This is a genomic window from Adlercreutzia shanghongiae (assembly GCF_035830635.1).
GTDB lineage: Bacteria > Actinomycetota > Coriobacteriia > Coriobacteriales > Eggerthellaceae > Adlercreutzia > Adlercreutzia shanghongiae.
In genome coordinates this window covers 172597-229943 of record NZ_JAYMFI010000009.1, presented here as the reverse complement: position 1 = coordinate 229943, position 57347 = coordinate 172597, and the positions used below count along the sequence as shown (strand labels likewise).

The following is a 57347-nucleotide window of genomic DNA, read 5'->3' as shown; positions in this document are numbered from 1 at the left end:
GTTTGCGAATGCCATCGCAAGACCCATTCTTTCGAAGCAGGGCGGGGATGTCATCCGTATGGGGGTATGATTCGCCCAGGTTCCCAGTGGACTAAGACGCAAAGTATTAGAGGTGTTTACCAGGGGTTTCCTGGCATGAAAAGCCCGCGGCGCTTCTTTTCGCCGCGGGCCCAGAATGAGTTCTTCGTTGCGAATCGACGCCTAGCGCGCAGGAGCTCCCGGCTTTCCCGGGCCGGCAAAGCCGATGCGGGCGCTGCCGCATCCGGCGCACTCGGTCATCTTCTCCCCCGGCTGCACCTCGCGTCCGCAATCGAGGCAGCGCGGTCCGTCCGGCGCGATTGCCAGCTCCAGCTCGCCGCATTTGCCGCAATGATTGCACACGTAGCACTTCTCCACGATGCCCCGCCTTTCACTCGCCGTTGCTTCCCGTTGCCTTTGCCTTTTGCGGCGACCCCTGCCCTGGAGGCAGCGGGACCGACCAACCGCACTGCTCGCAGCGGCCAAGGGCCTCAGAGATTTCGATATCGCAGCGCGGGCACCGAATGCCCCCTAAGGGCTTGTCGGTCGTGCATTGTCCGCAGTTCCTGCAGGGGTAACACATCTTCGTCACTCCCCCTTGATGATGGCGGTGTCCGCAAGCCAATTCAAGGCGGCCATGCGCTTTGCGGAACTTTCCACCAGGGCCATGCGACCCGTGCGCTGCAGGGCCTCCTCGTCGTAGCTGCCCGGACCGAAGGCCTGTTCGCAGGCATACTTCAGCTCGGCTTCGGTCAGCTTCATACCCCGGCCGTTGAAGAGAGCCTCGAGGGCGAAGCCCTGGCGCAGGTTCTCGCCGGACTGGATGAGCATCTGCACGCTCAGCTCTTCCTCGTTCATGCGCTCGGCTTCCAGGTAGTCGTCTAGCGTCTGGCCCTTTTCCTTCAAGTCGCGCTCGAGCTTGTCCATAAGGCCTGCGCGCGAGGCCTGGTAAAATTCGTCGGGGATGGTACCGACAAGGCGCTTCTCCAACTCGATGTTGGCCAAACGGGCGCAGGCATCGCGGTTCACGAGCTCCACCTCGGCCTCGAGACCGCCCCTCACACCCTCCAAAAACTCGGCGACCGTAGCGGCGCGCTCGACATTGGCGTCTACCCATTCGTCGCTCAGCGCAGGCACGTGCTTGTTCAGTTGCTCGATCACCGTGACCGTGGCGGAATAGCGGTCCACATCGTCGTCGGTGATGGCCTGAGGGCGCTTCACCTGATAGTCGATGACCTTCGTCTCCCCCACGTTCATGCCCACCACCTCGTTGACGAAGCCGTCGGGCATCTCGCCGGGAACCAAATCGAGGTACATCTTGCTGCCCGTCAGGTGGGGCACAGCCTTGCCGTTGCCAAGCGTCATGATATCCACGGCAATGCTGTCGCCGAGACGCACGGGGCGAGGCTCGGCCGCCTCATAGGTCGCACGGGTCTCGAGCATCTGAGCCACGCGTTCGTCCACAAGCTCGTCGGTGACGCGTTCGGTGTAGTCCTCGATGACGACTGGCTCGTAAGAGCTCAGCGTCAACGACGGGCGCTCCACCACCGACAGCTCCACGGCAAACGGCTCGTCGGGCTGCGGATAGTCGACGACATGGATCTTCGGTGTCAGCGCCGGCTTGATGCCAAGCTCGCTCAGGCCCTCGCTGGCAAGACGGTTCACGACATAATCGCGTCGAAGCTCGCCGAAAGCCTCGGCCCCCATGTTCTGCTGGGCCGCTTCGTGAATCTCATCCCACGGCGCTAAAGGATCGAGTCCTTTCGACGCGGCAACGGTCTCGTAGAAGTCGGCGAGCGTCTCGCGCACCGTTGCAGCCGAAGCGGTCAGATGGGCGACGATGGCGCCCTTGTCATTGGGATCCTCGGCTGAAAGCTCGATAAACTCCATGGGCACTTCCTCCTCTTTCTCAAGAGCTGTTCCTGTCTTGCGTCCGCCCTCGGGCCTCGCCATGGCCCCAAGGCCCGAGGGCGGACGCACCTGGCGGCTCCATGAAAGAAGCGCCAGGCAGGCCGAACAGGTGCGGCCGACGAAGCGCCGGCCGCATGCTGCTCGCAAAGACCCTCAGGCCCTAGGCTGTCGGCGGCTTCGGGGCACCGGGAGCCGTGGGTGCGGCAGGAGCCGCCGGGGCGCCGGGGGCACCCGGGGCGCCGGGGCCGCCGGGCATGCCGGGCATCTTAGGGGCGCTCGGCAGCTTGGCGCCGCACTGGTCGCAGACCTCGTTGTTGAAGTCGTTCTGCGCACCGCACTCGGGGCAGGTCTTTTCCATGCTGATTTCTGCTGGTCTGAAGCACATGTTCGGAAACCTCTTTCCTGTTCTCGCGCGCTCAAGGCGCGCACGTTACTACCTGGCGCAAAGCGCCCTATCGAAACAGTGCGGCACGAAAAGCGCCGGACCGCTCAATACCACTAGCCGGGGAGGATGTCCCCCTTCTCGCGACGAGCCTCCAAGTCGGCCGCGATCTGGGCCATCTTCTTGGAATCGAGGCGATAGCCGAAGAAGAAGGCGACAAAGGCGATGACGAAGGTAACGGCCGGAATCAGGCAGATGATGTTTATCATGCCCTGGGCCAGCTCAGGCGTGGGATCCATGCCGGAGACAAAGCCGATGGCCGCAAGGCCGAAGCCCGTCAGCAGACCGGCAACGGCGTTGCCGATCTTCGGGCACCACTGGAAGGTGGACATAATGAAGGCCTTGGCGGTCTTGCCGTCGCGCCACTCGCCGTAGCTGATGGCGTTGGCCTGCATGCCCATCATGGTGCCGTTCATGAAGTTCATGCCGAAGAAGGCGGCGCAGATGCACACCGTGAAGGCCATAGGGCCCGATGCGCCCACGAAGTAGCAGGCGATCATGGAGACGGCAGAGATGCCGATGCCGATGAGATAGGTGGTGCGGATGCCGAGCTTCTTGGCAATGGGCTCGGAGACGAAGGTCGCCACCAGGCCCACGATGTTGGCGGCCGTCAGCATGACCGCGGCCATGGCCACATCGCCGAACGCATAGGTGAACACATAGAGCGCCATGGACTGGATGGTCATCTGGGCGATGAAGCGGAAAATCTCGGCGAACAAGCCCACGATGGCCGGCAGATTAGTCAGCCAGTACTTGAGCATCTCACCCAGATTCACCTTGTCGCCCTGCGGAATCGGCGGCACCTCTTTGCCGAGCTTCTTGGCCTCGGCGCGCTCCTCGCACAGCTTCTGCGTCGGATCCATACCGTCGATCTTCTTGTACATGACGATGAACATCACGATCATGATGATGCCGAAGGCCAGAGCGAGAATCGTGAAGCCGGCAGGACCGGCGTTCTGGGCGTTCTCACCGGCGGGCACGCGGTAGATCAGACTGTTGAGAGCGAGGATCACAGGCAGCGAAATGGCGGCGAAGAGCACCTTCACGATCATGTTGCCCTGGGCCTTGCGCTGCGAGAGCAGCGTGCGGTCGGCCTCGGTGTGGCTGATGACCGGCACGATGGACGTGGCGGCAATCATGAAGAAGCTGGCGAAGAAGCCGCCGAGGATCTGGAAGAAGATCATCCAAGCGGTCTTGGCGCCCATGTCCAAGAAGGCAGGGTCGACGAAGGTCATCATCAGACAGACGAACGTCGCCGGAGGCGCGACCAGAAGCCAGCTGCGGTACTGGCCGTGCTTGAGCCACACGCGCTCGATGATAATGGCGGCTATGATCACGAAGAACCACTCGCCGACGCCGGTGATGGCCTTCACCGTGCCCATGACCGACGACTCCAGGCCGCAGATCTCGGTCAGAAAGTATGCCCAGTAGACGCTGTTCATCTGGTTGAACGCCGTCCACGTGAGCATACCCAGGCCATAGATCAGGCCCAAAGCCTGGCTGACGTTGTTGTGAACGACGGCAACCGCCTTATCCCCTAGAGCAGAGAGCTTCTCACTCATATTTTCCCCTTAGAAATTGAATCGTATAGGGCCGGGCGCCCCCGTGAGGGCACCCGGCTAGACGTCGCCCTAAGCCTCGACGGTGAAGATGACCACGCGGGACTTGGTGGCCTTTTTGGCCAACTCCTCCACCGGGCCGTACTCCATCACCAGCGACTGGCAGTGATGCACGCAGGCGGGCACCTTGCCGGCCTCGGTGCGGTCGTGACACAGATCGCAGCGCTGGGTGGGCATGGGCACGAAGTCCCACTCCCACTTCTTGGACCCGTCGAGCTTCCACGGGCCGATCTCGGTGAGCTTGATGCCGAACTCACCCTCGGCGAGACCCTTCTCCACCTTGCAAGCCACCTCGCAGGCATGGCAGCCGGTGCAGAATTCGTAATCGATCAAAAGACCCTGTTGCGTCATGTCCTTGATCTCCTTTCAGTAAGAGGACGGTTCCTAGCGGGCGTTGTGGGCTTCGTAGAGCTTCTCGAACTCAGCGCCGTAGCCCTCGGGGGCCGGGTAAACCTTGGCCAACTGGGTCTTGTACGAAGAACCGTAGCCGCTGGGACCGAAGTCGCCCTGCACAGTGCAGCAGTTGATGTTGGACTCCCACAGACCAAAGAGCGAGGGCTCCTCGGCCGGACGCTCCGGGAACCACCAGCCGTGCTCGGCGCTGATGACGCCCTTGAGCATCGTGTCGGTGACGTGAGCGACCTCGATGGCCTTGCCGTGGGAATTCTCGATGACGGCCCAGTCGCCTTCCTTGATGCCAGCGGCCTCGGCGTCGTCCGGATGGATGGCGAACATCGGCCACTTGTGGAACTCGCGCATGGTGTGCAGCTGGCGATGCTCGGAGTGGAAGTACTCCCAGCAGCGGCGGCCGGTGGTCATGACGAGCGGGAACTCGGCGAACAGCTCCGGCGTGGAGACCGGGCTCTCCGGCGGCTCCTTGAAGTAGGGCAGCGGGTCCATGCCAACATTGTTGTACATGTTGCAGAAGAACTCGATGCGACCGGACAGCGTGTTGAAGCCGGGCTGGCCGTCGAAGCGGAGCTTGCCGGTCTTGTACTTGTAGTAGGTGAACTCGGGGTAGACGATGACCTTCTCGCGCAGCTCGCTGAAGGTGATCTGAATCGGCACGGTGGCCATGTTGTTCGTGCAGAACTCCAGCATCTCCGGCACGTCGTCCCAGTAGAACAGGTCGGGGTTCATCTTCTTGCCCAGCTCGAGCATCATCTGCTCGTCGCCGATGGCCTCGCCGGTCTGGGTGACCTTGGTGATGGCGCGCAGCGGGGTGTACCAGCCGCGGACGCCGTTGCGCTCGCAGCCCATGGCCATGGGGATGAACAGGTCGCCGATGGCCATGGCCGTCGGCGTCATGAACAGATCGCAGATGACGACATGGTCCATCTCCTTGAAGGCGTTGTAGATGCGGCGGGCCTGGCCGGCCATGTTCGTGAACGCCGTGGTGGAGCACATGAACAGCATCTTAACGGGATAGGGCTCGCCGGTCTCGCAGGCATCCAGAATAGCCTCGGGGATGGCGTGGCCGCCCTTGCCCTTGGCGTTCATGAGGCCCCAGTTGCCATCGTCGCCCAAACGTCCCTCGCGCACCTTCGGCAGGCCCTTGGCGACATTCTCGCGGATGTCGGACTGCACGTAGCCGAAGTTGATGCCGACAAAGCCGCCGGGGTTGTCGATATTGCCGGTCATAGCCTGGAGCAGCACGACGGAGTGAGCGGTGCCGTTGGCCTCCTTGTTCTGGTCGAAGGCAACGCCCCACTGAAGCGTGGTGACGCCGGCGGTGCCGATGAGGCGGGCGGCCGCGTAGATGTCCTCCGGGTCGCACCAGCAGATCTCGGCGGCGCGCTCGGGCGTCCAGTCGGCCACGCGCTCCTTGTACTCGTCGAAGCCGTAGCACCACAGGTCGATGAACTCCTTGTCGTAGAGCTCCTCCTCGATCATCACGTGGCCGATGGCCAAAGCCAGGGCGGCATCGGTGCCGGGGCGCACCTGGATGTACTGCTCGGCATGGGCCGCCAGCCACGTCACCTGCGGGTCGACCACGAACAGCTTCGATCCGCGGCGCATGCAGTCGATGATCCAGTGGCCGTAGAAACCGTCGGCGTTGGCGCGCAGCGGATTGTTGCCCCAGATGAGGATGAGGTCGGGACGACGGTACTCCGGATGATCGAAGCGGGCCTCGTTGAGCTGGCCGCAGTCGGCGATGAAGGTATCGCCGAGCACGGCGTTCATGCCCTGCATGCGAGGGGTGTAGCAGCAGTTGCCGGCGAGCATGCCGCAGTTGTCGTTGGGGGTGCCGAAAGCGCCCTGGCCGAGCACGTTGGACTGCCAGGTGGCGTTGCGGCCCGTGCCGGCACCGGTGCAGATGGACTTGGCGCCGTACTTCTCAGTGGTATCCTTGACCATTTCGGCGCACAGCTCGTAGGCCTCGTCCATAGTGATCTGCACCCACTTGTCCTTGCCGCGGTCGTCGCGGTCGCGCTTCATGGGGTGCAGGATGCGGTCGGGATGATACACGGCCTCGACCATGGCCAGACAGCGCATGCACAGACGGCCGTCGGTCACCGGCGAGTTCGGATCGCCCTCGACCTTGACGAGCTTACCGTCCTTGTCGGTGTAGAACAGAATGCTGCAGCCCTGGTGGCAGCCAGGGGCGGACCACTGGGTGCTGCGGGTGACCGTCAGATCGCCCTCCTGGTACTGCCAATCCTTTTTGTAGACCTCAGGATTAAAGCAATCTCTCATGCAAAACTCCTTCCAGAAACCTTATCTCTTCTTCTCGGCGCCGCGTGCTACTTGACGCGCTCGCCCTGCTTCTGAGCACGGGCCCAGACGCCGAGCATGATGAGGTTGTCGTCGGACACGACGTTGTCCTCCCCCACCTTGTGGTAGGTCATGCGCGTTTGAAGCTCTGCCGGATCGCGGAACTCATGACGGATGTACAGATCTCCGTCAAGCAGATACGCCTCCTTGGTCTCGAACATCTCGAGAGTCGGCTTGTATTTGTCGAGCAACTCTTGATTAGCCATCGAAGCCTCCTTTACAATGAACTTCACTTTCCAACCTCACGGCGTGTGGTCAGTCCCCCTCTCAGCCGTCTCGTCTATGTCCTTTCGCGTTTTCTCCGGTCGCGAAGGGTTCTTGACGAAGCGCAGTGTCCCACTATCATCTCCGGCGCACATCTGCCGTTGGGTATGATTGGGATGACGTCGCCTTAACACAGCTATGACCAGGATAAAGAAGGGTTCCTATGACTCAAAGTATTACTGGCTCCACCCCCGTGACCGAAGGCGCTTTCACCGAGAAGACCATGCGCGGCATGCTCGGCTACACGTTATTCATCACCTCGCAGCTCATCTGTCTTTACAGTCCGGTCCTTGTCACCGAGTCCACCTCCGGACCGGTCGTCTTCTGCCTTCTGCGCGCGCTCTCCCTCCTCTGCGCCGCTCTCACCTATTTCGCGCTCACGCGCCGCATGCGCGGGCTTGATCGTTTGGTGCGCGCACGGGGTCTCAAGGCCGGCTGCACCCTCGCCCAGCTTATCGTGCCGGCGCTCGTGGCCTTCGAGATGGCGACAGGGGCAGTTCCCCCTCTGGCCCTGTTCGCCATCGGCTGGGTCGTCTGGGGCTGCGCGCGGGCCCTGCTCACTTGCTCTTGGGTCGATGCGAAGAGCAACCTGGAGGAATCCTACGCCTCGAAGATCTCCTTTTGGTCCTACGCCGCGGCGGCCTGTCTTCTCTCGGGCATGATGCTGCTCAGCCATTGGCCGGCCCTAGCCGTACTCGTCATCACCATGGCCGCCTCCTGCCTTCTGCTTATGGCGGCGCCGACCCATACGAGCGCGCCCATGGACACCCAAGACGAGCAGTGGATGCGCAACCGCAGCAGCTTTTCTCCGCGCGGGTCCTTCAGCATGCTCGTGGACGGCATGCTCGTCGGCTTCTCCTCGGGCCTCATTCTCATCGGCGTGCTACGCGACAGCATGCCGCTCATCCTGGTGGGCGCCGGGTTCATCGGCTCGGCCGTGCTCTTCGCGCTTCTGCAGCGCTTCAAGGCCGAGGCGCTCTCGCTGTCTCGCGGGCAGCTGGTGTTTCTACCCGTCATCGTGGGCTGTCTTGTGGTCATGAGCTATTCGAAGTCGCCGGTGGTGAGCGTTGTGGCCATAGTGCTGTTCATCGTCGCCTATCTCTTCGACTTCGTGAACCACACCTCGCTGTCGCTGCGCGGCAACCTGCTCTCCGTCTCGCCGTCCTACTGCTACTCGAGGGGGCGCCTCTACATCGTCGCGGGACAGGCCCTGGGCTGGAGCCTGGCGGCCTTTCTGCTCTCATCGGTCGGACACGGGGCCGAGCCCTACGTGGCGACCCTGCTCGTAGTTCTCGTGTGCCTGCACATCGCCATCAGCGCCAAACCCGACGAGATGCTCGCCGACCGCCAAGCCGCCGAGCAGGAGGCCGCCGAGGCCGAGGCGCTCCACGCATTGGAAGAGGAGGCGGCCCTGCAGAGCGCGGCAACGGAGGTTTCGCCGGAAATCGCCGGCCATCGGTTCAAGAGCCGCTGTCTGCGTGCGGCGCAAGACTTCGACTTAACGCCCCGCGAGGCGGAGATCCTCTCCTATCTGGCCCGCGGGCGCAACGCGAAATACATCGCCGACCAGCTGTTCGTGGCCGAACGAACCATCAAGACCCACACCTATCACATTTACCAGAAGATGGAGATCCACTCACAGCAGGAACTCATCGATATCGTGGAGGATTCCGGCAACGCCGGAGAGGGCCGCTTCGACTGGTAGCTCCGCAAATGCTGTTACTCAGCGCGGCACAGAGAAGACTGGCCGCCCTCAATCAAGGTGAGAACGGCAAATCCCACACCGGCCACCAAAAGACCCGCCGATGGGCTCGCCGCGCCCAGAAGGGCGAACTCGATGCCGTTGAGAACCAAAGGCGAAAGCGATGACCCCAAAGCCACGCAGGCCAATACCACCGACACCGCCAGCGTCACCGAATGGCTGCTGACCGCGCGGGAGATGTAGTAGATGGTGCTGATCTGCTGAATGCCAACACCCACGCCAATGAGCACGCCGCCGAGCAGGATGACTACAAGGCTTTCGCCCAAGGAAGCCACCACCATGCCCAAAGCCAGAACGGCAAAACCGAAGGTAAGGGTGAAGCGCCCGAGCTTGCGCGACAGAGCACCGTAGAACACGCCTACGACCAGGGAGACGACGCTGATGGTGCAAGTCGCCACCGATACGTCCGCCGGGGTGCCAAGCGAGGCCCCCTGAACATGCAGGGCGATGTTGGTGTAGTAGCCGTACAGAAAAAGCGATGCCGTGAAGAACAGAGCGAACAGGTAGATCACCTTGGGTCGCGTAAGATCGTGCAAACCCTGGGAGCGGTGGGACCGATCGATGAACTTGCGGTCGAGCTCGCCGGCGGGCAGGTACTTGTGGGTCATCACGAGGATAGGGATGATGCCGAGATAAATAAGGAAGGCGTTGCTCCACCGGCCGAGGGCGAGAAAGCCGATGCAGAGGATGACAACCACCTCGCCGATGTAGTTGAAGGCCTGCTTGAAGCCGAGGACGCGGCTGCGCTCGTCGTTGTCGCTCCAGCGCTGGCAAATGATCGCATTGGCCAGAGGATGCAGAAAGCCCTGGCCCAGGCCGACCAGGCCGCTGCAAAGGAACATGGCCTCAAGGGGCGGCTGGGGAACCACCACGGGGATCATGCCGCCGATGAAGATGATGGCGAGGGCGAACTCCGCCAGATACTTCTTGCGGATATAAGCCGCGAGAACGCCCGCAAGCAACGTGCCGGGGACGCTGACCATGGGAGGCAGGGCGACAATCATCTGGATAACCGTCACGGGTACATCGGGATAGGAATCCCTGAGCACGGCAAGAATGGACGAGAAAGCCTGAAAGACGCTGTCGTAGACGGCGAAGCCGCATATCGGCACGAGCAGAATCGCGTAGCGGATATTGAAATAGGACCTCAGGCAATCGAGCAGATTCCTCACCGTTGCTACCCCCATAACGGCCATTGTCCATTACTTTACCGCACCTCGCGGGCTCCCTGCCCCGCGCGATGCACCTACCATGATGGCCGAACAATCCCCACACGTCTTGAGGCTCAAAGTATTCTTCTCGTCTGATACCGTCAGTATGAGCCCTTCCTTTCCCCTGATGAGGGGTCTGCTCATATTATTCTTTTGTTAGGATAGTATCGGAGGAATAATTTTCGAATTAATCTACTATTTGATATTGTCTACTAGTTGGCAGTGACGTATAATACGACTTGTCTGAAGCACAAAGGCCGGGAACGCGAGTTCCCGGCCTTCTCCTTTTCAAGGGGTTGCGTCTAAGTCCCTGCGCGGCTTAGAGCAGCTCCTGGGCGAGCCAGGGGCCGTACTCGCCGGACCACATGGATTCCAGCTGGCCGAACACCTGCGGCCAATCGAAACCGGCTTCGAAGAGTAAGTCGAGATACTGGCAGAATGCCGGGCCCTCGACCGTCGTGACGGCCGCATCCGCGCGGCGCGTGGCAGCGAAGGTGTAGGCGCAGGTGGGGCAGTTGGCCACCACGAGGTTAGCTCCAGCCTTACGCGGTTCCTCGTCGAGCACGCGGCGGGCGCGGCGATTGCAGATGGCGGCATCGACCAAGGACACCGCGCCGGCAGCGCCGCAGCAGATGGCGTCAGCGCCGTGGTGGGCGCACTCGACGCAGTCGCATCCCGAGAAGATGCGGCGCAGCGGATCGCCGAAGCGCCCGTCGCGGTCGTGGCAGGAATCGAACATCGTGAGCACCGGCGTCTCGCTCCCAGCCAAGGCCGCCAGCTTCTCGGGCCGCGGCTTCGTGCCGGATGCGGCCAAAAGCTCCGGCAGCGCGATGAGCTCCAGCGCTTCGGAGCCGGGAGCGCTCTCCCACTCGTCACGGCAGCCGGGGCACACGAAGACAACCCGCTTGATGCCGGCCCCAAGGGCCCTGTCGACCAGGGAGCGCTTGAAGGTATCGCAGCGGTCGGCGAATCCGCCCGAGCGCAGCGGGCTGCCGCAGCAGTCCACCGAAAGGGCCACGTCCATCCTCTGCCCCTTCAGCCACGCAAGCACCTCGCGAGTGAGCTCGGGAGCATAGCTTGCCAGGGTGCAACCGGGGAAGAACAGCGTGTCGGCGCCCCATTCGCGGGCGCTCCCCAACAAGGGCAGGTCGGTGTAGTAGATGCCGTAGACGGCGCGGTAGGCCGAGAAGATGTGCCACTCGCGATCGACCTGGGTCATGGTGAAGCCGTCCATGCCGGTAACGCCTGCCAGGGACAGAAGCTCGCGCAGGGCCGCGAACACCGGCCGTGCCTCGATGGCATCGGGGCACGCCAGCGTGCAGGATCCGTCCATGCAGCAGCGACGCACGGCGAAGACGAGATCGGGGCGCTCGGCAGCGAGCGCGGCCACGCCCTCGGAATCGCCCGCCTTTGCGAAAGCGGCGGCGAGGCCGCCCACGGTGAGGACCTCCCCTTCCGGCTGCAGCACCTCGCAGCGAGGCGTGCACACGCCGCAGCGGCGGCATCGGGCCGCCGCCGAGGAGACAGTTTCGTAGGCAGAATACCAGCTCACGGCAACCTCCTTCCCATGGGAAGCGGTTGGCACTCCCCATACATTTCGCAGCCGTCGCATTCCGAGGCAATCGGAGAGGCGATGTCGTCCCAGCCAAGCTCCTGAAAACCCAACGCGCGATAGAACGGAATTGATTCCCCTCGGGCCACCAGGCGCAGCTCGCCGAAGCGCTCGAGCGCCTCTTCCACCAAGGCCCGCCCCACGCCCCAGCCGCGCCAGGTGGCGCAGGTGACCACGGGGTTCACATGGGCCACGCCGTCATCGCCGCGGCGGATGCGCAGAAAGCCCACGGGCACGTCCTCGTCGTTGACGGCGACCCGCACAGCCTCCGCCGAGGGCAGCGAATCCATGCCCTCGGCAAAGGCGTAGGCGTTTAAGTAGGGCAAGTCGTCTTCGCGACCGTTGCGAATGGTGAAGGGGGCGCGTGTCACAGATTCCTCCTAGAACGGCGGCAGGTACACCTTGTCGCGGGACTGCGGAATGGCGCGGCGTCCCAGCTCGCGCAGGCCCTTGACCACGTCGTCCATGAGCGAGACGGGAATGCCCATCATCATGAGGGTGTCGTCCACATCCGACGAGGCGCGGCAGCCGTAGCAGCCGAAGGAGATGTTGATCTCGCCGGAGGTCATGGGGATGAGCGTGGTCTCGACGCACTGGGCGTTGTAGCCCGAGGCGTGGAAGTCGTGGCGATGTCCGGTGTAGTAGGACGTGGCCATGGAAAGCCACATCATCTGCTCCGGCGTGCCGATGACGGCCACCACCTCGGCTTCGCAGCGCGGGTCGTCCAAAGGACAGGTCACCGTGGCGCGCACCGAGCGCGACGGCAGGCTCGGGCGCTCGGCCACCATGCGACGGGCCGCCTCCACCGAATCCAGCTTGTGGAACAGGATGTAGAGCTCGCCCGAGGCGAGCTTCGCCGGAATGGGCGCGAGCCCCAGGATGGACGTGCCGTCGGGACAGGCGTGGCGGTTCACCGGCATCATGAGCGCGCGGCCGCGGCGGGCCGCCATAAGCGCCTGGCAGTAGCGCAGGCGCTCTTCGGGCAAGGGCACGTCGGGCAGAGGCTCGCCGGCCTTGATGAGCGAGATGGCCACGGGGTGCCAGCGCAGCCCGAGCACCTCGCGCAGCACGGCCGCCCACTCCTGGTAGCGCTCGCGCGTCTGTTCATCCAGCGGCGGGGCCACCGGTTCGTCGTCGGACGCTGCGGCCTGGGCCGTGGCCTCGATGCGGATGGCGTGGGTCGGGCACTGGCCCGAGCAGGTCTCGCAGCCCCAGCACGCCTCCTCGGCGGCGGCCACGGGGCGCCCGTCCTCCATGGCGATGACCTCCATGGGGCAGAACGCCGCGCACAAACCGCACCCGGTGCACAGGGCGTCGTCGAAGCGCACATGGTGGCTCACGGCGCTCGTGTCGGCGAACTGGGCCGCCTCCATCACTTCCATAGCCCCTTCGTGAAGGGCGATTCTCTCGGCCATTAGTCTCTCAGCTCCTCTTTGCACCAGGGGGCGTACACGCGCCGCCCGGCTCCGTCGGTCAAATGGTACGAGCAGAACGGGATGGCCCGCCCGTCGGGGGTGGTCACCATCATGGAGCACTCGCGCAGCCGCTGGATGTCCATGGTGTTGGCGTCCATGTAGTTCATCACGATGATGGAAAGCCCGTCGTGCACGGGCACGCCGCGGGAGGCCAGGATGTCGGGGATGACCGAGCCCTGGGGGCTGTCGGCATTGTAGGCGGCGCGGTAATCGTCGAAGGTGAGCGATTTCGTGGCCGGATAGAAGCCCGTGGCATGGTAGCGCTCGGCCGGCTCGCGGCGGTCGCGCACGAGGAAGGTGCCCGTGTCGCACAGCGGGTTGGAGCACCCCAGCGGCCAGAAGTCCTCCGCATCCAGAAGCCCGTCGGACTGCTCGGCCATCTTGAAGATGACGTCCCCCGCCGTAAGGGCGCTTTCCCGCTCGGCCTCGAAGCGACCGGAGGTGAAGGCCGGCTGCAGGGCGAGCCCCGCCACCACATCGGCGTTATCAAGGCAGAAGCGCAGAAGGTCGCCGAGCTGCCCGTCGTTGGAGCCGGACACCACGGCCACAGAGAGCACCACCTGGATTCCCGCCTCGCGGCACCGCTCGATGGCGCGCAGCTTCACGTCCAGGATGTCGCGGCCGCAGGTGGCCTCGTACACCTCGCCGGTCAGCCCGTCGAAGGACAGGTACACGCCGGTGAGCCCCGCTTCCACGAGACGCTCCAGATATCCTGGGCGGCTCGCGATGACCAGGCCGTTGGTGTTCACCTCGATGCCCCAGAAGCCCTTCTCGCGCCCCATGCGGATAATCTGGGGCAGATCGGCGCGGCAGGTGGGCTCGCCGCCGGTGAGCTGCACGGCCCCGTCGGTGCCCACGGCGCGGGCGATGACGTCGTACATGGCGCCGATCTCCTCCAGCGTCGGGTCGCCCGTAGGGTCGTCAGCGCTCATGAAGCACACCGGGCAGTGCAGGTTGCAGGCGCGGGTGACCTCGATTTCCAAAAGCGTGCCGCGCCGCTCGTGGCGGGCGCAGGTGCCGCAGCCGGCAGGACAGGGCGCGCCGGCAGGGCAGTTGGGCTTCGGCGCCGTCTTGGGCAGCGCCAGCGACTGCAGCCAGCGGTAGTGCGCGGCATCGGGCCAGATGCGCGTGCGCACCTCGCCGTGCTCGGGGCAGGTGCGCTCCATCCACACGACGCCCTCAACGTCCTCCGAGATAATCGCCGGCAAAGGCGCGAGGCACTCCGGACACAGCGCCAGCGTCTTTTCCATCAGCTTCTGTTCCATAACGTCCTACTTGTCGATGTACTGACGCGGGTCGTGATTCTCATTGGGGGGCGTGGTCACCTTGAATCCCATGAAGTTGATCCAGTCGAGCACGCGTCGGGGCACGAACAGGCCCTGGTGCGGAGCGGCCATCTCGATGGCGCGCAGGCAGGAGATGGCGTGGGCCAAGTCGTTGGCCTCGTCCACATCGGCCACCGGGGGCAGGTAGGCCGAAGGGACGCCGGCCTCCTTCAGCTTCTCCACGTAGGCATCGAGCGCCGCGCGGCCGTTCACGTTGTAGTAGACGCCCTGGTTGTCCATGGGCGTCTCGGCGCACCAGCCCACAAGGGAGGTGCCGCACTCCTGGCAGGGCGCCTGCACGAAACCCGGCGTGCCCAGAGAACGGAAGTAGTTCAGCCACTGGAAGGCCTGGGTGATGTGGCTCTTGGGCAGGGTGGGAATATCGCCTCCCACCGAGACCACCGTGTCGTAGCCCAGGGCGAACAGCTGCGAGAAGGCGTCGTCGAAGTGGTCGTCGAAGGTGGCGCCGGCATCGGTGAGGTAGTGCACCTCCAAAGGCCACGGGCCGATGGCCTCGAACGTCTCGCGCATGCGCTCGACGTTCTCGGCAGGCGTGGTGGACACGAAAAAGTCGTAGATGATGGCGTCGGCCTTAGGGTCGGCGGCTACGAGCGCGTCGTTTTCCTGCTGCAGCTCGATGAGCGCGTGCATGGCAAGCTCGCTCACGTCGTACAGGCTCCGGCGGAAGAACTCCGCGGCCTGCTCCGGGCTCAGGATGCCGCCGTGCTCATGGGTCAGCCGCGTCTTCACGAGACCGGGCAGGGGCGGCTTGCTGAAGATGAGCAGGGCGCATTTGCGTTGGGTCATGAGATCCCGTCCTTTCTCAAAGACTTGTCGTATCCGTATCGTCTTGCCAGCCGAGACGCCCCGCATAGGGCCTCAAGCGGCAGGGAATCGCGTTGTAGCTCCAGGTGCCGATGAGCGGCTCGTCTTTGGCGCACACCGTGAGCAGGTTTGCGTTGGACTCCTCCATGGCGCCGAAGTGCGGCGCGGCCGGGTCGTCCTCGGGACGCCACCAACCGTAGTCGGCGCTCACCGTATCGTCGCGCATGGGGGCGATGTCCAGCAAAAAGCGCGCCGTGCCGGCCACGGTCTCAAGTTCCACCGCCTCGCCCGCGACAAGCCCGAGGCGCGCCGCCGTGGCAGGGCTCACCGTGGCCTGCGGCGCCGGGCACTGGGCGCGGAAGCGCGGGTTCTCGAAGTACATCGAGGCATTATAGGGCTGGCGGCGGGCTCCCGTCACCAAGATGAGCCGCTCCCCCGCCCCGGGCGCCTCCTCACCCAGGCGCCCGGCGAGCACCGGCTCGGGCACGCGCGGGCCGCCGAAGCGAGGAAGAAGCTCGCTTGCGAGCTCGATCTTGCCCGTCGTGGTGGCAAACCCCCGGGGCGCGCCGTCACGCCCAAGCTGCTCGTGCTTGCGCGGCGTGGGCGCGGGCCAGTACAGGCCCGTGGCGCAGAACTCCTCCCAGGAAAGGCCCGTGGGCGCCAGGCTCGCGGCGAAGGCCTCTTCCAAAGTCTCCTCGGGCCACGCGTCCTCTTGGCCCAGGCGCAGGCCCAGCTCGCGGAACACGTCGTAGTCGCGCTTGCGTTCGTAAAGGGGCGCCACCGCAGCGGGTCCGCCGTAGGCCGCGTTGGCCACGCCGCCGTGCACCTGCAGCACCGGGCGCTCGAGGGCTCCGGCCGCGGGCAGCACGTAGTCGGCCAGAGCCGCCGTGGGCGTCATGTGGTACTCGAGCACCACGAGCAGATCGAGCCCTTCCAAAGCCCGGCGTACCCGCAGCGAGTCGCCGTAGGTGAGCAGCGGGTTGGTGGCGTTCACGATAAGGGCGCGCACCGGATAGGGCTCGCCGGTCTCCATGGCGGTGAGCACGTAGTCGGGCAGAGCCGAGGTGAGATAGCGCATGGGCGGCGTGCGCCCGAGCTTCTCGGTGAGCGCGCGCAGGGCATCGTAGCCGTCGAAGCTCTGAAGCGGCGTGCGCCCGCGGTTGAGCGAGGCCTCCCAGCACCCTTCGGCCACCTCGTCGCTCTGCTCCATGACAAGCTCGCTCACGAAGTCCGGCGCCTCGGCCAGAAGGCAGCTGCCCGGCACGTCCACGTTGCCCGTGACGGCGCGCAGACAGCAGATGCCCCGGTGGATGTGGGGCACGGCGCGACCCAGCTGGTCGATGCCGCGGCCCGACACGATGGCCGCCGCCCGGGCGCGCCCGAACAGTCGCGCGGCGCGGCGGATATCCTCCGCGGGAACGCCGCACACCTGGGCGACCTCCTCAGGGGTCCAGGGGGCCACGGCACGGGCCAGCTCGTCGAAGCCGTGACACCAGGCTTCCATGAAATCGTCGTCGGTAAGCCCTTCGTCGATGATCACGTTCAGAAGGCCCAAGGCCAGCACCGCGTCGGTTCCCGGGCGTACCGGCAGCCACACGTCGGCGATCTCGGCCGCCTCGGTCTTGCGCGGGTCCACCACCACGAGCGACCCCGCGCCGGCGGCATAAGCCTGGATATGGGCCCAGAAGGCGGAGTTGTCGGAATGGGCCGGGTTCGTGCCCCAGATGAAGAGGCACTCGGTGAGGCCGGCCACGATGTCGGCCTCCACAGTCCAGCCGAAGGTGACCATGTCCATCCAGATGCGCGGATTCCAGCAGATCTGCCCGATGCCCATGTTGTTGGGAGAGCCGAAGCGGTTCATGAACCTATGCAGGGGCCAAAAGGAGCAGTGGGGGCCGCCGATGGCGCTCGCCAGGGTGGCAGGCCCGTGCTCGGCGGCCAGATCGGCCAAGCGCGCCGCGATGTCGTCTAAGGCCTCGTCCCAGCTCACGCGCTCCCACTGGCCGCTCCCCCGCTCGCCTTTGCGGCGCAGCGGGAAGTTGATGCGGTCGGGGGCATCGAGGGCCTCCACGTTCATGGGCCAGCGCTTGCAGGAGGCCATGACCGAGGCGCCGTAGGGGTAGCGCGCGGGGTCGGGGCGAAGCTTCGTCACGCGGCCGTCCTCCACCGTGGCGATGACGGCGCAGTCGTAGCCGCAGTACTGGCAGTTGCTCGGACGCTCCTCGATGCAGCTCACAGGGCACCTCCCGCGCACGGGGACAGGCTCATGAAGGCCCGGCCGTCGCACCTTGCCCTCTCGCCCTCGTCTTCCAAGAGAAAGCGCAGGGCCATAGGGCGGGCAGACGCGCGCCAGTCCATGGGATAGTCGCAGATGAATTCCAAGTAGTGAACCACCGGCAGCGCCTCCTGGGCCAAAGCGAGCGAGGGCGCGCAGCTCATGCAGGCCGTCACCAGGGCGCTCGCACCGTGGGAGGCCGCCTCGTCGCCGCGCCGGGCCCCTTGGGCGAGCGCCGCCTCGAAGCGGCCGGCCGCCCGAGCCGCAGATCCGCAGCAGCGGGACGAGGGCATCAGGTTCTCTTCGATAAGCAGGGAATCCGGCAGCAGGGCGCGCACGCCCCTTCCGAAGCCGTAGCCATCGCGGTCGGGACAGGAATCGTGCACCCACAGGCGCATCTCGCCGTCGGCGGCGCGTCTCTTGGCCTCAAGCACGCGGGCCACGACATCCTCATCGATACGGCAGCCCATCTCGGCCAGCACCCGGGGCAGCGGCGCCACCTCAACCGCCGGCGCGCCCTCCCCTCCCGAAAGGGCGCGCTTCAAAGCGGCGGCGCAGTTCGGGCACGCGGCCACGATGCGCTCGACGCCCGCTGCGGCCACCGCGGTGCGCAGGGCCTCGTCTGCGGCGGCGCGCCGGACAGCGCCGTCCTCCTCGAAATCGAGGATCTTGCCGCAGCACAGAAGCGAGGTGCCGTCCGCGACCCCCGCCTGCGCGAGGAAGTCCGCCAGAACGGAGACGAGCGCCGGGGCGTAGTTCAGCAGCGAGCATCCGGGGAAGAAGACCGACGGGGACAGGTGCCGGTCTTCCCCCTCGGATACGCGCGCCGTGTTGCCATCGGGGGCCACGGCGATAACGGCGCCGGTCAGCGCGTCGGTTATCCGGATCTCGTCCATGGCCGAAGCCCCCTTTCGTTGTGCGGGGCGGGGCGCCGCGCTCGGCTTTGCGCCCCGTCCGTCGTGTCAAGTCAAGCCTAGTACAGGTTCTTGCCCTTTGTCCAGGCCGTAAGAAACGCCGCGTCCTTCTTGGGAAGGCGCTCGTAGAAGCGCTCCTCGCCGGGGATGGGGGCGCGCTCGTCGGAGTAGACGCACAGGTAGCGCAGCAGCAGACCGCCGCAGAGCACCAGGATGGGCGCCAGAATCTCGGAGCCGGCAGAACCCGCCGCCAGGATGTAGAGCAGAAGGGGCAGAACCAGGCCGCCGAAGATCATGCCGCCCCAGAACAGGGGGGCCGTCTTGCCGCGCACCCAGCGCTTCGCCACGGCCTGGGCCGTCACATTGCCCGCGCCGTAGAAGCTCAAGACCATGATGAGCAGCACCGTGATCTCGGCCACGACGAGCACGATGTCCACCACGTGCACGATCTCGTGGATGAGCTCGGCCACCACCGCGCCGATAAGGTTCACGTCCACAGCCCCTCCCAACGACAGCGCGATAGCCGCGCAGGCGGTGGAGAGCGCCGAGACGGTGAACAGCACCGGGAGCGCCGGCGTGGCCCAGAAGGCGTGGGCCTTCAGCGTGGAGAGCATGACGCCGGTGTAGACCATGATGCCGAAGCCGGCGATACCGGCGATGCCGAGCATGATCGGGCGGATGCCCTCAAGGGCGACCGCCAGACCGAAGGTCCATTCCCAGCCGAGCACGTACAGGTAGCTTGCCCACCACACGAAGCCGAAGATCATGGCCACGGACAGCAGCACCGCGCCCCACTTGATGATGGCGGTCTTGGTGGTGAACACGCGCCAGAACACCGGCGGCTGCCCCAGCTCGAAGACGAGGAAGAAGCAACCTAAGGCCAGCGCCGCCAGGGCGAAGAACACCGGCGCGAAGAACAGCGGGCCCGCGCCCGGGGTGATGATCAGATCGAACAGGGCGGACAAGAAGAAGATGCCGCCGCCCAGGCCGCCCAAGAACAGGTAGATGACAATGGGGGCCTCCCAGTAATGATGCTTCATCGCGCACCACCTCCCATCTCGGGAATGTAGTAGATCTGCGGGTCGGTGCCGAGCTCGGTGAAAATGCGCTCGGTATAGTTGGTGTTGATGAGCTTCGACACCTCGCTCTCGGGATCGTCGATATCGCCGAAGATGCGGGCGCGCTGGTGGCAGGTGGCCACGCAGTAGGGCTCGGCGGCGGGGTCGGCGGCGCGGCGGCTGCGGCAGAACGTGCACTTGCGCACGTACTGGTCGAAGCGGGGCACCATATGGGACACATCGCGCATGCCGTAGGGGCAGGCGTTCACGCACACCTTGCAGCCCATGCACTTCTCGTAATCGACCCAGACGGTGCCGTCGTCGTCCTGCTGGCTGGCGCCGGTGGGACAGCACGGCACGCACTCGGGGTTGGCGCAGTGCATGCACTGGGTGGGCGTCCAGGTGCGGTACACGTCGGGGAAAGTGCCCTTCGTGCCCTCGGACACCACGGGGTTGTAGATGATGTCGAGAGGAAGATCGTTCCACGTGCGGCACGCGACGGTGCACGACTGGCAGCCGATGCAACGGCTCTGGTCGACGACCATGACGTAACGGGTCATAGCTTAGGCTCCTTCCTCTTCATCGGCGGCAGATGCGGCCTGGGCCTCTTCCGCCTCAACGGGACTGTACTCCATGGTATAGCGCGCACCGTCGTCGGCCACGAGCTGCCCGGTGGCTCCATCGTAGAGCCAGCCGTAGTAGGCCTCGTGGTAGGCGCCGGTATCGGGATCGAGCAGCCAGCCGGAGGCCGGGTCGTACACGTAGGGCTTATCGCCCAGCTGCGCATAGCCCGCCTCCCTGTTCCACGTCAGCTGCTCGGGCACCTCATAGGGCGCGTCCTGGCCCGGATAGCAGCGCACGCCGGCAACGAAGGTGACCTCTTCGCGGGCCATGTCGTAGTACTTGCCGCTCTCGTCGTCGACGAGCAGCTCGAGCTCGGGATCGTAGCGCCAGCCGGTGTAGGCGTCGTGGTAGCCCTTGGTGCGCGGGTTCACGAGCCAGCCGGACTCGTCCAGACGGAAGTGGGTGCCGGCCTGGTAGAGCTGGCCGTTCTGCCACACGCGGTAGTAGCCCTCGGGAGCCGGCTCCATCTCGGGGGCCTCGAAGGGCACCTTCTCGCGGGCCAGATGCTGCTCCGACGGCATGACGGTGACGCCGGGCTCGGCCGAATCACCGGGGATGGACCATTGGGCGTCGGCGGGCTTGTAGTCGTGGTCGAGCTCGGTGCACTTGTACACGCGGCAGAGCAGGCCGCGGTTGGCCCAGGAGCCGCCCATGGGGTCGCAGTCCCAGTCGTCCACGGAGGTGAGCACGTTGGTGTTCGACTCAAGGCAGCCGAAGGGGTTGTCCAGATCGGCCGAGCCGTCGCGCTCGGGGAACCACCAGCCGCGGGGGCAGTACACCACATTGGGATGGATCTCCGGGCTCACGTTGGCGCGCATCTTGATGCGGCCGCGGCGCGTCTCGATCCAGCACCAGTCGCCCTCGGCGATGCCGAGCTTCTCGGCCAGCTCCGGGTTCAGCGTGTAATAGGGATCGGGGTACAGATAGCGGATGGAGGGCATCTGGAAGTGCTCGGAGTGGTGATACGGCATAAATCCGCCGCCTGTGGTGAGCACGATGGGGTACTTCTCCGCCACCTCCGGATCGTCGATCTCGTTCTCGGAGCAGCCAATGTAGGTGGGCATGCCCGCATAGCCCAGCTCGCGCAGGATAGAGGAGTTGCACTCCACCTTGCCCGAGGGCGTCCAGAAGCCGCCGTTGGCCACGTACTTGTTCTGGTGCAGCGGCGGGTAGTACATGCGGTAGTTGTCGACGAAGTCGTTGTAGCAGCTGATGGCAAGGCCCAGCGGCTTGAGGATGTGGTAGTAGGCCTCCTCCTCGGTCTCCCAGGGCCACATATCCGGGTCCTGGCCGCAGGCCAGGCCGAGCTTGCGCCAGAAGGTCATGTCGGTGTGGCGGTCGTAGAGCGGCTGGATGGCGCGCTTGCCGCCGAGGAACGAGTCCGTGGCGCCGTAGTGGGTCACGATGGTCGGGCGCTCCAGGGCACCGGCGGCCGGGAACACGTAGTCGGAAAGCAGGGCCGTGGGGGTCATCCAGTACTCCACGGTGACGAGGAACTCCACCTTCTTCAGGGCCTCCAGCGTCATCTTCGCGTCGCCGTAGGAGTTCACCGGGTTGGTGGCGTTCACGATAAGGCCGCGAATCTGGTAGGGGTCGCCGGTGATGATGGCCTTGAAGACGCTGGGGCCGTGGGCCTCGCAGAACCACTCGGCCGGAAGCGTCTTGCCCCAGGTGCGCTTCGCGTTATCGGAGATGAGCGTGTAGCCGGGCCAGCTCGTGAGCTTGAACTTGTCGGAGCCGATCTGCTTGGCCTTCTGCTCCTCGGGCAGACACTCGTTGGCCTCCATCTCCTCGTCGGTGAGGAAGTTCAGAGCAGGGCCGGGCATGCCGTCGCCGCCGGGCACATCCAAGTTGCCGCAGATGGCACGCATGAGGGCGAGCGTGAGGCTCGTCGTGGTTGAGGCGGTGCCCAGCTGGTCCCAGGTGCAGCCCCACTGGATGCAGCCGGGCTTGTTGCCGGCGTACATGCGGGCCGCCGTGCGAATCTGGTCCGGGGTGAGCCAGGTAAGCGGCGCTGCCCACTCGGGGGTGTAGTCGCGCACGTGCTCGCGCAGCTCCTCGAAATCCTGGCACCAGTCGCGCACAAAGGCGAAGTCGTACAGGCCCTCGTAGATGATGGTGCGCAGCATGGCCAGCGCCAGCGCCGAGTCGGAGCCGGGGCGCAGCGGCAGCCACAGATCGGCCTTGGAGGCCGTCTCGGAGTAGCGCGGGTCCACCACGATGATCTTCATGCCGTTCTTCTGCAAATCGGTATAGCCGCGCATGGCACCGAGCGACGAGGCGCCGGGGTTCATGCCCCACAGCATGACGACCTTGGCCTGGCCCAAGTCGGTCTCGAAGGGCGACCAACCGGCCACGCAGGTTTCGGCCATAAACGTGGGGATCCAGCACAGAAGCGCGTTGTGGAAGCCGTTGGGGCTGCCGAACTGGTTCATGAAGCGGCGGCGCGCCCAGTCGTCGGTGCGCGTCGTGCCGCCGGCCGTGGCCACGGCCTCGGCGCCGGACTCTTCCTTGATCTGGTTCAGGCGCTCGGCCACCTCGGCGATGGCCTGGTCGTAGGGAATCTTCTCCCACTTGCCCTCGCCCTTCTTGCCCACGCGCTTGAGCGCGTGGTTGATACGGGCCGGGTGATTCAGATGCAAAAGGGCGCTGTTGCCGCGGCAGCACAGGCCGCCTTGGTTCGAGTAGTTCGGATCGCCCTCGATCTTAATCACCTCCCCGTCTTTCACGTAGGCGAGGACGCCGCAGTTCGCGTGGCAGAAATAGCACAGCGACTTGCGCATCTCAACGCCGGGGGCGTGGATGTCAATCTCGTTCCCCATGGGCACTCTCCTCTTCTCTCTCTTTCCTTGGGCCCGCCCACGCGGGCTTCATGCGGCTCATCGGACGCCTTGGCCGGCACCCTCCGCCGCGCACTGGTCTACCAAAAGCCTCATACATATAGTAGACCATATCTATGACAGATACTAGACGTAATCAATGTTAGACAGGGTCTTATAGTTGCCAACGGCGGAAAGTCCAGCTTAACAACGTGACCGTTCGCGAAAATAGGACGTGCGGTATGAGATCGGAGGGCTTTCTCGCTCTACCTGCTCATACTCTTTGACTGAGTCTTTCGATTGCGGTGAATTATTTGACCTAGTCAAGTATTTACTGCCATAAGTGAACTTCCAGGGAAGTAATTTCTGCCGCGTAACCGAGCTGCACGAGAGCTCTCGCAAATTTCTCATGGCAAAATGTTTGACATAGTCTATTATTGCAACAGTGCAAAATTTGAGAGAGTCCAGGAGGCTGCCTTATGTGGCATGCGTGCAACCCGAAATCCGATGACGACCTGAAGCAGTGCGCCGAGTTGGGCAAGTCCCTCTCGCGCATGTCGCAGCCCACCATCCTCACCGTGCTGGCCGAGTCCAAAGAGCCCTTGCACGGCTACGTCATCGTGCAGAAGGCGGCCGCCTCCCCCATGTTCGGCGGTAAGAAGCCGGACCCGGCGGGCATCTACCGCACCCTGAAGAAGATGGAGGAAGCGGGCTTCGTCTCCTCCGAGTGGGACACGCCCTCATCCGGTGCCGCCAAGCGCCTGTTCTCCCTCACCTCCGAGGGCCGCGCCGCCCTGCGCCGCTGGATCGACGCGCTGGCCTGCTACATGGCCACCATCCAGGAGCTGCGCGAGGAGGCCTCAGCGGCGCTCGCCATTCCCGTGCCGGCCAAGCCCATCTGCCTGGGACACGACGAGTAGCCGCAAAGGCTGCAACGACATTCTATGGGCATCGCAGAGAATACTGACGGAGCGCTTCGCCCCCTAGAGGGCCGCGCCATCGCCACGGCCTTGGGGCCGCGTCCGATCATGGTTATCGGCACTGCCCGCGACGGTCGGGCCAACTTCGCCCCGGCCGCTTTCTGCGCGCCGCTCTCCTACGACCCACCCCTGGTAACCCTGGGCTTGAAGCCAACTTCTTTTACCTGCGAGACGCTTGAGCAGGCCGGCGCCTGCACGCTCTCCACCGTGGACGCCGATGCTGCCAAGGCCGTACTGTGGTGCGGATCGCGCTCCGGCCGCACCACCGACAAGAGCGCGGGCTTCCCCTGCGCCTGGACAGAGGGGGAAAGCCCGCTCCCCTATCCTCGAAACGCCCCCAGCGTCATGGAAGCGCGCGTTCAATCCATCACCGAAGCCGGCGACCACCGCCTTTTTATCCTGGAAATCACCAAGGCCGCCACGCGCCTGGCCGAAACCGAAGAGGGCCGCCTCGACACCGAGCCGACCCTCCTGTGCCTAGAGCACTCTACCTTCGCCTGTGCCAAGCAAATTTTTTAGGTACTCTTCCACGTTCACGTACTCTACTTCGCCTTCTTTGAAGGACGTGCCGCGATACAGCACGCGCTTGGCCACAATGGGACCGAAGCGGTGCTCGGTCTGGGCGCACTTCCCGTCTTCCACAAGGAAGCGGTACTGCTGGGGCGTGGCCTTCGCGCTATGCTTTATCTCGTATATCTCGCAGTGCGCCGCATTAGGGTCGAACACCACCACCTTATCGTGGGGCTTCCTCTCCAAGAAAGCACGGAGCTTTCCGTAGAGGGCACGCTTCTTAAAGCTTGCAACCGAGGCTGCAAACTCACGAAGCTCCTCCCCGACGAGGACAGAACCTTTGAAGGCCTCCGCACGAAAAGGCGCCTCCCGCTGCCCGACTTCGGCGAGCTCTTGCTCAAGACGCTCGCGAAGATCGATTTGCTCTCTGAGGCCCTCTACTTCATCGCGAGGAACGTAAAGCTCGCGTCGCTTCCCGTCCTCTTACACGCGAAGATACCAGGACTCACGCCCCTTGACAGTCTTCTTCGTCAGAGAGCCCATCGGCAGACTCGCAATCTGCCGAATAAGTTCTTCTCGTTTCACCTGTTCGTCAGCCATACGCGCGCTCCGTTCAAAAAGTTATACCCAGTGTAACGCTTTGGAAGAAACGCCCTTACAGAGGACTCCCCTTAAGAAACTCCCTCAAGGACATATGAATAATGCCATCATGCGAATAATCCATCGGGTCCAGGCTGAGCACGTACTTCGGATAAGCATCCCTTACGTCCAGCAACGGTGCGAATTCCCTCTGACGCACGCCTTCATCGATGAGGGACTGACTCACTTGCACATAAACCTTACCCTTATGATTCACGGCAATGAAGTCGATCTCTTTTCCGTCTATTCTGCCAACCGTCACCTCGTATCCACGCCGCAGCAATTCAATGAACACAAGGTTCTCTAGAACATGCCCGTAATCGCGGGGTCGCGTTCCCAGAAAAGCATTCCTCAAACCAGGATCGACAACGTAATACTTTGGATTGGTCCGCAATCGCTCGCGTCCTCTTATATCGTAACGAGAGCAGCGATACAAAACAAAAGCGTCGCACATAAGGTTGATGTATCTGTCAACGGTGTTGGCCGTAATGGAATAGCCAGAGGATTTGAGGGTTGAAGAAACCTTATGCGCCGAGACCTCCGAGCCGATGTTGTCGAGCAGAAACTGGGCGACCCTCCTGAACATCGAGCTGTTCTCGATTCCTCCACGCTGCATGACGTCTCTCGTCACGACCGAGTCCACGATACCGCTCAAGAGGGCATCGACGACCTCGGGGCTCTTTGCCAAGGCAACAGCAGGAAACGACCCATCCGTCATAAAGGCATTGAAAATGCTCTCGTCAGATTCGAGATACAAAGTCTCGCTGGGAAAGAGATCGGACGAGGGATACACCGCCCGAAAGCGCTCGAACTCACATAAAGAAAGTGGATACATTTTCAACTCGACATATCGTCCCGAAAGATACGTGGCACCCTCCCCCGCAAAGAGTCGAGAGTTAGAACCGGTGACACATATCTTGAGCGGGAAGGAGGTTCGCAGGCTATTGATCGCCCGCGCCCACTCCTCAATCTCTTGCGCTTCATCTACGAGAAGATAGAACTGGTCGAACGCCTGGCGGTCAATCCTCTCTTCAATATAGCGGTGAAGACAAACGGGGTCCCTCATCTCGTCAAACATCATGCTTTCAAAGTTGATGGAAATAATCTGTTCGGAAGCAATACCTTGTTCAAGAAGCCACGCTTCGTACATTCTTAGCAGGGTCGACTTTCCACAACGACGCACACCGGTTATCACAACAACCGTATCAACATCTTGCAACGAGGTAAGTCGCTCCAAATATACTGGTCTTTGAATCATATTTTCATCCAGACTGAGAATTTCGTTCATGATTAAACAATTTCTCATTCTAAATGAGAAAAGTCATCGAGACAAGTACATCGAACCCCCTACCCGATCACGTCGGCGCGGACCTTGTCGCGCAGAATCCAGCTGACGGCAATGTAGGCGACCATGGTGAGCGGGGCCACGACGAGGAAGGGCACGGCCACGAGGTTCGTGGCGTACAGCACGCTGCCGATGACGGTGACCACAGCGATAGTGCCCACGCCGCGCCAGTGCACCGCCTTCTCGGGCTTGGCCATGTCGATCTCCTGCTCCCCGATGCCCATCTTGCCGCGCACGATATAGTAGTCGGTAATGAGCAGCACGCACCACGACGAGGTAAGGATGGAACCGTAGCTCATGAACGCGTTCACCTGGTCGAGGATGTTGCCCAAGATGAAGGCAAGCCCAATGGCGTTGGCGCCCACAACGGCGGCGACCCAGGGAATGGAGCGCCCCGTGAGCGCGTGCACGAGGTTCGACACCGCGTTCGCGCCCCCGATGGAATTCGAGGTCTCCACCTTCATCTGCGACAGGCAGATGATGGCAAGGCCCACCCCGCCCGCAGCGAGCACGAGCGACACGCCGGGGTTCGTGACCGCCGCGTTGGCAGCCAGCGTCGGGTCCATGCCCTGGGCGCTGAAGTACTCCACGGACTTGTCGAAGCCGTAGTAGACGATGAGCGCGCCGAAGAGATAGGTGACGATGGCAAAGAGGCTTCCCGTGAGCGAGATGGGCACCAAATCGCGCTCCTTGCGGGCAAAACGGGTGAAGTCGGCCGCGAACAGGGCCAAAAGGCCGCTCGTCATGATGGCGTAGTTCACCGAGTAGGCAAATCCCTCCAAAGGCTGCACGCCGGGGATGAGGATGCCGTGGGTGGCCGCGTCGACAAGCTGCCCTTCCGCGGCAATGAGATAGACCACGTATCCCATGACGCAGAACAAGGCGATGACGAAGACGGCGTTCATGCGCGCGATGATCTTGGTGCCGAACAGCGCCATGAGCACCCACACGCACGAGATGCCAATGAACAGCGCCCAGCGCGCCCACTCCCCCTCCCACCCGAAGGCGAACAGGATGGCGTTGCCGAGCTGCACGGTGCCCACGGCGAGCACGCCCACGAGCACGAAGATCCAGATGATCGAGCCTGCCGCCGAGCCCTTCTTTCCGAAGATGAGGTAGCGGGACACCACGTTGTTGGGCAAACCCTCGCGAAAGCAGATGCGCCCTACGAGCCAGGTGAGCACGAACGAGAGCGCAAAGGTGATGGCCACGGTGACGCCGCCCATCTGGCAGCCGGCGTAAAAGGCCACGATGCCGCCGCCCATGAGCTTGGAGAGGCTAGATACGACACCGGAGAGAATGGCCGCGATATCCGGCCAGGCGAGACGCTCCGATTGCGGAACGCGTTCGAACAGCGACACTTGGGCTGTCGCCGACCCCTTCTTCTTCGGGGAGCCCTCCCCTTCCGACGGCGCGCGTCCCCTCGAGCGCTTCGCCACGTCGGTCGTCGGCTTTCCCTTGGCCTTCTCCTCGTTGACACCCATCGGCACCTGCCCCCTTCTCGAACAATCGACGGATGATCCCTTCCCGAAGGCCCCCCACCCCTCGCAAGGCGTGGGGCCTTCGGGAAGGGAGCTGGGCACATGTCCCAGCTCTCCTTACATGCGCGTTAGGCGCTGGTCCCTAGGCACTCGGCGGCTTCGGGGCGCCGGGGGCCTTGGGGGCCGCCGGGGCCGAAGGCGGCTTCGGGGCACCGGGAGCCGCAGGGGCGCCGGGGGCGGCCGGGGCCGCGGGAGCGCCCGGTACGGGCTTGCTGCCGTTCAGATAAGGCGTGAAATCGCAGCCGCAGAACGGGCAGCTCTTAAGCTCGATGCCGTCAACGGCCTCGATGGTCTTGTGGCACTCGGGGCACTCGGCCGGACCCGAGGCGGCCGCGCTGGCTGGTCTGAAGCACATGGTGGTCTCCTTTTCGTCGAACGGTCGCGCCGCTTTTGCGGCACATTTCTATCCGAACGCCTGATAAGGCAGGCGCAAATCGGTGGCGGGGGGCAGAGCCTGGAGGATGCCCGCCCTCCCGAAGGGGAGGCGCGCGTATTATGCGCGCCTCCCTCTCATTGGGGCCGTCTGGCCTAGTAGATGCCCACGTTGGCCATGATGATCATGACCACGAGCGCGCACATGCCGGCGCCAATGGAGATGGCGGCGATGTGCTTGTAGGAGTTCTTGTGGTTCAAGCCCATGGCGGCGAGCATGCCGAACATGGCGCCGGAGTTGGGCAGAGCGCCGCCGATGGTGGCGGAGGTGGCGATGATCTTCGCCAGGGCGGCCGGGTCGACACCGGTGGCCAGGTAGGGCTCCAGGAAATTCTGGGCGATGATGCCCACGGCACCGGAGCCGGAGCCCATGATGCCACCGAGAGCCGCAGCCATGGTGGCGGCGGACACATAGGTGCCGCCGGGCATGTTGAAGATGGCCTCGTAGATGACCGTGAAGCCCACAGAGGCGGCGGCCACGGTGCCCACGCCCACGGCAGCGGAGGTGAACACGGCCGGGCCCACGCCGGCGACAGCGCCCTTGCCGAGCGTGTCGCGCAGGCTCGGCAGGTACTTGAAGAAGCAGATGATCGAGACGATGACGCCGCAGACCATGCCGATGTACACGACGTTCTTCATGCCGGTGGCGGACAGGCCGATGATGACGGCGATAAGCACGATGAGCGGCAGGATGGCCAGGCCCACGGGCGGGATGTTGGTGTCGGCCTCCACTTCCTTGTCGTCGGCGTCGGCGACGAAGTGCTCGCCTTTGGCCTCAGCGCGCTTCAGGGCGAACTTGATGTAGACGCAGCTCACCACGATGGCGATGACGGAGCCCACGATGCCCATGATGGGAGCGGCGGTCAGCGACACGCCGCAGCCGTTGGCGGCGTTGATCCAGGCCACGGCCGGCACGCCGGGGATCATGGCCATGGTGAACGAGCAGGCGGCCAGAGACCAGGCGGCGCAGAACAGATGCCACGGGATATTGCACTCGCGGAACATCGGGCGCGCCAGCGGGATGAGGGCGAACATGGCCACGAACATCGAGATGCCGGCGTAGGTGAGCACGGCGCCCACCGCGGAAATGCCGAGCAGCACCAGATACGGGCTCTTGGTGCCCACCTTGTTCATGACGAACTGGGCAATGGACTTCGCAGCGCCCGACTTGTCCATGAACTCGCCCATGATGGCGCCGCCCATGAAGATCAGCAGGTTGCCGCGGATGAAGCCCGCAAGGCCGGTGACATAGGATGTCTCGGCGCCGACCATGGATTCCATGATGTCCATGCCGTTGGTCAGCGCGATGACGATGGCGGTCACGATGGACGTGATGAGCACGTTCCAACCCTTCATGGCCGCGATGACGAAGAAGACGAGACCGGCGATAATGCCGATAACTCCGATCCACTCCATTGGTTTTCCCCTTTCCTAGAGGTTTCTCTTCTCCTCTAAGCCCCCTTGCAGATCCTCCACATCCGCAACAGAGCATAGATACTTCGTAAGGCGGGACGGGCACCCCCTCGAAGACGCCCGCCCCGCAAGCCGCAGACGATACGGGCGATTAGGCCATATCGTTGCGGGTGGCGCGCATGAGCTCGATATTCGAGCCGTGCTTCATCTTCAGGCCGTCGCGGCCGATGGTGCCCTCGTCGAAGGCGGTGAGGTCCTCTTCGCTCTCGAACATGGTGCCGAGGTCGCCGCGCTGCTGGTTAAGGGCGATGGCCTCCTTCACGTCGTAGGGCAGAAGCGGGGTCTTCTCGCGCGGGTTCCAGATGAGGTAGGCCGGGCTCGTCGCGTCGGGGGCGGGCATGCCCTCGCAATAGCGCACGTCGCCGTACTTCTCGATGAGCTCGTCGAGCGGACCGAAGTCGAAGGCGCGCAGCGGGCAGGACGCAGTGCAGGCGGGCTGCTTGCCCTCGGCCAGGCGGTCGACGCACATGGTGCACTTGCTCATCTTGCAGTCGGGCTCATCGGTGGCGAACTTGGGCGCGCCGTAGGGGCAGGCGTCGTAGCACTTGCGACAGCCGGTGCACTTGTCCTGGTCCACCAGCACCGCGCCGTACTCGTCCTCCTTGTACAGGGCGCCACTCTCGCAGACCGCCACGCAGGCGGGGTTCTCGCAGTGGGCGCAGCTGAAGGCCAGAGAGCGCAGGCGCAGGTTCGGGAACGTGCCGCTCTCCCACTCGTAGACACACATCCACTTCTCGGCGCCCGGCTCAATCTCGTTCCAGTCCTTGCAGGCGATGCTGCAGGCCTGGCAGGCGTAGCAGCGGTTCATATCGAAAAAGAATCCGTACTGGGTCATGGTTCCTCCTTTCGGGTGCAATCGGCTAGGCGTTCTCGGCGGCGGAAGCGGCGGCCTCCAAGGCCACGGCCGCCGCGTCGCGGGCGCCGTCTTTCTGGGCGAGGCGGTCGCGGCAGGCAACGGCCACCATGGCGCCGCGGGCACCGCCGCGCTCGGCCTCGTTGCCGTAGCCCTCGGCGTCGCCGTCGGCCACCTTCTCAACTTCCACCAAGCCGGCGATAATCAGAGCGCCGAGGATGTGGGGCAAGTGTCCGTCGTCCAGAAGGATGTTGGGCGTGCCGCGCATGTCCTGACCGAACACGTTCATCTCGGAGGTCTCTCCGTTGGTCTGATACCAGCCGCCATGGTGCACGGCTGCGGTGCCGGGCATGCAGCGGTTGGTGACATAGGCGGTGAGCAGCGTCTCGCCGCGATCGGAGTAGACGCGGCACAAATCGCCGTCCTTGATGCCGCGGGCCTTGGCGTCCACGCCGGAGATCCACACGGCGTGGCGGTAGACGTCCTCGCGCATGAAGGGGTTGTTGTCGTTGGAAGAGTGCTGGCGGTACACCGACACGGGCGTGACGAGCGAGAGCGGGTAGTCCTTCACCTTCGGGTTGTAGAAGCCGTCGTTGGAGGCGCTTCCGATATCGCCCTCCACGTAGCTGGGGCTCCACACCGGCATCGGATCGAGGCGGCCGCGCCAACGGCTCTCGGTCATGTCGTGGGTCTTCACGAAGTTCGAGGAGAACTCGATCTTCTTCGTGGGGGTGTTAAACGGGCTCTCGCCCTTGTCCATGGCGGACTTGAACGGGTAATAGGGCTCGTCGATCTCGGTGCGGACGACCGGGTTGGCGTTGAACTCCTCCCAAGTGGGACGGTGGTCGTAGCCCAGATAGGCCATGATGGTGGCATTGTCGGCCCACTTCTCGAAGGCCTCCTTGTAGATGGCCTCCTGGGCGTCTACCCAGTCCTCCACCGCCACGTCCTTCATGCGGGGGTTGTAGCCCTCGACGACCTCGTCGCCCAAGCGCTTGGCAATTTGCGTCCACACCCACTCCTTGGAGCGCACCTCGCCGGGGAAATCCAGGCCGCGGGCGCAGAAGGTGAAGTAGTTGCGCATGCCGTTGGGGCCGCTCACGAAGCGCTGGTGGCCGTACATGTACTCGTCCATGCCCTCGAACTGCCACACGGGCGCCGGCAGGATGATGTCGCACAGCTCGGCGGTGGGCTGGTTCATGTGCCACTGGAAGCCCCAGTTGAACTCGGTGTTGGCCATGCCGGCGAAGCGCTTGTTCACGTTCGAGTGGTTGTTGCCGTAGTTGTTCTCGAAGATGATCATCTGGATGTTGGGCAGCGGGCAGTCGTTGGTGGGGCTGCCGATGAGGTGACGGAACTCCGACTCCGTGATCTTGCCCGACCAGTAGTCGTCCTGGCGCGCGAGAATCTCAGTGAGGCAGTTGTTGTTGAACAGCACCGGCACCTGATAGTCGCCCGGATCGCGCTGCCAGTCGGCGCGGGGGGCGGGCACGCGGCCCGGGGTGGGCAGGCAGGCGCCGGACTCGCAGCCGCCGTGGCAGGCGATGTTGCCGGTCATGGCCTGGAGCAGCATCGAGGCCGAGGCGGAGTAGTCGCCCATGTGGCGCTTGGCGCAGGAGTAGAAGTACTGCAGGTGCACCGGCTTCTCGGTGCCGTACAGACGCGCGAACTCGCGGATGGTCTCGGCAGGCACGGCGGTGATGGGAGCGGCCCACTCGGGGGTCTTCTTCAGGCCGTCCTCGCCCTCGCCCATAACGTAGGCGCGCCACTCTTCGAAGCCCTCCTTATCGACCCACTCGTCGATGAAGGCGTGGTCGACCAGGTCTTCCTCGAAGAGAACCTGGGCCACGGCGAGCATCATGGCCAAGTCGGTGCCGGGGCGAATCGGAATCCACTGGTCGGCGAGAATCTCGGCGGACTGGGTGTAGCGCGGGTCGATGACGATGGTCTTCAGACCGTACTCGTGGGCAAGCTGCATGTAGTAGGACGTCGGGCCGAACCAGGCGACTACCGGATCCATGCCCCACATGATGAAGAGCTTGGAGTTGAACAGGTCGGGGGCCTCAAAACCCGGCAGGGAGTTCTGCAGGCCGCGGGTCACCTTGGTCAGATCGACGCCGAGATGCAGCATCTCGCCGGCGGCGTGCCCCGAGGTGGAGTGCTCGCCCCAGGCGCCGAAGCCCGCCTCCCACCAGGGAGCCAGCGGAAAGCCGTTCTTCTCGAAGCTGGGATACTGGGAATGGAAGATGCCGTAGGGACCGTACTTCTCCTTGATCTCGATCATCTTCTCGGCGATGGTGTCCAGCGCCTCTTCCCAAGAGATCTCGACGAAGTAGCCCTGGCCCGGGCCCTTCTTGCCTACGCGCTTCATGGGGTGCAGAAGGCGCGTGTCGGCGTGCAGCTCCTTCTTCCAGGAATGGCCCATGGCGCACGGGCGCATCTGCACGTTGCCCTTCCACGTGTTCTCCCAACCGCAATCCTCGCGCGAGTCGTTGGGGTTCACGGAGTCGTCGGGCTCAATGGCGATGATCTTCCCGTCCTTCTCGTGACACTTCAGCACACAGGCCGAGTCCCAGCACCCGTTGGCCGGGCAGGACGTGTAGAAGATGCGCTCGCCCTCGCGGCGCTTCTTGCTGGTCTCGATGATGCCTTGTTTGTCCATCGATTCCTCCTCTTCTTTCTCCTCGTTGCTGGAGACACAGAAAGAGTCCGGTTCGCGACTTGGGCCCGATCGATGTTGCCCAACTTCGGACGCTGCTGTGTCCAATGGCGTCATCATAGAGAGGAAGCATCATCGATAAGCACGACAGTCACCGATTCGCCGTCGCACTTAGTTGCAGGAGCTGCAAAGGTTCGCTACATGCAGGATTTGCTTACAACCATCGTCAAAATTCGCTTCACCGATTCGATGAAAGGCTCTGGACGCGGGAGGAACGGGCAGGTTTAATGTTGGCTTAAACACGCAAGTTTGGCAGCGACGGGGAAGCCTGCCGAAGAGAGCTTGACGAGATGGGCCGAGAAAATAAGGGGAACGCCGTCGCCACGCCATGCCGCCGACGAGGAGGAGCCATGCTGTTTGACGATATCGAAGTTCTGCTGGTTCTATCGAAGGCGAAAAGTCTCTCCCAAGCGGCAAATCAGCTTTACATGTCGCGCCCCGGCCTGTCGCAAAAAATTACCAGTATCGAGAAGCAGTTCGGCACCTCGCTCATCAACCGCACCTCCACGGGCATCTCTTTGACCCAAGCGGGCAAAGTGGCCGTGAAGTTCGCTCAGAACATGGCCGATATGGAGCGGGTCATGGCCTCCCAGATCGCCGCCATCGACGAGCACTTCCCCGCCAACATCACCGTGGGCATGAGCTTCGCCGACGGCGTGACGCTGCTGCCGCGCCTGGTGGCCCAGTACGTGCAGGAGCAGCCCGAGGCCCGGGTGCATCTGGATGCGGGCTACGAGCCCGATCTCGTGCAAAAGCTGAAGGACGGCGAGCTTGACTTCGCCATTTTGGAGAACCAGCCCTTGGAGCCCGGCATCGTCACCGAAGTGCTCGGCTACAAGCGGCTCGTGTTCTTGGCGCCGGACAAGGCCCCTTACAACCAAATGCCGGGGCCGGTTCCCATCGATACCCTGCTGAAGTGGCCCATGATCGTCTACGAATGGCATTCCGGCCGCCACATGGTGGGCAACCGCCATTTCCGCGAGCGCTACGGGCTCTCACTGCGCGACCACAACATGGTGGGCTGCTTCGACACCCACGAGGCCATGATCGAGGGCGTGAAAGCGGGGCTCGGCTGGGCGACGCTGCCCGAGTGCATCGCCAACCGCTACCGCAACGAGCCGGGCATCATCCGCTTCAAGGTAGCCACCGACACCATGTGGTATCCCGTGTCGCTCACCTGGCCCTCAAACGGCGCCCACAGCGACGAGGCGCGCGCGTTCGCCGACTTCATCCGCAAAAATGTTCCCGAGGGCTACTTCGCCAACAGCGCCGAGGCCGAGCTGAATTCCTAAAAGCGCCGCTTGCCCCTGCGATAAACCCCGCCAACGACGAGAGGCCCGAAGAGGGCCTCTCGTCCTTATGAGCGCTCTTTCACGAGCGAGCCGCCGCAGCTGGAGCCGAAACCGGCCGCGCAGCTGTAGCAGACGGGGTTCGTGCGCACGGTACGCTCGGGCAGGGCACCCGCGGCAAGGTCGGCCACGGTGGCGTCGCGCTTGCCCGCCCCATCTTTGGCAGGCAGCTGGATAGGCAGCCCCAGCACGTGGTTCACCTCGCAGTCGTACAGGCGCCCGTCCACATCCACGTTCACCTGGCCGCGGCACATCATGCGCTGCACGGCCAGGGCATTGAAGTTCTCCGCCAGAAGGCGCAGGTACTCGTCGAACAGCCCCGCATCCAGAAGATCGTGGGCGAAGCGGCCGAGCGGATAGTTGTTGAAGGCGTAGAGATGATCGAAGGCCACGCCCTCGCGCCGCTCAAGCTCGTCGCGGTAGAGGTCTTCCAGCATGTCCTGGGGCGGAGGCAGAAACGGGCCGGCCACGTTGTAGGCCAAATCGAGCACAAGCCCCTCCCCCTTCCCGTAGCCGCGCTCGTTGAGCGCGCGTATGGCCGAGACGGCCCGCTCATAGACGCGGTTGCCGCGCTGGGCATCGGTACCCTCGGCGTCGAAGTAGGGCAGCGAGGCCACAAGGGTCACGCCCTCTTCGGCGAACAGGTCCATAAGCGAAGCGTACTCCAGCTTTTCCAAAAGCGTCAGGTTCGTGCGCACGATGACCGCACCGCCCGCCTCTCGGGCGCGACGCGCCGCCTCGCGCAGAAACCAGGGGAAGTCCGGATGCAGCTCCGGGGAGCCGCCGGTAATGTCGAAGGTGGTAAAGCCCGCGGCCGTGAAGGCCTTAAGGCAGGCCTCCATGGTGGCACGGTCCATGGCCGCCTCGCTTTTCGGGGCGCATTCCAGATAGCAGTGTCGGCAGGCCAGGTTGCAGGCGTAGGTGATGTTCACCTGCAGCGTCTCGGAGCCGGCCGGGGCGCAAAGGGCTGCCGGCGCGTTCACCCGCTCTTCGAAGGACGGCTGCCCGATGCGGCCCAGGGCCTCTTCCAGATAGGTCACGTCCACCGCGCGCTTGCCCCGACGCGCCTCCACGGCGTCCTGGGCGCGGCAGAACTCGAAGGCGCCGCGATGGGCGCCCCTTTCACTGATGTCGAAGTGGGCGCCGTAGCGCGATTGCGCGAGCATCTCGGCCATGTTGCCGCTTAGGGCCACAGGCCGCCCCTTGATGAGGCGAATCTCCTCCGACAAGTCGAAATAGCGCGGCATCTCGGGAATCGTGCCCAAATAGCGCGCGGTCTGGCCCCAGTTCTCCTCGCCGTCCTCCAGGCCACAGGCCTTGATGGCCCGCACCGTGCGCGAGGTGAACCCGGTGAAGCCGAGCTTGGTCTCCAGGGCCAAGTCGCTCACGTGGATGTCGTCTATGGCGGTATATAGAAAGCTCGCCCACCCGATGCGCGCCATCATGCGGCGGAAATCCTCCAAGTAAATCGCGCCGCCGAGGCACTCCCCCAAAAGCACCGGGTCGCGGCGCAGCGCCTCGGGCATGCGCCGGTCGCAGAACACATCGGAGAAGTACAGCTCGCCGCCGGGCTTGAGCACCCGATAAATCTCGCGGAACACCTGCTCTTTGAACGGCGTGAGGTTGATGACGCAGTTCGACACGACCAGATCGATGGACTCGTCCTCGATGCCGAGGTCCGCCAAATCCTCGATATAGCCGCACTTGAATTCCACGTTGTTCTCATCGAATCCGAAGCGGCGCGCCTGGTCCTCCTCATGGGCTTGGGCCACGGCGAGCTGCGAAGGGGTCATATCTACGCCGATGACGCGGCCGGCCGACCCTACGAGTTTCGAGAGCACGTACACGTCGCGGCCCACGCCGCAACCCAAATCGAGCACCGTGCAGCCCTCAAGGGCCGGCGGGATGGGGCTTCCACAGCCATAGAACTTGCTCATGATCTCGTCGTCGATGAGCGGCATCACGTCCAGCACGTAGCGCGGCGGCGCGTCGGTGGCGCAGCACGTGGCATTGGTCTTCAAATCATCGGAATCGGCCAGGATGCTGCCGTAGTACTGGCGCACCTGCTCGCGAATGGAAAGCTCCCCATCGGGAATCTGCGAGATGTCCTGGGAGGGCACGAGCGCCCCGTGGGAAAGAGTCGTTCCCGCCATGGGCTACCGCCCCTCGTCGGCCATGCCGAAGCATTCCGTGAAGAACACCTGCACATCCAAGCCGTAGCGCTCGCAGATCTCGTCCACCGCGTCATCTACCAGGCGCGCCAAGGGGCGTGACTCGCACACAGCGCGGGCGTTGATGATCATGCGCATGTTCTTGTGGGCGCGCAGAAACCTCTGCTCGTATTCGATATCGTAATCCACGCCGATGAGCGACGCCTTGTTGAAGTCGCCGTTGCCCGAAGTAGCGAAGGTCTTCAGATGCGGCACGTTGCGCTTGCGCTCGATGAGCCCCAGGCGGATCTCCTCGATAAGATCGTCCACCACGGCGTTCATGTCGATCTTCTCGCCGGACAGCGTCTTGAAGAACAGGCGGCGGTTGTACCAGGTGAGCTTCGCCTCGGCCTGCTCGAACTCGCGGTTGTCGCGCACGGAAAAGTTCTTCAGCGCCGAGGTGCGGGTGGTCACGAACGCAGCCAGCTCGTCGATGCCCGTCTTCTCGCGGGCCGAGATGCAGAGCACCGGCACGTCGGGCACGGCGGTCTTCAGGAAGTCCACGTAGCGGTCGATATCGCCCTCCGCAAGGGTGTCGCACTTGTTCAGCACGACAAGGTCGGCCTCTTCCAGCTGCAGCTTCAAAAGGTAGACCAGCTCCTCGGGCAGGTTGATGTCGGCGCGCTCCGGCATGATCATGCGCAGGCGCTCCGGGTCCACGATGACCGTGAAGGGGGCCAGCGTGAACTCGTCGCCGTGCTCGCGGGCCAGGGTGTGGTACACGTGGTCCAGCGCCCCCACGCCGCAGCCGGGGATATCGCTCATGACGAACACCGCGCCGCTCTTGTCGCGCAGACGGCGAATCTGGTCGACGGTGTTGTCCATCTGGTAGCAGATGCAGCCCGAGGCGATCTCGGCCACGGTGCAGCCCGAGGTCTGGGTGAGCGAGGTGTCCACCAAATTCGCGCCCAAATCGTTGGCGATGATGGCGCTCTCGCCGAAGGTCCGGTTCAGATGCTCGGCCAGCGCGATCATCGTCGTCGTCTTGCCAGCGCCCAGAAAGCCGCTGACCACCATGAAGCGAATGGGTTCCACGCTCGCTCCCCTTTCTGTGTCGGTATCGCCGCGCCCGCGCTGCTAGCAGCAGGAGGCCTGAATCGGCTGGTCGTCTTCGTCCACCACGCCGGTGAAGTCCGGCGCGCACTTGATGATGTGGTCGCCGTGGGTGTCGCCGATGTGCACCGAGCGGTCGCCGGTCAGGTCGAACACCTTACCATAGCGGCTCGCCATGACAAGTCCCGACACGTTGCCGCACACGGTGCAGGTCTTGCCCGCGGGGAACTTGATGTCCTTGTCGAACAGGAAGTAGTCCGGAAAATCGGGCAGAGTGCCCTTGTAGGTGACCGTCTCGCCGTAGGACTCGCAGATGTCCTCCTGCAGATCGGTCTTGATAAGGCGCGTGGTGATGGTGGCAAAGGCGATATCCGGGAGAAGCGCCTGCTCCTCATCCGTCAGCGGGGTCTTCCACGTCATGAGGTAGCGCGGGTCCAGAAAGTCGTTGGCCACAGAGAGGCGGCGGAAATCCTGAATGTAGAGGGCGCCGGCCAGACGCAGGGCCCGCAGCTTCATGTCGTCGGCAAGGGCGGCGGGGATGCGGCGGTCGCAAAAGACGTCGGTAAAGTAGAACTCTCCGCCCTCGGCGAGCACGCGGCGCACCTCGGAAAGATAGCGGTCCTTATCGGGCGACAGGTTGAACGTGCCGTTGGAGACGACCACGTCCACCGAGTTGTCGGGGACAAACGACAGGTCCTCGGGAGCGCCGTGGACAAGTTCCACATTGGCCGCGTCGTAGCCGAACTGGCGCATCTCCTGATCGAGGTACTTGCGGGCGATGTTCAGGCGGGCCTCGACGGGCTCAACGCCGACGACGCGACCGGCAGGGCCCACGAGCTGGGCGGCCAGGTAGGTGTCACGGCCGCTGCCGCAGCACAGATCGAGCACCGTGCAGCCCTCGAGCAAGGGCGGCAGGGTGCAGCCGAGCTCGTGGTAGGTGTTCTTGATCTCGGCGGAGACGTTGAACAGAAGCGGGCGCGCCTCGCCGGGGATGGTGCCGTCGGCATCGCGGGTGCGGGCTGTGGCCTGGGGGTCGGCCCCCTGAATCTCGGCGATCTCGTTGTAGTAGGCGATATAGTCCATAGATGGTCCTCTCGTGGGTTCCTCCCCTGCTCGGGCGTGCGACGCGGCGGCGGGCCGCGCCAAACCGGGCACGCTCGGGGGGCTATCGGGATAATACCATTACTATTTGACTATGTCTAATAGTAGGTCATATCTCTCTAGGAAAGGACGCCCTAGAGGAAGGGGCCCTCGCCATGAGGGCCCCTTCCGAAACTTCCCGCAGCGGGAAGGAGATTGTGCCGCCTGAGGCTTAAGCCACGGCGTAGTCGGCGGCGTTGGTGCCGGCGTTGCGTCCGAAGGTCATGCAGTCGGCAATGGCGTTGCCGCCCAGACGATTCTCGCCGTGGATGCCGCCGGTGCACTCGCCCGCGGCATACAGGCCGGGGATCGGGTTGCCGTCGGCGTCGCAGGCCTCGGATTCCACGTTCACGCGGATGCCGCCCATGGTGTGGTGCACGGTGGGAACCTTGCGGCAGGCGTACCACGGGCCCTCGGTCATCTTCGCGTCTGCCGTGTTGTCGGCCACGAAGCCGAATTCGTCGGCACCGCCGTCCACGACCGCGTTGTAGGCGTCAATGGCCGCCTGCAGATTGGTCGCGTCCACGCCCATCTCGCCGGCAAGCGCCTCTACCGTGTCGCCCGTGACGATGTGGCCCAAGGCAAGCATGTTGTTGATGGTGGCGCCGTTGGCGTCCGGCTCGTCGGGATCGGGGTAGCGCAGGGTGTTCACGACCACCCAGTAGGTGCCCTCGGGCTGGGCGAAGATGTTCTTGCACAGCACGTCGCGCTCGGCGCCCTCGTTCACGAAACGCTTGCCCTCGGTGTTCACGAAGATGCGGTTACGGCCAGAGGTACGGATGTCTTCCATAAGGCCCGTGCCCGGGGTGCCGCAGGGATGCAGCTGAATGTCGGACAGGCAGATGAGCTCGGCACCGGCGCCTTCGGCAAGTGCCAGGCCCTCGCCCTGGGCGCAGGGCTTGATGTTGGTGCAGCCGATGGAGTCGTCCAGCACGACGTCCTTCCACACGCCCGTGTTCACCTTCTGGCGGTACTCCACATTGCTGCCGAAGCCGCCGGTGGCGATGATGACGGCACCGCAGTTCACGGTGACTTCCTGCTCGCCGTCGTAGAGCGCCTTGACGCCCACGACCGCGCCGGCGTCATCGGTGATGAGCTCGGTGGCCTGCATGTCGTTCAAAAGCACGATCTGCTCGGGGTTGTCGTCGATGAACTGCTGGAAGGAGCGGATGTAGGTGTTGCCGGACGGCGTGGCCGGGTAATGGCTGCGCTGACCGAGCGAGCCGGTGGCGCTGCCGATCTCGTCCTTGAACTGAACGCCGAGGCTCTCGAGCCAATGAACGGAATCCAGCGCGTTGTCGGTGAGGAAATGCACGAGCTCGGGGTTGTTGGTGTTGTGGCCGCCCTTCATGGTGGTCTCGTAGAAGGTGGGGATGGAGTCCTCGATGCCCTGGGGCTCTTGGCGCTCGGGGTCGACGGCGTTCAGCGCGCCCTCGGAAACGTTGGTGGAGCCGCCGGTAATGCCGCACTTCTCCAGCACGACGACGTTGGCGCCCTCCTGGACCGCCGCGATGGCCGAGGCCAGGCCCGCGCCGCCGCCGCCGATGACGCAGACGTCGGTGTCGTAGGTCTCCTGCACGGCGGGCTTGGCGGGAACGGGCGCCTCGGCCAGCACCTCGTAGGCGCCCGCCTGCTTGGCGCAGTCCTCAAGGCCCTCCTGCAGCGACATGGAGGACAAGGTCGCGCCGGTGACGGTATCGATGTTGATGGTCTGGTTGTCAATGACCTGCTGCTCGAGGGCCTCCAGGGCATCGGCGCCAACACCCAGGGACTCCTGGTTGTCCGTGGCATCGATGGCGGCGATGGCGTCATCGGTGAAGGTGACCGTCAGAGTGTAGGGAGCGTTGTGGCCCGTGACCTCGGCCGTATAGGTGCCGGCCTTCCACGGCGCCGAGCTCGCAAGCTCCTCGGCCTTGGTGTGCGGGGCGCAACCGGCAAGGCCAAAGCTCGCCAATCCGCCCCAGACACCGAGCACTGCGGCGCCTTTGCAGAAGCTACGACGAGAAAGGCCGAACGAAGAGTCGATATGTTGGTTGTTGCGGGTCATGATGAGCCTCCTTCTAGTGCACTGCGGGTACGGAACCGGGAGTCGCTTGCCGGACCAGCCTGCCCGTTTCCCGGGCCGTCCAAGTGGCTCGAACGATTACCTGATGGCTGAACTTTAGCGCGATAAAGGAGGGTGACGGCCCGTCAACAGCCTGTCGTTGGAATGGCGCGCGAACGATGTAAAGAATCCGAAACCTTGTAGCCGCACCGTCAAAAACGCCACCGTTCCGTAAAAAAGCTCCCCCGCCACCCGAGGTCGACGAGGGAGCTTTTACCTTTGCTCGGAAGCCTGCGCTTCAAACAAGCGGGAGGCGCTACTTGGAGCCCTTCAACTCGGCGAAACGAGCGACCAGCGCCTCGTTCACGCACGGGGGGACGAACTGCGAAACATCTCCGCCCCAGGAGGCGATTTCGCGCACCACCGATGAGGACAGATACATGTGCTGGGGCGTCGACATGATGAACACCGTTTCCAAGTTCTTGTCCAGCTGGTAGTTCATGGCGGTCATCTGGAACTCGTACTCGAAGTCCGTGATGGCGCGCAGGCCCTTCACGACGGCCTGGGCCTCCATGCGACGAGCGAAGTCGACGAGCAGCTCGTCGAAGGGCTCGACCCGCACATTGGGAATATCTTTCGTGGCCTCCCGCGCCAGCGCCACGCGCTCCTCCAGGGAAAACAGCGGGCCCTTCCCCGCCGACACTGCCACCGAGACGATAACCTCGTCCACCAGCTGGGCAGCACGGCGAATGACATCAAGGTGCCCCTCGGTGATCGGGTCAAAGGTCCCGGGGGTAAGTGCTCGTTTCACGAAAGGCTCCTATCATTTCCTGCGCCGGGCTCTCGCTTGCGACGCGCTCGTCGTTTCGAAGGGGGCTGAAGCGCCCGTATCGGCTACTTCCCCGCCCTCACCAATTCCTCGGCCATTTCGCGCAGTTTGAACTTCTGCACCTTCATGGAGGGCGTCATGGGGAAATCGTCCACGAAGAATACGCGCTTGGGCACCTTGTAGCGGGCGATGCGCGGAATGGCGTACTCGCGCACATCGTCCTCGGTCATGTCCTCATACCCCGGGCGGGTGCGGATGAAGGCGCCCACGATCTCGCCGAGGCGCTCATCGGGAATGCCCACCACCTGGGCATCCAGCACGCCGGGCATGGTGAGCAGGAAGTTCTCCACCTCCAGCGGGTAGATGTTCTCGCCGCCGCGGATGATCATGTCCTTGATGCGGCCCGTCACGCGGAAGTAGCCGTCCTCATCCACGGTGCCCATGTCGCCCGAATGCAGAAAGCCGTTCTTGTCGATGGCCTTGGCCGTCTCCTCGGGCATCTTGTAGTAGCCCTTCATGACGTTGTAGCCCTTGCAGCACAGCTCGCCGTGCTCGCCGGGCGCGCAGATGTGCCCGTCGTTCACATCCAGCACGCGCACCTCCACCGGCGGATGGGCCCGCCCCACGGTCTCGCACTTGTGCGGGATGTCGTCGTCCACCGAGGTCTGGGTGAACACCGGGCTCGTCTCGGTGAGGCCGTAGCAGATGGTGACGTCGCGCATGTTCATGCGCTCCATCACCTCGCGCATGGTCTCGGGCGGACAGGGGCTGCCGGCCATGATGCCCGTGCGCAGATGAGACAAATCGAAGCTGTCGAAATCGGGATGGTTCAGCTCGGCGATGAACATGGTGGGCACGCCGTAGACCGCCGTGGCGCGCTCCTTGTGCAGGGCCTGCAGCACCAGCTCGGCGCTGAAGTCCTCCACGATGATCATAGTGCAGCGGTGCGTGAGCGAGGCCATGACGCCGAGCACGCAGCCGAAGCAGTGGAAGAAGGGCACGGGCAGACACACGCGGTCCTCCGGCCCGAGCTTTTGGCCCTCGCCGATGTAGAAGCCGTTGTTCAAGATGTTGCGGTGCGTGAGCATGACGCCTTTGGGAAAGCCCGTGGTGCCGCTCGTGTACTGCATCATGACCACGTCGTTGTTGTCGAACCGGCCCTGGGCCCATTCCAAGGAGCTATCGGGCTTGTGCTGGCCCAGCAGCAGAAGCTCCGGCACGCTGTAGAAGCCGCGGTGCTTCTCGGGGCCCATGTAGATGAGGTTCTCCAGGAAGGGGTACTCCTCGGAGTGCAAAAAGCCGCGCTGCACGCTTAAGGACTCGGGCACCAAGTCGCGGATGATCTGCAGGTAGTCCACATCGCGATAGGCGTCGATGACGCAGAGCGCCTTCATGTCGGACTGCTTGAGCACGTAGTCCAGCTCGTGGGACTTGTATACCGGGTTCACCGTCACCATGACTACGCCGATCTTGGCGCTGGCGTACATGAAGGTGAGCCAGTCGGGGATGTTGCGCGCCCACACGCCCAAGTGGTCGCCCGGCTTCATGCCGATGGCCAGCAGGCCCTTGGCGAGGTTATCGGTGCGCTCGTCGAAGTCGCGGTAGGTCCAGCGCAGGTCGCGGTCGGGGTACACCACGAACTCGTGGTCGGGATCGGCGGCCACCTGCTGTTTCAGGTAGGCGCCCAGGGTCAGCTCCGAGTGCAGCGGGTAATCGGGAGAGCCGGGCTGCGGCGCGTTGTTCTGCTCTTCAGTCATCGCGCCTCCTAGAACGGAGTATATACGCACGCCAAAAACTTGGCGTTCTGGCCGTTGTGGGCACGCACCTGGTGGGGCACGATGGAATCGTAGTAGATGGACTCGCCGGGGCCGAGCACGTAGGTCTCGTTGCCGTACTCGATCTCGATGGAGCCCTCCATACCGAACAGCCACTCCTCGCCCTCGTGGGAATCCAGCTTGCGAGTGGCCTCACCGGTGGGCGTCACCGTGATGACGAAGGGGTCCATGTGCCGAGAGGGACGGCCCGCCGCCAGGCTGAAGTAGGAAAGGTCGCCGGCGTCCTTGGCCGTCTGCAGTGACTTCACGCGCTCCACCTCGGCCATGGCGTCGGCCGAGATGTAGGCGGGACCGAAGTCCTCGTCGTCGTCCATGAGGGTGCCCAGGCGCACGCCGAGGGCGCGGGTCAGCTTGATCAGCGGCGCCAACGACGCGGGCACCTCGCCGCCCTCCAGCTTCTCGATGACCTCCACCTCGCAACCGCAGCGGTCGGCCAAGTCCTGGGTGGAAAGGTGATGGGCCTCACGAAGCGTCGTGATCTTGCGGCCGAGCTTGTTGTCGTCTGCCATAGCGCCTCCTTGCTTCTCCTCGATGTATCGGCATAGCATACACGAAAACACCTGGGAAAAGGAAGAAGCCGGCCGGAACGTTCCGGCCGGCTTCGGCAGAATGCGATACGGACGCGGGCTGCGGCACCGCGCCCGGACAGAACCGGCGGGCGGCTCCCCTAGCGCTTCTCTGAGAGCAGACGGTTCAGGGCGTTCAGGTAGGCCTTGGCCGAGGACACGATGATGTCGCCGTCGGCACCACGGCCCACGTACACCTCTCCGCCGGCGGCCTTCACGCGCACCGTCACCTCGCCCAAAGCGTCGATGCCGCGGGTCACAGCCGTCACCGCGAACTCGGACAGGTCGTTGTCCACCTGCACGATCTGGTCGATGGCCTTGTACACCGCGTCGATGGGACCGGTGCCCCAGTCGCACACGGTGCGCTCGTCGCCCTCGGGCCCGCGCAGGGTCACCGTAGCCGTGGGCTTCAGGGGGAAGCCGCAGCTGACCTGGACGCCCTCCAGCGAGTAGATGGCGGTCTCCTCGCGGTCGCGCTCGTTGACGAGCGCCTCCAGGTCCTCGTCGTACACCTCCTTCTTCTTGTCGGCCACCTCCAAGAAGGCGGTGTAGATGCGGTCGAGCTCCTCGCCCTCGTACTCGTAGCCGAGCTCCTCCAGGCGGTGCTTCAGGGCCGCGTGCCCGCTGCGGGCCGTCAGCACGATCTGGCTGGCGCCCACGCCCACCTCGGCGGGATCGATGATCTCGTAGGTGTCGCGCTTCTTCAGCACGCCGTCCTGGTGGATGCCCGAGGAGTGCGCGAAGGCGTTGGCGCCCACGATGGCCTTGTTGGCCTGCACGTTCATGCCGGTGATCGAGCTTACCAGGCGGCTCGCCTTGACGAACTCACGGGTGTTGATGTCGGTGTGGGCATCGAGCTCTTCGCCGTGCATGCGAATGCCCATGACCACTTCCTCCAGGGCCGTGTTGCCCGCGCGCTCGCCCAGGCCGTTGATGGTGCACTCGATCTGCGTGGCGCCGCCCCTCACGCCCGCGAGCGACAGCGCCGTGGCCATGCCCAGATCGTTGTGACAGTGCACCGACACGGTAACGTCCTCGATGCCCTTCACGTTGTCCATGAGGTACTTGATGCGCGCGCCGAACTCCTCGGGCAGCGAGTAGCCCGTGGTGTCAGGGATGTTCACCACCGTGGCGCCGGCGGCGATGACGGCCTCGATGACCCGCGCCAAGAAAGCGTAGTCGGAACGGCCCGCGTCCTCGGCATAGAACTGCACGTCCTCCACGTACTTCTTCGCGTAGGCGACGGCATGCACGGCCCGCTTGATGCACTCCTCCTCGGTGATGCGCAGCTTGTCGCGCATGTGCGAGGGCGACACGCCGATGCCCGTGTGGATGCGGGGGCGCTTGGCGAACTTCAGCGCGTCGGCGGCCGAGTCGATATCCTTTTCAACCGCGCGCGTCAGCGCGCAGACCGTAGCGGCATCGCCGGCCAGCTCGGAGATGCGGCGCACGCTCTCGAAATCGCCGGGGCTGGAGATGGGAAAGCCGGCCTCGATGACGTCGACGTTCATGCGAAGGAGCTCGCGGGCGATGACCAGTTTCTCCTCGGTGTTCATGGAGGCGCCCGGAGACTGCTCGCCGTCGCGCAGGGTGGTGTCGAAGATGTGTATCTTCCGTGTCATGCCAGTCCTTCTTTCTCGCGGTACGTGACGCGCTTCATCAGCTTAAAACGAACGGAAGAATCATAGCAAAAAGCAGCGGCGCCTCTCGTGGAGGCGCCGCTGAAAGCCGTCGAAAGTTCCGATGCCCGGGCATCGACTGATGCGATAGCGCCCCTAGAGCGTTATCTTCCAGAGGTTGCGCAAGTCGATGGCCTCGCGCAGGCGGGCGAGCACCGCCTCGTCCACATCGCCTTCCACGTTCATGTACACGAGCGCGCAGCCGTCGCCGGGCTTGGTGCCGATCTGCATGGTGGTGATGTTCGCGCCCGCCTCGCCGAGCACCGTGCCGATGACGCCGATGCGGCCCGGCGCGTCCACGTACTCGAAGATGAGCGAGGTGCTCGCCGGGGCGATGTCGATCTTGTAGCCCATGATGGAGATGATGCGCGGGGCATGCTCGGTGCCGAACAGGGTGGCCGCCACCTCCACCTCGTCGGCTACGACGCGCACCGAGGAGGCGTACTCCTCGGCATCGCGAACTGAGGCCGTGGACACGGAGATGCCGTGCTGGGAGGCCACGGACTCGGCGTTGGCCGCCGAGAAGGCACCGAGGCGGCGATAGGACAGCCCGCCGTCGAGCACCGCGGCCAGAAGGGGCGCCGGGTCGGCGTCGCAGAGGGCGCCGGCCAGCTCCAGCTTGAGGTTCTTCGGCGTGCGGCCGAGGATCTGGTTGGCCAGCGAGCCGAGCATCTTGCAGGCGTGGATGTAGGGGCCGACCACGTCAAAGGCCTCCGGCGGCAGCGGCGAGAGGTTCACAGCCGTGGCCACCATGCCGCCTTCCAGGCCCGCTTCCACGTACTCGGCAATCTGGGTGGAGGCGCGGCGCTGGGCCTCGTGGGTCATGGGCGACAGGTGCGGCGTGAGGATGGCGTTCTCGAACTCGTGCAAGGGCGACGTGGTGCAGGGCTCGCACTCGAAGGAGTCCACCGCCACCGCGCTCACCTTGCCCGCGGCCACGAAATCGGCCAAAGCCTCCATGTTGAAGATGCCGCCGCGGGCCGCGTTCACGAGCACCACGCCGTCCTTCATGGCGGCGAACTCGTCGGCGCCGAACATGCCGAGAGTGTTCACCGTGCGGGGCAGGTGCACGGTGATGAAGTCGGCCTGGGCGAGCACCGGGGCCATATCGTCGTAGAGAGTCACGCCCAGATGCAACGCGCGCTCCGGCGAGCAGTAGGGGTCGTGCCCGATGAGGTTCATACCGAAAGCGGCGGCGCGCTCGGCCACCAGGCCGCCCACGCGGCCCAAACCGAAGATGGCCAGCGTCTTGCCGAAAAGCTCGCTGCCCATGAAATCGCTGCGGCGCCACTGGCCCGCGTGCATGGAGGCGCTGGCCTCGGGGATGCGGCGGGCGGCGGCCAGAAGCAGGGCCATGGTGTGCTCGGCAGCGGAGATGACGTTGGAGTTCGGCGCGTTGCACACGACGATGCCACGCTCGGAGGCGGCCTCCACATCGATGTTGTCCACGGTCACGCCGGCCCGGCCGATAATCTTGAGGTTCTCAGCGGCATCGAGCAGCGCGGCGTCCACCTTGGTGTTCGGGTGCACGATCAGCGCGTCGTAGGGGGCGATGGCCGCGGCAATCTCCTCGGGCGAGGGGTCGATGAGCAGGTCGACCTCGTAGCCGTGCTCGGTGAGCGAGTCGATGCCCTCCTGCACCAGATCTTCCGTGACCAGGATCTTCTTAGCCATAAGACGCGCCCTTTCCGTGCGTGAGTCGCCAAAGACAGGCGACCACCCGAGGGCGGTCGCCTTAGGTTGTGCCTATGATAGCCCATTGAAGCGCGCTTTGAGCACTCAGGTGCCCGGTGGGCGGAAGGCGGGCATCTCGTCACCGTGCGCGGCAAGGTCTGCCTGGAAGAGCTCAGCCATGATGGTGTTGCGCGTGGTCCAGGTGGCGCCGGTCACGGCATCCACCGTCTCGGCCACGCGGTCGGCCGGGCTCGCGCCGGCGCTCCCCCGCTCCTCAGCTGCCGCTTCCGCCATCGGTGTGGCGCCTGTCGCCGCATCGACGTCCCCGCTCTTTCGCGAGGCGCCCGTCGCGGCATCGGCGGCTTCAGCGACCACGGCGCCCTCTTCCACCCGGTCCATAGCGGTTAAACGAGCTGCTCGGGCTCGCTGGCCGGCGCCTGCTTCTTCTCACCGGTGATGGCGCCGGCGATGCCGCCGGCCGCCGGGTCGCACAGAAACGCGACGATGACGATGACCGGGAAGAACTGCATGCACAGGGCCACGTAGCGGTCGAACAGGTTCGTGTCCATCAGCTCGCCGGTGAGCGTCGAGAGCGTCGGCACGTCGCCCACGCCCGTCACGAACGCCGTCATCACGAGCCCTAAGATGATCATGATGAGCGTGCTGAAGAAGACGTTCTGCACGAGGCGGAAGCCGAGACTGCCCAAAGCGGCATCGTAGTAGACGGCGCAGGCGGCCGAGATCTTGGCCAGGGGCAGCACCGCTGTCACCACAAAGGAGGTGACGAAGGCCACAAGGAAGCTCATGAGGAAGAACATCGGGTCGATATGGGGCATGCCCTGGGCGATGGTCAGGCACAGGCACAGGACCGCGGCCACGAACAGGGAGAAGAACAACCCGTAGATGATGTAGTACTTCTTGCTATGCATACGAATTCCTTTCATACGATCCGCATGGCACGGTGGTTGCAAAGCGCGGAAGCCCGCGCGGGGCCCTACTTGACGCCCGGGGCCTTGGGCGGGGCGGGCGGAGCCGCCACGCCGGGGGCACCGGGAGCCGCCGGGGGCTTCGGAGCGCCGGGGGCAGCGGGCGCGGCCGGAGCGGCAGGGGCGCCGGCAGGGGCCACGCTGGCACCGCAGGCGGGGCAGGTCATGTCGCCCGGCTGGCAATCGGCGCCGCATTCGGGGCACTTCGTCGAAAGGTCGACGTCCGCAGGTCTAAAGCACATGTCTGTTTCTCCTTCCAAAAAAGGCCCGGACGCGCACTCCCCGGGCCCCTTTGTCTCACAACGTCTTGCTAGGCGACGACGAACAGCGTCTGCTGCTTCTCGTCCATGCGCGCGGCCAGCTCCTCAACGGTGCCGAACTCGATGCACTTGGACTGGCAGTGCTGCACGCAGGTGGGCACCTTGCCCGCGCCGCGGCGCGCCGCGCAGCTGTCGCACTGCTTGGTGGGGATGGGCAGGTAGGAGAACTGCCAGTTCTCCTCGGCCTCGTCGCCGATGACCCACGGTCCGATCTTCACGACCTTGACGCCGGTCTGGCCCACAGGCAGGCCGTGCTCCATCTGACAGGCGATCTCGCAGCTGTGGCAGCCGGAGCACCACTGGGCGTCAATCAAAAGTCCGTACTTGGCCATGATTACTTCTCCTCTTCAACTTTGTAGATCTTGCAGATGGAGCTCTTGTAGTTGGAGCCGAAGCCGCTCTTGCCGGGAATCCAGGGCAGCGTGTTGTTGATGTTCAGATCGAACACGTCGTAGAACTTCTCCGGATCGCCCTCGGGGAACCACCAGCCGTGGTCGCAGGAGACGAGGCGACGGTCCATGATGGGGGTGAGCTTCGCCTTGCGCTTGGCGCGACCCAGCGGGCCTTCCATCCACACCCAGTCGCCGTCCTTGATGCCGTACTTGGCAGCGGTCTCGGGGTGAATCTCCATGAGCGGCCAGGGGCGGTAGTGGCGCATACGCTCGATCTGGCGATGCTCGGAGTGGAACATGCCCCAGAAGCGGGCGCCGGAGGTCATGACCAGCGGGTACTCCTCCATGAGCTCGGGGGTGGAGCCGGGACCGGGCTCGGGCTCCTCGAAGTACGGCAGCGGGTCGAGGCCGGCGCGGCTGTAGAAGTTGCTCCACAGCTCGATGCGGCCGGTGGGCGTGTTGAAGCCGGGCTGGCCGTCGGGGCGCAGCATGCCCTTCTCGTGGCGGTAGTACTCGATGGGCTGGTAGGCCGGGGCCACTTCCTGCAGCTCCTCGAAGCTCATGTTGGTCGGCTTCAGCATGTCGGTGAACATGTCGTCCACGTTGTCCCACGGCCAGGCCTCGGGGTTCCAGCGGCGGCCGAGCTCGAGGTTGATCTCCATGTCGGACTTGGTCTCGCCCACCGAGGTCACCTTGTTGATGGTGGAACCGCGCTGCGCGCCGGACACGAAGGCGATGCCGTTGCGCTCGGCGAAGGTCTGGGCGGGCAGCACCACGTCGGCCAGAGCCGCGATGGTCGGGGTCTTGAACAGGTCGACGACGACGATGAAGTCGAGGTCCTTCATGGCGTTGTACAGACGCTTCGGATCGGCGCCCATGCAGGCGATGGGGTTGGTGGTCTGCAGCCACGCGCCGTGAATCTCGTAGGGCACGCCGGTCTCCATGGTCTTGACCGTCTCGTCGGGCTGGGACACGGCGAAGCCGAAGTTGTACAGCGGGTAGTCCTGGATGCCGATGCGCTTCTGCTCCTGCTCGGGACCTAAGATCTCGCGGCCCCAGCCGCCGGCCACGGAGAGGATCTCGGGGGCGACGATCATGCCGCCGGGACGCTCCATGTTGCCGGTGATCTCCCAGAGGGCGAGGATGGCCTGTCCGGCCGGCATGGCCTCGCGGGTCATGTCCACGGCCACGCCCCACTGCAGCGTGGAGTTCTTGGCCTTGCCGAGCATGCGGGCGGCGGCCACGATCTTCTCAGCGGGCACCCAGGTAATCTCCTCGACGCGCTCGAGGGTGAACTCGGAGGCGCGCTGGGCCAGCTCATCGAAGCCGTAGCACCACTTCTCAACGAACTCGTGATCGTAGAGGTCCTCGTCGATGATAACCTTCATCATGCCGAGGGCGAGCGCGGCGTCGGTGCCGGGACGCACGCGCAGGTGCAGCTCGGACTTGGTGGCGAGCCAGGTCACCTTCGGGTCGACGGTGACGAGCTTCATGCCGCGCTTCATGAGGTCAATGACCCAGTGGCCGTAGAAGCCCTCGATATTCGACTTCAGCGGGTAGTTGCCCCAGATGAACATGACCTCGGGCACCTCGTAGTCGGGGTGATCGTAGCGCTCGGGGAACTGCTGGGCCGCGTCGGGAATCCACGGCGCGCCGGTGGTGGCGGCCATGCCGGCGATACGGGGCAGGTAGCACGCCTGGCCGGAGAGCAGGCCGGTGTAGTTCGGGGAGCCGAAGGACCAAGCGAGGCGGGTGATGTAGGCGGCGATGTCGCGACCGGTGCCCTGGGCGAAGATGACGGACTCGGGGCCGTACTTCTCCTTCATGTCCATGAACTGCTCGGTGATGATATCGTAGGCCTCATCCCACGTGATGCGCTCCCACTTGTCCTTGCCGCGATCCTCGCGAGCACGCTTCATGGGGTACAGCAAACGCTCCTTGTGGTTGGTGACCTCGGGCGCATCGAGGCAGCGCATGCACAGACGCCCGTTGGTCCAGGGGTCCTCCGGGTCGCCCTCGCACTTGACGAACTTGCCGTCCTGGTCGGTGTACATGATGACACCGCATCCGAGATGGCATCCCGGACCCGTCCAGGCGCAGCCGCGCGTCACCTGAAGGTCTCCCTCTTCGTACTTGAAGGGGAGCTCGTGCGGAACGGTCCTGTACTGTTCACTCATAGCTTTTCTCCCGTCTCTAAGACTTTAGCGGACACCCGAATTGGTCATTGCGCCAACCGGGCCTCATCCGCTAGGCTTAAGCACAATCTAGGTGCCGCGCGTTTTCCGCACCATCGGCAAAAGTCCTTAAACGTGGGTTTTTGCCCTGGGAAATATCAGGGGATAGGATAAGGATTGGGCTATGGAAAAAAGTATGAGCACCGAAGTTGAGCCAGGTCAGCGCCTCAACTGGCCCCTCGTCTTCACCGCGTCGTGCGGGTTCGCCCTTTACTGGTCGTCTTTTTTCACCATGCTCATGCGCAACTCGTTCATGGACGGCGCCATCGAGATTTTGTGGTACCACCTCTTTCTGCGCATCGTGTTTCTTCTGGGCTCGTGCATCGGATGCCTCGCCATGGCGAAGCGCGCCGACTGGATGTCATCGGCCCAAGGGGTGCGGTTCCAGAAGGCGGGAGTCTGCCTGTTCTCCGTTGTGGCGGCCGTCGGCTCGCTGGCCGCCTACTCTCTTTCCGCCACCATGCCCCTCGCCTTCGACTGCGCCGCCTGGGGCCTCGCCGGCGTGGGGCTCTCCTGCCTGCTCATGCTGTGGGTGGAGCTTCTGAGCGCGTTTGCCCCCGCCGAGCGCGATGCGGCCCTGGTGCTCGCCATAGGGCTGGGCGCGCCGGCCTATCTGGTCATGAACCTTCTGCCCTTCCCCTTCAACATCGGGCTGCTCTGCGCGAGCCCGCTCATCAGCCTTGGCATCTTCTATCTGCTCGAGCAGGACGAGGACGTCGTCGCAAGCGCCTTTGTGCCCTTGGAGGACTCCCTGCAGCGTGCCCGCTGGACCGCCTCCTACAAGGGCATCGCCGTGGCCTACGGCATCGTTTTCGGCCTCGGTATCGGTTCCACCACCCAAATCGCCGAGAGCGATCCGCTCTACAGCGGCATCGCCGTCGTGCTCGCCCTGGGCGCTGCGGCCGCTTGGTTCGTCGCGCGCTTCCTCGGCGAGCGCATTCAGAAGGCGAGCAGCTTCCGCTTCTTGTTCCCCGTGCTTATCATCGCGCTCATCCCCATGGCGTTTCTGCAGGGGATGCCCTCTGTGGCCTGCAACCTGCTGCTGCTGGGCTGCTACGTGTTCTTCGAGGCCATCGGCATCAACTTGGCCCTGGTCCTGGCCAAGCAGCAGCGAGCCTCGCGCATCCAGCTTGTAGCCGTCTCCCAGGCCTGCATCTACCTGGGGCTCGCCCTGGGCCACGGCGTGGGCCTGGCCGCCACCTCCACCGGCGCCATGAACTACTCCATGCTCTCTGTGGCGGCCTTGGGTCTCGTGATTCTGCTCGCGCTGTTCATCACCTTCGCGCCGCTCTCCCCTCTTGCGGGCCACGAGCTGAAGAACGCTGCGACCCTCGAGGCCGATGTCGCGGTCACCGAGAAGGATGCGGTGGGCTTCTGGCGCAAGCACTGCGAGCGCATCGCCCAGGAGGCAGGGCTTTCCGCCCGCGAGACCGAGGTGTTCCTGCTTCTGGCGAAGGGCCGTGGCATCGAGCACATTCAGAACAAGCTGAACATCTCAAGCCACACGGTGAAGACCCATACCTACAACATCTACCGCAAGATGGGCATCGGGTCGCGCGAGGAGCTGCTCGACCTCGTCGAAACCGACGTCGACAACGGCGGACAGTCCTAGCGCTCCAAGATGTCCGTCGCGCAGGGCGCGTTCAATTATGTGCCGCTTACCCGAACGACTCCCCGCATCCGAAGCGCGGCGCTTGCCCGCTTTCATGCCGCACCCCGCAGCGCGAAAAAAGAAGGCCGCCCGTCGGGCGGCCTTCCAATACATGATAAGCCAGAGCGCTCTCGGCCGGTCAGCCTCGACCGCCCTTCCTAGCCGTTGTTCTTCTCGAACTCGGCCATGAAGGCCACGAGCGCCTCCACGCCGGCCTTGGGCATGGCGTTGTAGATGCTCGCGCGCATGCCGCCCACGGAGCGGTGGCCCTTGATGGACTCGATGCCGTGGGACTTGGCCTCGGCCACGAACAGCGCGTCCAGCTCATCGGAGCCGGTGACGAAGGGCACGTTCATGAGCGAGCGGTCCTCCTTGCGGGCGGTGCCGCGGAAGAGCTTGCTCTGATCGAGATAGTCGTACAGGACGGCCGCCTTCTCCACATTGCGCTCTTTCATGGCCTCAAGGCCGCCCATCTCCTTCAGCCACTTGAACACGAGGCCGCAAATGTAGATGCCGTAGGCCGGGGGCGTGTTGGAAAGCGACTTCGCCTTCACCTGGGTGGTGTAGCGCATAATGGAGGGCGTAAAGGGCAGCACGTCCTCGCGCACCAGATCATCGCGCACGATGACGATGGTCACGCCGGCCGGGCCGATGTTCTTCTGCACGCCGCCGTAGATGAGGCCGAACTTCGACACGTCCATGGGCTCAGAGAGGAACATGGAGCTCACATCGGTCACGAGCGGGATGTCGCCGGTGTCGGGCAGCGCCGGATAGGTGGTGCCGTAGATAGTCTCGTTCTGGCAGATGTACACGTAGTCGGCATCAGACGAGAACGTAAGGCCGGCCAGATCGGGCACATAGGAGAAGTTCTCGTCCTCGGAGGAGGCCACGCAGCGGGCCTCGCCGTAGAGCTGCGCCTCCTTCCAGGCCTTCTTCGACCAGGAGCCCGACACGATGTAGTCGGCCACCTTATTCTGCATAAGGTTCATGGGGATGGCCGCGAACTGCTGGGTAGCGCCGCCCTGGAGGAACAGCACCTGGTAGTTATCGGGAATCTGCAGCAAATCGCGCAGGTCAGCCTCGGCGGTCTCGATGATCTCGGCGAAGGGCTTGGAACGGTGGCTCATCTCCATGACCGACATGCCGGTGCCGTTGTAGTCGAGCATTTCGGCCGCGGCCTGGCGCAGCACCTCCTCGGGCAGCACGGCGGGGCCGGCGGAAAAATTGTAGACTCTGGCCATGAGGCGTTTCTCCTTTGTCGCGTGCCCGAAACGGTTTCGCGAAGGCGCAGATCCGCGCGAAAGCCGCCACGTCGAGCAGCCGTCAATACCCCATCATTGTACCCTCAACCCTGCGCTAGTCGCTCAACGTAAGCGCCGAGCGGTTGAGGGCATCTGAGCCTCGAAAAAATTTTGTGGCCCCAAAAAGGCTCGAGTGAACTTTTGTCGCCCATAGAACGGAGCGATTTGCAGGTTACGCCTTCCTAAACGCTCCCTAATTCCGCATTTTTGAGAGAAACAGCGCCCTTATAATCGCCACTGGCCCATTCTTGAGTTCACTCGAGCCCTTTTGGGGCCACAAAAGAGAAACGACCACGAAAGGACGCCTCATGCACTTCGACAACATGGTCCTGTACTACAAGCCCACCTGCCCGTTCTGCCAGAAGGTGCTCGCCTTCATGGAGCAGGAGGACATCGCCATGCCCATGCGCGACACGCTGGAACCCGGCGTGAAGGACGATCTCATTCGCCTGGCCGGCAAGGGCCAGGTGCCGTGCCTGGTGGTAGACGGCCAGCCGATGTTCGAGTCCGACGACATCATCCGCTTCCTCGGCGACCTCATCCTGGAACGCGTGGAGGGCTAGCATCTTCGGCCCCGAACCGAACTGATCCGAGCAGAATCAAGCCTAGCCGGGCGTCGATACACTAGCCGACGTCCTTTTCGCTTGTGGGCTCATTGAAAAAGTCTCCCGCTGGCGGCGCGGCAGCGCTACACTGTTCCTGTGCGCAGAGAGGCGCATCCCGCGACGACAAGGAGTCATCTATGACCAAGTTCACCAACGTCATCGTCCGCAAGCCGGGCAAGTCCCTGTGCAACGGCATCACGAGCGCCCCGGAGCTGGGCCAGCCCATCTACGAGCGCGCCGTGGAAGAGCACGACGACTACATCGCCGCCCTCAAGCAGTGCGGCGTGGAGGTCACCGAGCTGCCCGCCCTCGAGCAGTACCCCGATTCCTGCTTCGTGGAGGATCCGGCGGTCATCACGCGCTGCGGCGCCATCATCACCAACCCGGGCGCCGACAGCCGCAACGGCGAGAAGGACGAGATCGAGCCGACGATCCGCCAGTTCTTCGACGACGAGCACGTGGCCCACATCGTGTCTCCCGGCACGCTGGACGGCGGCGACGTGATGATGGTGGGCGACCACTTCTTCGTGGGCCGCTCGGCCCGCACCAACGAGGAGGGCATCCGCCAGTTCATCGAGATTCTGGAGAGCTGGGGGCTTTCTGGCTCCGAGGTGCCCCTGGAGGAGGTACTGCACCTGAAGACCGGCGTGAACTACCTGGAGGACGGCAACATGCTCGTGTCCGGCGAGTTCATCGACAAGCCCGACTTCGCCGAGTACAACAAGGTGATCGTGCCCGAGGACGAGGCCTACGGCGCCAACTGCATCTGGGTGAACGGCACCGTCATCGTGCCCGAGGGCTACCCCACGGTGCTTGCGGCCGTGCAGGATCTGGGCTACAAGACGCTCGTGGTTGACACCTCCGAGTACCGCAAGGTCGACGGCGGCCTGTCCTGCCTGAGCCTGCGCTTCTAAGCCCAGACGACCTAGCGACAACGAGAAGAGGGCCTGCAGGCCCTCTTCTTTTGCTGTATATGCACCCATGTCCTCGTCGCACGCGCTTTTGCAGCGCGCCTTTCGCCGACGACAAGACCGAGAGCGTTCGGTCTCTACTCCACCGTGCCGTAGACCTGGCCCCAGGCGTGGCCGACGATGGCGGAGTTCAGCTGGGTGCACAGGCGCGTGCGCGTATAGTCGCCGGGCGGCAGCAGGGTGACGATACGCAGCAGCTCCTCGGGCAGGTCGGCCGCCTCGGCGGCCACCACCACGTCGAGCCGGCGCACCTTAGCTCCGATGGCCTCGGCGATGGTCGGATCCAAATCGCCGTACTGGGCGAACAGGGCGTCCACAATATCCTGCAGCGCGCCGTAGTACTCGCTGCGCTCTCGGTTGGTTCCAGTGTGCTCGCGGGCCACCGTACGGCCTCCTTGTCTCTCGCTACGCAATCGCTTCTTGCTGCTTGGTGATTATAAGGGCTTCCAGAGCGGGCAGGTCGGTCTTTTCGAAATGATAAGGGACAATTTGCGGATCGCGCGGGTTGTCCAGCGAAGCGTGCTCGATGCGCAGGAAGTGGGCGTCCACCGACGTGTAGCCGGCGCGCATGAGGGCGTAGGCGTAGCAGCTCGCCTGAAGGCGGTGTTTAGCGTCCAGCTGCTCGGGGGTCTCGTCCTCACGGCCGCCGGTCTTGTAGTCGATGAGAAGCGCAGCCCCCTCGCCATTATCGGCCAGGCCGTCGATTTCGCCCTCGAGGTAGAAGGCGCCGCCCCCAATGGCTCCCGATTCTGCACCCTGGGCACCGCTGTGCGCGCAATCCGAGACCGAGGCGGGCACGTGAACCGTGAACGGCACCTCGGCGCGACGGTTCTCATAGGCGGCAAAACGAGCGGCCGCATCGCTTCCAAGCCAGCGATCGAGGGCCGTGCGCAAACGCTCTTGCTGGCCCGCCGACAGCGACTCTTTCTGAATCTGCGCCACAATGGCCGCCTCGCCGGGCGAGAAGAGCGCTCCTCTCTCGCTGAGCTCGATAGCCTGCTGGGCCAGGCGATGGAAGGCCGTGCCCAAGGCCGTGGCGCTCTCGGACTCCTTTGCATCAGCGGGCGCCAGCGCAGGAGGCCGCAAA

General features: G+C 64.2%; 49 protein-coding genes (1 of these 49 running past the window's edge). 7 read left to right on the top strand and 42 right to left on the bottom strand.

From position 1 onward, the window contains the following. Positions 1–201: 201 nt before the first annotated feature. The 7 genes from VJ923_RS05775 to VJ923_RS05745 form a co-directional block, all read right to left on the bottom strand. Positions 202–396, bottom strand: coding sequence for a hypothetical protein (locus VJ923_RS05775; protein ID WP_326439470.1), 195 nt, complete (start codon positions 394–396; stop codon positions 202–204). Between the two features lie 210 nt (positions 397–606). Then, entirely contained in the window at positions 607–1908 is a 1302-nt protein-coding gene (locus VJ923_RS05770; RefSeq protein ID WP_326439468.1) for a trigger factor, read from the bottom strand. 181 nt (positions 1909–2089) lie between these two features. Then, positions 2090–2314, bottom strand: a complete 225-nt coding sequence (locus tag VJ923_RS05765) for a hypothetical protein (protein ID WP_326439466.1) — start codon at positions 2312–2314, stop codon at positions 2090–2092. Between the two features lie 113 nt (positions 2315–2427). Next, positions 2428–3933 carry an MFS transporter gene (locus VJ923_RS05760; protein WP_326439464.1) on the bottom strand — a complete coding sequence of 502 codons (1506 nt, stop codon included), beginning with the start codon at positions 3931–3933 and terminating at the stop codon, positions 2428–2430. A gap of 69 nt (positions 3934–4002) precedes the next feature. Then, a complete protein-coding gene (locus tag VJ923_RS05755; RefSeq protein ID WP_326439462.1) occupies positions 4003–4341 on the bottom strand; it encodes a 4Fe-4S dicluster domain-containing protein in 339 nt (112 codons plus the stop codon). 33 nt (positions 4342–4374) lie between these two features. Beyond that, entirely contained in the window at positions 4375–6687 is a 2313-nt protein-coding gene (locus tag VJ923_RS05750) for a molybdopterin-dependent oxidoreductase (RefSeq protein ID WP_326439460.1), read from the bottom strand. Positions 6688–6734: 47 nt separating this feature from the next. After that, the gene (locus VJ923_RS05745) at positions 6735–6971 is read right to left on the bottom strand and encodes a hypothetical protein (RefSeq protein ID WP_326439458.1); all 237 of its coding nucleotides are present in this window, start codon (positions 6969–6971) and stop codon (positions 6735–6737) included. 221 nt (positions 6972–7192) lie between these two features. Here VJ923_RS05745 and VJ923_RS05740 point away from each other — a divergent pair, with 221 nt between their 5' ends. Next, positions 7193–8734: a helix-turn-helix transcriptional regulator gene (locus VJ923_RS05740; protein WP_326439456.1), complete on the top strand. Its 1542-nt coding sequence runs from the start codon at positions 7193–7195 to the stop codon at positions 8732–8734. A gap of 14 nt (positions 8735–8748) precedes the next feature. Here VJ923_RS05740 and VJ923_RS05735 read toward each other — a convergent pair whose 3' ends face one another. The 11 genes from VJ923_RS05735 to VJ923_RS05685 form a co-directional block, all read right to left on the bottom strand. Next, complete coding sequence (locus tag VJ923_RS05735; RefSeq protein ID WP_326439454.1) at positions 8749–9987, bottom strand: MFS transporter; 1239 nt, start codon at positions 9985–9987, stop codon at positions 8749–8751. Between the two features lie 334 nt (positions 9988–10321). Beyond that, a complete protein-coding gene (locus VJ923_RS05730) occupies positions 10322–11554 on the bottom strand; it encodes a (Fe-S)-binding protein (protein ID WP_326439452.1) in 1233 nt (410 codons plus the stop codon). Next, a complete protein-coding gene (locus VJ923_RS05725) occupies positions 11551–11985 on the bottom strand; it encodes a GNAT family N-acetyltransferase (RefSeq protein ID WP_326439449.1) in 435 nt (144 codons plus the stop codon). The genes VJ923_RS05730 and VJ923_RS05725 overlap by 4 nt, the downstream gene beginning before the upstream one ends. 9 nt (positions 11986–11994) lie before the next feature. Further along, on the bottom strand, positions 11995–13029 hold the full coding sequence (locus VJ923_RS05720; protein ID WP_326439447.1) for a DUF169 domain-containing protein: 1035 nt from the start codon (positions 13027–13029) through the stop codon (positions 11995–11997). Next, positions 13029–14354: a radical SAM protein gene (locus VJ923_RS05715; protein ID WP_326439445.1), complete on the bottom strand. Its 1326-nt coding sequence runs from the start codon at positions 14352–14354 to the stop codon at positions 13029–13031. The genes VJ923_RS05720 and VJ923_RS05715 overlap by 1 nt, the downstream gene beginning before the upstream one ends. A gap of 6 nt (positions 14355–14360) precedes the next feature. Beyond that, positions 14361–15221: a TIGR04282 family arsenosugar biosynthesis glycosyltransferase gene (locus VJ923_RS05710; RefSeq protein WP_326439443.1), complete on the bottom strand. Its 861-nt coding sequence runs from the start codon at positions 15219–15221 to the stop codon at positions 14361–14363. A gap of 16 nt (positions 15222–15237) precedes the next feature. Continuing rightward, a complete protein-coding gene (locus VJ923_RS05705; RefSeq protein WP_326439441.1) occupies positions 15238–17475 on the bottom strand; it encodes a molybdopterin-containing oxidoreductase family protein in 2238 nt (745 codons plus the stop codon). Continuing rightward, on the bottom strand, positions 17472–18410 hold the full coding sequence (locus tag VJ923_RS05700; protein WP_326439439.1) for a (Fe-S)-binding protein: 939 nt from the start codon (positions 18408–18410) through the stop codon (positions 17472–17474). The genes VJ923_RS05705 and VJ923_RS05700 overlap by 4 nt, the downstream gene beginning before the upstream one ends. Before the next feature lie 77 nt (positions 18411–18487). Next, a complete protein-coding gene (nrfD, locus tag VJ923_RS05695; protein ID WP_326439437.1) occupies positions 18488–19468 on the bottom strand; it encodes an NrfD/PsrC family molybdoenzyme membrane anchor subunit in 981 nt (326 codons plus the stop codon). Next, entirely contained in the window at positions 19465–20046 is a 582-nt protein-coding gene (locus tag VJ923_RS05690; RefSeq protein WP_326439435.1) for a 4Fe-4S dicluster domain-containing protein, read from the bottom strand. The genes nrfD and VJ923_RS05690 overlap by 4 nt, the downstream gene beginning before the upstream one ends. A gap of 3 nt (positions 20047–20049) precedes the next feature. Continuing rightward, complete coding sequence (locus tag VJ923_RS05685) at positions 20050–22932, bottom strand: molybdopterin-dependent oxidoreductase (protein WP_326439434.1); 2883 nt, start codon at positions 22930–22932, stop codon at positions 20050–20052. A 476-nt stretch (positions 22933–23408) separates the two neighbouring features. Here VJ923_RS05685 and VJ923_RS05680 point away from each other — a divergent pair, with 476 nt between their 5' ends. Next, positions 23409–23849 (top strand): PadR family transcriptional regulator, encoded by a 441-nt coding sequence (locus VJ923_RS05680; protein WP_326439432.1) that lies wholly within the window; start codon positions 23409–23411, stop codon positions 23847–23849. A gap of 24 nt (positions 23850–23873) precedes the next feature. Continuing rightward, the gene (locus tag VJ923_RS05675) at positions 23874–24428 is read left to right on the top strand and encodes a flavin reductase family protein (RefSeq protein WP_326439430.1); all 555 of its coding nucleotides are present in this window, start codon (positions 23874–23876) and stop codon (positions 24426–24428) included. Here VJ923_RS05675 and VJ923_RS05670 read toward each other — a convergent pair. The 7 genes from VJ923_RS05670 to VJ923_RS05640 form a co-directional block, all read right to left on the bottom strand. After that, positions 24387–24665, bottom strand: coding sequence for a hypothetical protein (locus tag VJ923_RS05670; RefSeq protein WP_326439428.1), 279 nt, complete (start codon positions 24663–24665; stop codon positions 24387–24389). The genes VJ923_RS05675 and VJ923_RS05670 overlap by 42 nt on opposite strands. Before the next feature lie 409 nt (positions 24666–25074). After that, on the bottom strand, positions 25075–26346 hold the full coding sequence (locus tag VJ923_RS05665) for an ATP-binding protein (protein WP_326439426.1): 1272 nt from the start codon (positions 26344–26346) through the stop codon (positions 25075–25077). Between the two features lie 59 nt (positions 26347–26405). Beyond that, a complete protein-coding gene (locus tag VJ923_RS05660) occupies positions 26406–27887 on the bottom strand; it encodes a cytosine permease (protein ID WP_326439425.1) in 1482 nt (493 codons plus the stop codon). 139 nt (positions 27888–28026) lie between these two features. Further along, positions 28027–28299, bottom strand: coding sequence for a hypothetical protein (locus VJ923_RS05655; protein WP_326439424.1), 273 nt, complete (start codon positions 28297–28299; stop codon positions 28027–28029). A gap of 173 nt (positions 28300–28472) precedes the next feature. Beyond that, positions 28473–29792 carry a GntP family permease gene (locus tag VJ923_RS05650; protein ID WP_326439422.1) on the bottom strand — a complete coding sequence of 440 codons (1320 nt, stop codon included), beginning with the start codon at positions 29790–29792 and terminating at the stop codon, positions 28473–28475. 148 nt (positions 29793–29940) lie between these two features. Next, positions 29941–30684 carry a 4Fe-4S dicluster domain-containing protein gene (locus tag VJ923_RS05645; RefSeq protein WP_326439420.1) on the bottom strand — a complete coding sequence of 248 codons (744 nt, stop codon included), beginning with the start codon at positions 30682–30684 and terminating at the stop codon, positions 29941–29943. Between the two features lie 25 nt (positions 30685–30709). Further along, entirely contained in the window at positions 30710–33364 is a 2655-nt protein-coding gene (locus VJ923_RS05640; protein ID WP_326439418.1) for a molybdopterin-containing oxidoreductase family protein, read from the bottom strand. A gap of 407 nt (positions 33365–33771) precedes the next feature. On the opposite strand from VJ923_RS05640, the gene VJ923_RS05635 reads away from it, so the two are divergent. Further along, on the top strand, positions 33772–34713 hold the full coding sequence (locus VJ923_RS05635; RefSeq protein ID WP_326439416.1) for a LysR family transcriptional regulator: 942 nt from the start codon (positions 33772–33774) through the stop codon (positions 34711–34713). A gap of 65 nt (positions 34714–34778) precedes the next feature. On the opposite strand, the gene arsS is transcribed toward VJ923_RS05635, so the two are convergent. The 14 genes from arsS to VJ923_RS05565 form a co-directional block, all read right to left on the bottom strand. Next, the gene (gene arsS, locus VJ923_RS05630; RefSeq protein ID WP_326439414.1) at positions 34779–36923 is read right to left on the bottom strand and encodes an arsenosugar biosynthesis radical SAM (seleno)protein ArsS; all 2145 of its coding nucleotides are present in this window, start codon (positions 36921–36923) and stop codon (positions 34779–34781) included. A 3-nt stretch (positions 36924–36926) separates the two neighbouring features. After that, positions 36927–38015, bottom strand: coding sequence for a GTP-binding protein (locus VJ923_RS05625; protein WP_326439412.1), 1089 nt, complete (start codon positions 38013–38015; stop codon positions 36927–36929). 42 nt (positions 38016–38057) lie between these two features. After that, positions 38058–39116, bottom strand: a complete 1059-nt coding sequence (locus VJ923_RS05620) for a methyltransferase domain-containing protein (protein WP_326439410.1) — start codon at positions 39114–39116, stop codon at positions 38058–38060. A 229-nt stretch (positions 39117–39345) separates the two neighbouring features. Beyond that, a complete protein-coding gene (locus VJ923_RS05615) occupies positions 39346–41220 on the bottom strand; it encodes a flavocytochrome c (RefSeq protein WP_326439409.1) in 1875 nt (624 codons plus the stop codon). A 313-nt stretch (positions 41221–41533) separates the two neighbouring features. Beyond that, positions 41534–42028, bottom strand: a complete 495-nt coding sequence (coaD, locus tag VJ923_RS05610) for a pantetheine-phosphate adenylyltransferase (RefSeq protein WP_326439407.1) — start codon at positions 42026–42028, stop codon at positions 41534–41536. A gap of 83 nt (positions 42029–42111) precedes the next feature. Further along, entirely contained in the window at positions 42112–43803 is a 1692-nt protein-coding gene (locus VJ923_RS05605; RefSeq protein WP_326439405.1) for an AMP-binding protein, read from the bottom strand. A gap of 8 nt (positions 43804–43811) precedes the next feature. Further along, positions 43812–44390 (bottom strand): helix-turn-helix domain-containing protein, encoded by a 579-nt coding sequence (locus VJ923_RS05600; protein ID WP_326439403.1) that lies wholly within the window; start codon positions 44388–44390, stop codon positions 43812–43814. A gap of 158 nt (positions 44391–44548) precedes the next feature. Further along, entirely contained in the window at positions 44549–46069 is a 1521-nt protein-coding gene (locus VJ923_RS05595) for a 2-isopropylmalate synthase (protein ID WP_326439401.1), read from the bottom strand. A 153-nt stretch (positions 46070–46222) separates the two neighbouring features. Continuing rightward, positions 46223–47800, bottom strand: coding sequence for a phosphoglycerate dehydrogenase (serA, locus tag VJ923_RS05590; protein WP_326439399.1), 1578 nt, complete (start codon positions 47798–47800; stop codon positions 46223–46225). A gap of 105 nt (positions 47801–47905) precedes the next feature. Continuing rightward, complete coding sequence (locus tag VJ923_RS05585) at positions 47906–48094, bottom strand: hypothetical protein (RefSeq protein ID WP_326439397.1); 189 nt, start codon at positions 48092–48094, stop codon at positions 47906–47908. 110 nt (positions 48095–48204) lie between these two features. Further along, a complete protein-coding gene (locus VJ923_RS05580) occupies positions 48205–48729 on the bottom strand; it encodes a hypothetical protein (RefSeq protein WP_326439395.1) in 525 nt (174 codons plus the stop codon). A 65-nt stretch (positions 48730–48794) separates the two neighbouring features. Then, on the bottom strand, positions 48795–49028 hold the full coding sequence (locus VJ923_RS05575; RefSeq protein WP_326439393.1) for a zinc-ribbon domain-containing protein: 234 nt from the start codon (positions 49026–49028) through the stop codon (positions 48795–48797). A 68-nt stretch (positions 49029–49096) separates the two neighbouring features. Then, a complete protein-coding gene (locus VJ923_RS05570; RefSeq protein WP_326439390.1) occupies positions 49097–49438 on the bottom strand; it encodes a 4Fe-4S dicluster domain-containing protein in 342 nt (113 codons plus the stop codon). A gap of 2 nt (positions 49439–49440) precedes the next feature. Next, on the bottom strand, positions 49441–51675 hold the full coding sequence (locus tag VJ923_RS05565) for a molybdopterin-dependent oxidoreductase (protein WP_326439388.1): 2235 nt from the start codon (positions 51673–51675) through the stop codon (positions 49441–49443). A 181-nt stretch (positions 51676–51856) separates the two neighbouring features. On the opposite strand from VJ923_RS05565, the gene VJ923_RS05560 reads away from it, so the two are divergent. After that, entirely contained in the window at positions 51857–53344 is a 1488-nt protein-coding gene (locus tag VJ923_RS05560) for a helix-turn-helix transcriptional regulator (protein ID WP_326439386.1), read from the top strand. 197 nt (positions 53345–53541) lie between these two features. On the opposite strand, the gene serC is transcribed toward VJ923_RS05560, so the two are convergent. Further along, positions 53542–54624: a 3-phosphoserine/phosphohydroxythreonine transaminase gene (serC, locus tag VJ923_RS05555; RefSeq protein ID WP_326439385.1), complete on the bottom strand. Its 1083-nt coding sequence runs from the start codon at positions 54622–54624 to the stop codon at positions 53542–53544. A 368-nt stretch (positions 54625–54992) separates the two neighbouring features. Between serC and VJ923_RS05550 the strand changes: the two genes are divergently transcribed. Beyond that, positions 54993–55247, top strand: coding sequence for a glutaredoxin family protein (locus VJ923_RS05550; RefSeq protein WP_326439383.1), 255 nt, complete (start codon positions 54993–54995; stop codon positions 55245–55247). Positions 55248–55426: 179 nt separating this feature from the next. Further along, positions 55427–56203, top strand: coding sequence for a dimethylarginine dimethylaminohydrolase family protein (locus VJ923_RS05545; protein WP_326439381.1), 777 nt, complete (start codon positions 55427–55429; stop codon positions 56201–56203). A gap of 134 nt (positions 56204–56337) precedes the next feature. Here the strand turns inward: VJ923_RS05545 and VJ923_RS05540 are convergent, their stop codons facing one another. Then, the gene (locus VJ923_RS05540; RefSeq protein WP_326439379.1) at positions 56338–56643 is read right to left on the bottom strand and encodes a hypothetical protein; all 306 of its coding nucleotides are present in this window, start codon (positions 56641–56643) and stop codon (positions 56338–56340) included. Positions 56644–56665: 22 nt separating this feature from the next. Continuing rightward, positions 56666–57347, bottom strand: partial view of a UvrD-helicase domain-containing protein gene (locus VJ923_RS05535; RefSeq protein WP_326439377.1) — the final stretch only. It continues 3047 nt past the right edge of the window; only the last 682 of its 3729 coding nucleotides appear in the window; the start codon falls outside the window, past its right edge — the gene reads right to left on this strand; its stop codon occupies positions 56666–56668.

Excerpts from the sequence above, each read along its gene's own strand:
- VJ923_RS05770 (WP_326439468.1), bottom strand. The coding sequence starts at position 1,908 with ATGGAGTTTATCGAGCTTTCAGCCGAGGATCCCAATGACAAGGGCGCC.
- VJ923_RS05765 (WP_326439466.1), bottom strand. The coding sequence starts at position 2,314 with ATGTGCTTCAGACCAGCAGAAATCAGCATGGAAAAGACCTGCCCCGAG.
- VJ923_RS05760 (WP_326439464.1), bottom strand. The coding sequence starts at position 3,933 with ATGAGTGAGAAGCTCTCTGCTCTAGGGGATAAGGCGGTTGCCGTCGTT.
- VJ923_RS05755 (WP_326439462.1), bottom strand. The coding sequence starts at position 4,341 with ATGACGCAACAGGGTCTTTTGATCGATTACGAATTCTGCACCGGCTGC.
- VJ923_RS05750 (WP_326439460.1), bottom strand. The coding sequence starts at position 6,687 with ATGAGAGATTGCTTTAATCCTGAGGTCTACAAAAAGGATTGGCAGTAC.
- VJ923_RS05745 (WP_326439458.1), bottom strand. The coding sequence starts at position 6,971 with ATGGCTAATCAAGAGTTGCTCGACAAATACAAGCCGACTCTCGAGATG.
- VJ923_RS05740 (WP_326439456.1), top strand. The coding sequence starts at position 7,193 with ATGACTCAAAGTATTACTGGCTCCACCCCCGTGACCGAAGGCGCTTTC.
- VJ923_RS05735 (WP_326439454.1), bottom strand. The coding sequence starts at position 9,987 with ATGGCCGTTATGGGGGTAGCAACGGTGAGGAATCTGCTCGATTGCCTG.
- VJ923_RS05720 (WP_326439447.1), bottom strand. The coding sequence starts at position 13,029 with ATGGCCGAGAGAATCGCCCTTCACGAAGGGGCTATGGAAGTGATGGAG.
- VJ923_RS05715 (WP_326439445.1), bottom strand. The coding sequence starts at position 14,354 with ATGGAACAGAAGCTGATGGAAAAGACGCTGGCGCTGTGTCCGGAGTGC.
- VJ923_RS05710 (WP_326439443.1), bottom strand. The coding sequence starts at position 15,221 with ATGACCCAACGCAAATGCGCCCTGCTCATCTTCAGCAAGCCGCCCCTG.
- VJ923_RS05700 (WP_326439439.1), bottom strand. The coding sequence starts at position 18,410 with ATGGACGAGATCCGGATAACCGACGCGCTGACCGGCGCCGTTATCGCC.
- nrfD (WP_326439437.1), bottom strand. The coding sequence starts at position 19,468 with ATGAAGCATCATTACTGGGAGGCCCCCATTGTCATCTACCTGTTCTTG.
- VJ923_RS05690 (WP_326439435.1), bottom strand. The coding sequence starts at position 20,046 with ATGACCCGTTACGTCATGGTCGTCGACCAGAGCCGTTGCATCGGCTGC.
- VJ923_RS05685 (WP_326439434.1), bottom strand. The coding sequence starts at position 22,932 with ATGGGGAACGAGATTGACATCCACGCCCCCGGCGTTGAGATGCGCAAG.
- VJ923_RS05680 (WP_326439432.1), top strand. The coding sequence starts at position 23,409 with ATGTGGCATGCGTGCAACCCGAAATCCGATGACGACCTGAAGCAGTGC.
- VJ923_RS05675 (WP_326439430.1), top strand. The coding sequence starts at position 23,874 with ATGGGCATCGCAGAGAATACTGACGGAGCGCTTCGCCCCCTAGAGGGC.
- VJ923_RS05665 (WP_326439426.1), bottom strand. The coding sequence starts at position 26,346 with ATGAACGAAATTCTCAGTCTGGATGAAAATATGATTCAAAGACCAGTA.
- VJ923_RS05660 (WP_326439425.1), bottom strand. The coding sequence starts at position 27,887 with ATGGGTGTCAACGAGGAGAAGGCCAAGGGAAAGCCGACGACCGACGTG.
- VJ923_RS05655 (WP_326439424.1), bottom strand. The coding sequence starts at position 28,299 with ATGTGCTTCAGACCAGCCAGCGCGGCCGCCTCGGGTCCGGCCGAGTGC.
- VJ923_RS05650 (WP_326439422.1), bottom strand. The coding sequence starts at position 29,792 with ATGGAGTGGATCGGAGTTATCGGCATTATCGCCGGTCTCGTCTTCTTC.
- VJ923_RS05645 (WP_326439420.1), bottom strand. The coding sequence starts at position 30,684 with ATGACCCAGTACGGATTCTTTTTCGATATGAACCGCTGCTACGCCTGC.
- VJ923_RS05640 (WP_326439418.1), bottom strand. The coding sequence starts at position 33,364 with ATGGACAAACAAGGCATCATCGAGACCAGCAAGAAGCGCCGCGAGGGC.
- VJ923_RS05635 (WP_326439416.1), top strand. The coding sequence starts at position 33,772 with ATGCTGTTTGACGATATCGAAGTTCTGCTGGTTCTATCGAAGGCGAAA.
- arsS (WP_326439414.1), bottom strand. The coding sequence starts at position 36,923 with ATGGCGGGAACGACTCTTTCCCACGGGGCGCTCGTGCCCTCCCAGGAC.
- VJ923_RS05620 (WP_326439410.1), bottom strand. The coding sequence starts at position 39,116 with ATGGACTATATCGCCTACTACAACGAGATCGCCGAGATTCAGGGGGCC.
- VJ923_RS05615 (WP_326439409.1), bottom strand. The coding sequence starts at position 41,220 with ATGACCCGCAACAACCAACATATCGACTCTTCGTTCGGCCTTTCTCGT.
- VJ923_RS05605 (WP_326439405.1), bottom strand. The coding sequence starts at position 43,803 with ATGACTGAAGAGCAGAACAACGCGCCGCAGCCCGGCTCTCCCGATTAC.
- VJ923_RS05600 (WP_326439403.1), bottom strand. The coding sequence starts at position 44,390 with ATGGCAGACGACAACAAGCTCGGCCGCAAGATCACGACGCTTCGTGAG.
- VJ923_RS05595 (WP_326439401.1), bottom strand. The coding sequence starts at position 46,069 with ATGACACGGAAGATACACATCTTCGACACCACCCTGCGCGACGGCGAG.
- serA (WP_326439399.1), bottom strand. The coding sequence starts at position 47,800 with ATGGCTAAGAAGATCCTGGTCACGGAAGATCTGGTGCAGGAGGGCATC.
- VJ923_RS05585 (WP_326439397.1), bottom strand. The coding sequence starts at position 48,094 with ATGGCGGAAGCGGCAGCTGAGGAGCGGGGGAGCGCCGGCGCGAGCCCG.
- VJ923_RS05580 (WP_326439395.1), bottom strand. The coding sequence starts at position 48,729 with ATGCATAGCAAGAAGTACTACATCATCTACGGGTTGTTCTTCTCCCTG.
- VJ923_RS05575 (WP_326439393.1), bottom strand. The coding sequence starts at position 49,028 with ATGTGCTTTAGACCTGCGGACGTCGACCTTTCGACGAAGTGCCCCGAA.
- VJ923_RS05570 (WP_326439390.1), bottom strand. The coding sequence starts at position 49,438 with ATGGCCAAGTACGGACTTTTGATTGACGCCCAGTGGTGCTCCGGCTGC.
- VJ923_RS05565 (WP_326439388.1), bottom strand. The coding sequence starts at position 51,675 with ATGAGTGAACAGTACAGGACCGTTCCGCACGAGCTCCCCTTCAAGTAC.
- VJ923_RS05560 (WP_326439386.1), top strand. The coding sequence starts at position 51,857 with ATGGAAAAAAGTATGAGCACCGAAGTTGAGCCAGGTCAGCGCCTCAAC.
- serC (WP_326439385.1), bottom strand. The coding sequence starts at position 54,624 with ATGGCCAGAGTCTACAATTTTTCCGCCGGCCCCGCCGTGCTGCCCGAG.
- VJ923_RS05550 (WP_326439383.1), top strand. The coding sequence starts at position 54,993 with ATGCACTTCGACAACATGGTCCTGTACTACAAGCCCACCTGCCCGTTC.
- VJ923_RS05545 (WP_326439381.1), top strand. The coding sequence starts at position 55,427 with ATGACCAAGTTCACCAACGTCATCGTCCGCAAGCCGGGCAAGTCCCTG.